The 57,671-nt window shown below is 58.7% G+C and carries 56 protein-coding genes (1 of these 56 running past the window's edge); 26 read left to right on the plus strand and 30 right to left on the minus strand.

Features of this window, described 5'->3' with window-relative positions:
* Positions 1-167: 167 nt before the first annotated feature.
* The 5 genes from WBG04_RS08515 to WBG04_RS08535 form a co-directional block, all read right to left on the minus strand.
* Positions 168-932 (minus strand): type II secretion system protein, encoded by a 765-nt coding sequence (locus tag WBG04_RS08515; protein WP_424313982.1) that lies wholly within the window; start codon positions 930-932, stop codon positions 168-170.
* Positions 933-1,197: 265 nt separating this feature from the next.
* Positions 1,198-2,688 carry a serine/threonine protein kinase gene (locus WBG04_RS08520; RefSeq protein WP_424313983.1) on the minus strand — a complete coding sequence of 497 codons (1,491 nt, stop codon included), beginning with the start codon at positions 2,686-2,688 and terminating at the stop codon, positions 1,198-1,200.
* Positions 2,689-2,690: 2 nt separating this feature from the next.
* A complete protein-coding gene (locus tag WBG04_RS08525; RefSeq protein WP_424313984.1) occupies positions 2,691-5,387 on the minus strand; it encodes a DNRLRE domain-containing protein in 2,697 nt (898 codons plus the stop codon).
* 83 nt (positions 5,388-5,470) lie between these two features.
* Entirely contained in the window at positions 5,471-6,268 is a 798-nt protein-coding gene (locus WBG04_RS08530; RefSeq protein WP_424313985.1) for an HAD family hydrolase, read from the minus strand.
* Between the two features lie 84 nt (positions 6,269-6,352).
* Positions 6,353-7,639 carry an OmpA family protein gene (locus WBG04_RS08535; RefSeq protein WP_424313986.1) on the minus strand — a complete coding sequence of 429 codons (1,287 nt, stop codon included), beginning with the start codon at positions 7,637-7,639 and terminating at the stop codon, positions 6,353-6,355.
* 27 nt (positions 7,640-7,666) lie between these two features.
* Between WBG04_RS08535 and WBG04_RS08540 the strand changes: the two genes are divergently transcribed.
* Together WBG04_RS08540 and WBG04_RS08545 are read left to right on the plus strand one after the other, a co-directional pair.
* Positions 7,667-8,035, plus strand: a complete 369-nt coding sequence (locus WBG04_RS08540; protein WP_424313987.1) for a hypothetical protein — start codon at positions 7,667-7,669, stop codon at positions 8,033-8,035.
* A 78-nt stretch (positions 8,036-8,113) separates the two neighbouring features.
* Positions 8,114-9,424 (plus strand): homoserine dehydrogenase, encoded by a 1,311-nt coding sequence (locus WBG04_RS08545; RefSeq protein ID WP_424313988.1) that lies wholly within the window; start codon positions 8,114-8,116, stop codon positions 9,422-9,424.
* A 35-nt stretch (positions 9,425-9,459) separates the two neighbouring features.
* Here the strand turns inward: WBG04_RS08545 and WBG04_RS08550 are convergent, their stop codons facing one another.
* On the minus strand, positions 9,460-10,785 hold the full coding sequence (locus WBG04_RS08550) for a DUF2254 domain-containing protein (protein WP_424313989.1): 1,326 nt from the start codon (positions 10,783-10,785) through the stop codon (positions 9,460-9,462).
* 137 nt (positions 10,786-10,922) lie between these two features.
* On the opposite strand from WBG04_RS08550, the gene WBG04_RS08555 reads away from it, so the two are divergent.
* The 4 genes from WBG04_RS08555 to WBG04_RS08570 all read left to right on the plus strand — a co-directional run bounded on the left by WBG04_RS08555 (position 10,923) and on the right by WBG04_RS08570 (position 13,600).
* Positions 10,923-11,696 carry a dienelactone hydrolase family protein gene (locus WBG04_RS08555; RefSeq protein WP_424313990.1) on the plus strand — a complete coding sequence of 258 codons (774 nt, stop codon included), beginning with the start codon at positions 10,923-10,925 and terminating at the stop codon, positions 11,694-11,696.
* An 83-nt stretch (positions 11,697-11,779) separates the two neighbouring features.
* Positions 11,780-12,415, plus strand: coding sequence for a DUF2238 domain-containing protein (locus tag WBG04_RS08560; RefSeq protein ID WP_424313991.1), 636 nt, complete (start codon positions 11,780-11,782; stop codon positions 12,413-12,415).
* 121 nt (positions 12,416-12,536) lie between these two features.
* Positions 12,537-12,929, plus strand: a complete 393-nt coding sequence (locus WBG04_RS08565; RefSeq protein ID WP_424313992.1) for a type II secretion system protein — start codon at positions 12,537-12,539, stop codon at positions 12,927-12,929.
* A gap of 92 nt (positions 12,930-13,021) precedes the next feature.
* Complete coding sequence (locus tag WBG04_RS08570) at positions 13,022-13,600, plus strand: heme-binding protein (RefSeq protein WP_424313993.1); 579 nt, start codon at positions 13,022-13,024, stop codon at positions 13,598-13,600.
* A gap of 29 nt (positions 13,601-13,629) precedes the next feature.
* On the opposite strand, the gene WBG04_RS08575 is transcribed toward WBG04_RS08570, so the two are convergent.
* The 3 genes from WBG04_RS08575 to WBG04_RS08585 form a co-directional block, all read right to left on the minus strand.
* Positions 13,630-14,145, minus strand: a complete 516-nt coding sequence (locus WBG04_RS08575; RefSeq protein ID WP_424313994.1) for a thioredoxin family protein — start codon at positions 14,143-14,145, stop codon at positions 13,630-13,632.
* A complete protein-coding gene (locus tag WBG04_RS08580) occupies positions 14,142-14,813 on the minus strand; it encodes a hypothetical protein (protein ID WP_424313995.1) in 672 nt (223 codons plus the stop codon). The genes WBG04_RS08575 and WBG04_RS08580 overlap by 4 nt, the downstream gene beginning before the upstream one ends.
* A gap of 130 nt (positions 14,814-14,943) precedes the next feature.
* On the minus strand, positions 14,944-15,150 hold the full coding sequence (locus tag WBG04_RS08585) for an RNA-binding protein (protein WP_419530016.1): 207 nt from the start codon (positions 15,148-15,150) through the stop codon (positions 14,944-14,946).
* Positions 15,151-15,311: 161 nt separating this feature from the next.
* On the opposite strand from WBG04_RS08585, the gene WBG04_RS08590 reads away from it, so the two are divergent.
* The 5 genes from WBG04_RS08590 to WBG04_RS08610 all read left to right on the plus strand — a co-directional run bounded on the left by WBG04_RS08590 (position 15,312) and on the right by WBG04_RS08610 (position 20,025).
* Positions 15,312-16,337 carry a tRNA dihydrouridine synthase gene (locus tag WBG04_RS08590; RefSeq protein WP_424313996.1) on the plus strand — a complete coding sequence of 342 codons (1,026 nt, stop codon included), beginning with the start codon at positions 15,312-15,314 and terminating at the stop codon, positions 16,335-16,337.
* A 51-nt stretch (positions 16,338-16,388) separates the two neighbouring features.
* The gene (locus tag WBG04_RS08595) at positions 16,389-17,171 is read left to right on the plus strand and encodes an ABC transporter ATP-binding protein (protein ID WP_424313997.1); all 783 of its coding nucleotides are present in this window, start codon (positions 16,389-16,391) and stop codon (positions 17,169-17,171) included.
* A 45-nt stretch (positions 17,172-17,216) separates the two neighbouring features.
* Complete coding sequence (locus WBG04_RS08600) at positions 17,217-18,215, plus strand: MlaD family protein (RefSeq protein ID WP_424313998.1); 999 nt, start codon at positions 17,217-17,219, stop codon at positions 18,213-18,215.
* A gap of 137 nt (positions 18,216-18,352) precedes the next feature.
* A complete protein-coding gene (locus tag WBG04_RS08605) occupies positions 18,353-19,009 on the plus strand; it encodes an MCP four helix bundle domain-containing protein (RefSeq protein WP_424313999.1) in 657 nt (218 codons plus the stop codon).
* Between the two features lie 41 nt (positions 19,010-19,050).
* Positions 19,051-20,025, plus strand: a complete 975-nt coding sequence (locus WBG04_RS08610; protein WP_424314000.1) for a hypothetical protein — start codon at positions 19,051-19,053, stop codon at positions 20,023-20,025.
* A gap of 193 nt (positions 20,026-20,218) precedes the next feature.
* Here the strand turns inward: WBG04_RS08610 and WBG04_RS08615 are convergent, their stop codons facing one another.
* The gene (locus WBG04_RS08615) at positions 20,219-20,482 is read right to left on the minus strand and encodes a CDGSH iron-sulfur domain-containing protein (RefSeq protein WP_424314001.1); all 264 of its coding nucleotides are present in this window, start codon (positions 20,480-20,482) and stop codon (positions 20,219-20,221) included.
* Between the two features lie 55 nt (positions 20,483-20,537).
* Positions 20,538-20,726 (minus strand): hypothetical protein, encoded by a 189-nt coding sequence (locus WBG04_RS08620; protein ID WP_424314002.1) that lies wholly within the window; start codon positions 20,724-20,726, stop codon positions 20,538-20,540.
* A 228-nt stretch (positions 20,727-20,954) separates the two neighbouring features.
* On the opposite strand from WBG04_RS08620, the gene WBG04_RS08625 reads away from it, so the two are divergent.
* The 4 genes from WBG04_RS08625 (at position 20,955) to WBG04_RS08640 (ending at position 24,752) form a co-directional block, all read left to right on the plus strand.
* Entirely contained in the window at positions 20,955-21,506 is a 552-nt protein-coding gene (locus tag WBG04_RS08625; protein WP_424314003.1) for a shikimate kinase, read from the plus strand.
* Positions 21,507-21,591: 85 nt separating this feature from the next.
* Positions 21,592-22,608 (plus strand): tRNA epoxyqueuosine(34) reductase QueG, encoded by a 1,017-nt coding sequence (gene queG / locus WBG04_RS08630; protein ID WP_424314004.1) that lies wholly within the window; start codon positions 21,592-21,594, stop codon positions 22,606-22,608.
* A 123-nt stretch (positions 22,609-22,731) separates the two neighbouring features.
* Positions 22,732-23,463, plus strand: coding sequence for a spermidine synthase (locus tag WBG04_RS08635; RefSeq protein WP_424314005.1), 732 nt, complete (start codon positions 22,732-22,734; stop codon positions 23,461-23,463).
* A gap of 23 nt (positions 23,464-23,486) precedes the next feature.
* Positions 23,487-24,752: a PQQ-binding-like beta-propeller repeat protein gene (locus tag WBG04_RS08640; protein ID WP_424314006.1), complete on the plus strand. Its 1,266-nt coding sequence runs from the start codon at positions 23,487-23,489 to the stop codon at positions 24,750-24,752.
* 154 nt (positions 24,753-24,906) lie between these two features.
* On the opposite strand, the gene WBG04_RS08645 is transcribed toward WBG04_RS08640, so the two are convergent.
* The 4 genes from WBG04_RS08645 to WBG04_RS08660 form a co-directional block, all read right to left on the minus strand.
* A complete protein-coding gene (locus tag WBG04_RS08645) occupies positions 24,907-25,512 on the minus strand; it encodes a nitroreductase family protein (protein WP_424314007.1) in 606 nt (201 codons plus the stop codon).
* A gap of 201 nt (positions 25,513-25,713) precedes the next feature.
* On the minus strand, positions 25,714-26,031 hold the full coding sequence (trxA, locus tag WBG04_RS08650) for a thioredoxin (RefSeq protein WP_424314008.1): 318 nt from the start codon (positions 26,029-26,031) through the stop codon (positions 25,714-25,716).
* A 19-nt stretch (positions 26,032-26,050) separates the two neighbouring features.
* Positions 26,051-26,608 carry a carboxymuconolactone decarboxylase family protein gene (locus tag WBG04_RS08655; protein WP_424314009.1) on the minus strand — a complete coding sequence of 186 codons (558 nt, stop codon included), beginning with the start codon at positions 26,606-26,608 and terminating at the stop codon, positions 26,051-26,053.
* A 132-nt stretch (positions 26,609-26,740) separates the two neighbouring features.
* The gene (locus WBG04_RS08660; protein WP_424314010.1) at positions 26,741-27,301 is read right to left on the minus strand and encodes a TetR/AcrR family transcriptional regulator; all 561 of its coding nucleotides are present in this window, start codon (positions 27,299-27,301) and stop codon (positions 26,741-26,743) included.
* A gap of 123 nt (positions 27,302-27,424) precedes the next feature.
* Between WBG04_RS08660 and WBG04_RS08665 the strand changes: the two genes are divergently transcribed.
* Entirely contained in the window at positions 27,425-28,294 is an 870-nt protein-coding gene (locus WBG04_RS08665) for an alpha/beta fold hydrolase (RefSeq protein ID WP_424314011.1), read from the plus strand.
* Here WBG04_RS08665 and tilS read toward each other — a convergent pair whose 3' ends face one another.
* Positions 28,295-29,245, minus strand: a complete 951-nt coding sequence (tilS, locus tag WBG04_RS08670; RefSeq protein ID WP_424314012.1) for a tRNA lysidine(34) synthetase TilS — start codon at positions 29,243-29,245, stop codon at positions 28,295-28,297.
* A gap of 103 nt (positions 29,246-29,348) precedes the next feature.
* On the opposite strand from tilS, the gene WBG04_RS08675 reads away from it, so the two are divergent.
* The 3 genes from WBG04_RS08675 to WBG04_RS08685 all read left to right on the plus strand — a co-directional run bounded on the left by WBG04_RS08675 (position 29,349) and on the right by WBG04_RS08685 (position 31,019).
* Positions 29,349-29,615, plus strand: a complete 267-nt coding sequence (locus tag WBG04_RS08675) for a GlsB/YeaQ/YmgE family stress response membrane protein (protein ID WP_424314013.1) — start codon at positions 29,349-29,351, stop codon at positions 29,613-29,615.
* 199 nt (positions 29,616-29,814) lie between these two features.
* Entirely contained in the window at positions 29,815-30,513 is a 699-nt protein-coding gene (locus tag WBG04_RS08680) for a type II secretion system protein (protein ID WP_424314014.1), read from the plus strand.
* 95 nt (positions 30,514-30,608) lie between these two features.
* The gene (locus WBG04_RS08685) at positions 30,609-31,019 is read left to right on the plus strand and encodes a DUF2452 domain-containing protein (RefSeq protein ID WP_424314015.1); all 411 of its coding nucleotides are present in this window, start codon (positions 30,609-30,611) and stop codon (positions 31,017-31,019) included.
* Between the two features lie 241 nt (positions 31,020-31,260).
* Here WBG04_RS08685 and WBG04_RS08690 read toward each other — a convergent pair whose 3' ends face one another.
* The 7 genes from WBG04_RS08690 to WBG04_RS08720 all read right to left on the minus strand — a co-directional run bounded on the left by WBG04_RS08690 (position 31,261) and on the right by WBG04_RS08720 (position 42,541).
* The gene (locus tag WBG04_RS08690) at positions 31,261-31,824 is read right to left on the minus strand and encodes a ribonuclease H-like domain-containing protein (protein ID WP_424314016.1); all 564 of its coding nucleotides are present in this window, start codon (positions 31,822-31,824) and stop codon (positions 31,261-31,263) included.
* A 116-nt stretch (positions 31,825-31,940) separates the two neighbouring features.
* Positions 31,941-37,040, minus strand: a complete 5,100-nt coding sequence (locus tag WBG04_RS08695) for a DNA repair ATPase (RefSeq protein ID WP_424314017.1) — start codon at positions 37,038-37,040, stop codon at positions 31,941-31,943.
* 41 nt (positions 37,041-37,081) lie between these two features.
* On the minus strand, positions 37,082-37,456 hold the full coding sequence (locus tag WBG04_RS08700) for a GxxExxY protein (RefSeq protein WP_424314039.1): 375 nt from the start codon (positions 37,454-37,456) through the stop codon (positions 37,082-37,084).
* A 54-nt stretch (positions 37,457-37,510) separates the two neighbouring features.
* Positions 37,511-39,586: a flotillin family protein gene (locus tag WBG04_RS08705; protein WP_424314018.1), complete on the minus strand. Its 2,076-nt coding sequence runs from the start codon at positions 39,584-39,586 to the stop codon at positions 37,511-37,513.
* Between the two features lie 5 nt (positions 39,587-39,591).
* Positions 39,592-40,251: a hypothetical protein gene (locus WBG04_RS08710; RefSeq protein WP_424314019.1), complete on the minus strand. Its 660-nt coding sequence runs from the start codon at positions 40,249-40,251 to the stop codon at positions 39,592-39,594.
* 114 nt (positions 40,252-40,365) lie between these two features.
* On the minus strand, positions 40,366-41,985 hold the full coding sequence (locus WBG04_RS08715; protein WP_424314020.1) for an ABC transporter permease: 1,620 nt from the start codon (positions 41,983-41,985) through the stop codon (positions 40,366-40,368).
* A 115-nt stretch (positions 41,986-42,100) separates the two neighbouring features.
* Positions 42,101-42,541 (minus strand): universal stress protein, encoded by a 441-nt coding sequence (locus WBG04_RS08720; protein ID WP_424314021.1) that lies wholly within the window; start codon positions 42,539-42,541, stop codon positions 42,101-42,103.
* Between the two features lie 213 nt (positions 42,542-42,754).
* Here WBG04_RS08720 and WBG04_RS08725 point away from each other — a divergent pair, with 213 nt between their 5' ends.
* From WBG04_RS08725 to WBG04_RS08750, 6 genes are all read left to right on the plus strand, one after another.
* Positions 42,755-43,129 carry a VOC family protein gene (locus tag WBG04_RS08725; RefSeq protein WP_424314022.1) on the plus strand — a complete coding sequence of 125 codons (375 nt, stop codon included), beginning with the start codon at positions 42,755-42,757 and terminating at the stop codon, positions 43,127-43,129.
* Between the two features lie 119 nt (positions 43,130-43,248).
* Positions 43,249-44,490 carry a hypothetical protein gene (locus WBG04_RS08730; RefSeq protein ID WP_424314023.1) on the plus strand — a complete coding sequence of 414 codons (1,242 nt, stop codon included), beginning with the start codon at positions 43,249-43,251 and terminating at the stop codon, positions 44,488-44,490.
* Between the two features lie 72 nt (positions 44,491-44,562).
* Positions 44,563-45,447, plus strand: a complete 885-nt coding sequence (locus tag WBG04_RS08735; protein WP_424314024.1) for a hypothetical protein — start codon at positions 44,563-44,565, stop codon at positions 45,445-45,447.
* A gap of 100 nt (positions 45,448-45,547) precedes the next feature.
* Positions 45,548-47,494, plus strand: a complete 1,947-nt coding sequence (locus WBG04_RS08740) for a glycoside hydrolase family 2 protein (RefSeq protein WP_424314025.1) — start codon at positions 45,548-45,550, stop codon at positions 47,492-47,494.
* An 85-nt stretch (positions 47,495-47,579) separates the two neighbouring features.
* Positions 47,580-49,136, plus strand: coding sequence for a sialate O-acetylesterase (locus WBG04_RS08745; RefSeq protein WP_424314026.1), 1,557 nt, complete (start codon positions 47,580-47,582; stop codon positions 49,134-49,136).
* 202 nt (positions 49,137-49,338) lie between these two features.
* A complete protein-coding gene (locus tag WBG04_RS08750) occupies positions 49,339-50,001 on the plus strand; it encodes an alpha/beta hydrolase (protein WP_424314027.1) in 663 nt (220 codons plus the stop codon).
* On the opposite strand, the gene msrA is transcribed toward WBG04_RS08750, so the two are convergent.
* Entirely contained in the window at positions 49,998-50,681 is a 684-nt protein-coding gene (msrA, locus tag WBG04_RS08755; RefSeq protein ID WP_424314028.1) for a peptide-methionine (S)-S-oxide reductase MsrA, read from the minus strand. The two genes, WBG04_RS08750 and msrA, sit on opposite strands and share 4 nt — an antisense overlap.
* 358 nt (positions 50,682-51,039) lie before the next feature.
* On the opposite strand from msrA, the gene WBG04_RS08760 reads away from it, so the two are divergent.
* Positions 51,040-52,944 carry a heavy metal translocating P-type ATPase gene (locus WBG04_RS08760; RefSeq protein ID WP_424314029.1) on the plus strand — a complete coding sequence of 635 codons (1,905 nt, stop codon included), beginning with the start codon at positions 51,040-51,042 and terminating at the stop codon, positions 52,942-52,944.
* Between the two features lie 29 nt (positions 52,945-52,973).
* Here the strand turns inward: WBG04_RS08760 and WBG04_RS08765 are convergent, their stop codons facing one another.
* The 6 genes from WBG04_RS08765 to WBG04_RS08790 all read right to left on the minus strand — a co-directional run.
* Positions 52,974-54,674 carry a hypothetical protein gene (locus WBG04_RS08765; RefSeq protein WP_424314030.1) on the minus strand — a complete coding sequence of 567 codons (1,701 nt, stop codon included), beginning with the start codon at positions 54,672-54,674 and terminating at the stop codon, positions 52,974-52,976.
* Between the two features lie 181 nt (positions 54,675-54,855).
* Positions 54,856-55,146 carry a HigA family addiction module antitoxin gene (locus tag WBG04_RS08770; protein WP_424314031.1) on the minus strand — a complete coding sequence of 97 codons (291 nt, stop codon included), beginning with the start codon at positions 55,144-55,146 and terminating at the stop codon, positions 54,856-54,858.
* 7 nt (positions 55,147-55,153) lie between these two features.
* The gene (locus WBG04_RS08775) at positions 55,154-55,435 is read right to left on the minus strand and encodes a type II toxin-antitoxin system RelE/ParE family toxin (RefSeq protein WP_424314032.1); all 282 of its coding nucleotides are present in this window, start codon (positions 55,433-55,435) and stop codon (positions 55,154-55,156) included.
* Positions 55,436-55,497: 62 nt separating this feature from the next.
* Complete coding sequence (locus WBG04_RS08780) at positions 55,498-55,653, minus strand: hypothetical protein (protein ID WP_424314033.1); 156 nt, start codon at positions 55,651-55,653, stop codon at positions 55,498-55,500.
* Positions 55,654-55,728: 75 nt separating this feature from the next.
* Positions 55,729-56,607, minus strand: coding sequence for an acetylglutamate kinase (gene argB, locus WBG04_RS08785; protein ID WP_424314034.1), 879 nt, complete (start codon positions 56,605-56,607; stop codon positions 55,729-55,731).
* Positions 56,608-56,653: 46 nt separating this feature from the next.
* On the minus strand, positions 56,654-57,671 hold the 3' portion of the coding sequence (locus tag WBG04_RS08790; RefSeq protein ID WP_424314035.1) for a hypothetical protein. 335 nt of this gene lie beyond the right edge of the window; 1,018 of the gene's 1,353 nt are visible here — the last part of the coding sequence; its start codon lies beyond the right edge, outside the window; it ends in the stop codon at positions 56,654-56,656.

A 57,671-nucleotide genomic window follows, 5' to 3' on the forward strand; every position in this document is an offset into this window, starting at 1 on the left:
AGTGTGTGGCGAACCGGACTGAGGAGTGTGTCGAGCGCCTGATCGTTGCAGAAAAGCGTCTGCATTCAACTTGGGGACCAAAGAAGATCCACGACGTCCTTTGGGTGAAGCACGGCTTGAAGAGTCGACCAGCGATCAGCCCGCTCGAAGCACCGAGCTGAAAAGCCCTACTTTGGCAGCAAATTGATGTCCAACTTGCCGACATGGCCATCCCAGTAGAGGCCCAAACGGTAGCTGCCATGTGCCATTCCCTCAGGAAGCTTATCGTACCAGCCCGGTTTGGCTCTCGCGTAGTTCGGTTGGGCCTGATCATTTTCAGTGATCAGCAAACGCATCGCCGGATTACCCATTTTGGACACGGCTGCTGACAATCTCATGGGTGCCCGATACGGGTTCGGATAGCCAAATGGTTGGAACATTGGACTTGGTCGTCCTGGATTTTTGACCCTCCCTTTTCCAGAATACACATCATGCATGACAAGCATTGAGGGGCCGTGGTTATCATTCGCTTCCTTTTGGAAGTTCTCGGAGGCCATTTCCTTGAAGAAGTGTCCGCTCTTCGGATTATTCGCTCCGAGGTAAGGCGCCAGAGCGGTCGTCAAGTCCTTGGCGTTCGGTCTATAGACCGGGGAGACCCCGGCCCAAGTCACCGGAAGAAAACCATTATTGTCTTCGGCATACATGTGAATTGCAGTGTGAATGGTTCTCATGTCGTTCGCATCCACCATCGCCGAAGCGTTGCTCTTCAGTCTTCTGTAGCCTGCAAATGAAAGCGACACGAGCACGACAATAATCGTGATCACCACCATCAATTCTACGAGGGTAAAACCATTCCTTCGAAGAACTTGATTATTTCCAGGAAATCGCTTTATCAAGGGTCGGCTGATGGAGCCCCACCGGCCGGGGTTGGAGGGGAGTGATTGCTTCCTCATTTTACAATATTTAGGTTTATTTTCTTTTGGGATTATTACTCCTGATCGTAAGGGCTAATCTTCATTAGACTCCAAGCCCCTGCTTTTTCAGGTTCCGCGATGGAGATACGGATATGAATCTCTTGCATGACGGAGGAATTGTCATGTCACTAAAATGGATGACAGATCTCGGAAAGCGGGGTTTGCTGATCCCTAGGGCCGTAAAGAGATCGGTCCATGAAATGAGGGGTCGCGATCGGCTTAATCCAATCGCAGAAAGGACCGACTAATCCTCCCTCCGTGCTTTGACCGACCGGCCCAAGCTAAGGTCACTTCCGACCTGATCCGCGGGCAGGGGTTCCTCCTCGGCCTTTCCCCAACGCCTCAGCTTACCGTCTTTCATCCGCGCCATCGAAGAAAACTCGCCAGCACCGATGGCTTCCACATCGCTTAGATTCGCCGGCACCTGCGACTGACCAAAACTATCGTCTCCCCAGGCAACAACTCTGCCGTCTTTTGTGAGAGCAAGCCCGTGCGCGGCGCGCTCACCGCGTCCGACAGCAATCATGACAAAATCGTTTCCACCGGGAGGACTCGCCTGACCATACGAGTCATCACCAAATCCACACAACGAGCCATCCTCCATCAGCGCGACACCGAATTCGCGCTGCGCATCACTCAAGCGCAAATCAAGCACGCCTTCCAAACGCTTTGGAAAACCCTGGGGTAGTTCACCACCGTCCCGGGCCTCAAAGATCCAAGCCTCGCCTTGCAAAATCGCTCGACTCGTCATCAGTGGAATCGCCATCGCTGCGGCAAGCAGCAATCCAAGCCCAACGAGCAGTTGCCGGCGACCGTTCTTCTTCACCAATCCCTGCAGCGCCTTGTGGAACTGCGCCACGCTTGAATAGCGATCCTCTGCCGCTTCGCTCAGCGCCTTCAGCACCACCTCATCCACCCGTCCGCCGACTTTCACGAGTTCAGACGGCAGCGCAAAATTCCCTCCCGGAAGCCTGCCCGTGAGTATTTCGTAAAACACCACCCCCAAGGCATAGACGTCCGTCCGCTCGTCGACTGTCTCGGCACCCGACATTTGTTCCGGAGCCATGTAGCGCGGGGTACCCATCGCCGCGTTGGTCATCGTCAGACCCATCGTGCTGGCTTGGTCCATTACTTTGGCTAATCCAAAGTCTCCCAATTTCAATCGGCCCTCTTTATCTAACAGAAGATTCCCCGGTTTGATATCACGATGCAAAATCCCTTGGGAGTGGGAAAACTCCAAGCCTTCGCAGGCTTGGCCGATCAGCTCGACCGCCGCTTCGAGTTCAAGTTTTCCCTTCTTTCGCAGCAGGCTCGCCACGTCCCCGCCCGGCACGAACTCCATGACCAGATGCAGCAAGCCACCACGCTCGCCCCAATGCTTCACGCTCACGATCCGATCATGGCGCAGCGTTTCCATGACTTCCGCTTCCCTTCGGAAACGTTCCACCAGCTCAGGGTTCATCGCGCACGAAGGAGCGAGAACCTTCACCGCCAATCGGCCGCCATCCTCCGGGTCACGCGCTTCGTAAACGGTGCCCATTCCCCCACGCCCGATCTCTCCCACAAAATCATACTGCGGCAGGAATCCCGCCATCTCCCGCCAGTCTGGTGTCGCCGCTTCGGGCTTTCCCGCCAGCTCCTCCATCGCCGTGCCATAGAGACACCGCGCGCAGAAAAGGCCTGCCGCGCTCTTCTTCAAATCCCCCCCGCAAGTCCGGCACTGCTCTTCCATCATCGTCAGAGCTCGGTGACCACCAGTCGATAGAATCCCTTTCCATCAGGAGCAATCGTCAGTCCAATACCGTCGGCGGTTTCAACCACTCCTTCGGGCTCCTCCCAATTCTCAAGATCATCACTGTACTCAATCTCAAACGAGAGTCCGCCATCTGCCCTGGCCTCTGTCCCTTTGATGAAATCGAGACGAAGCCCTCCCCCGTTGCGAACCAGCCCGGGGGTACGATCAAATTCTCCCGGACTCAGACCCAGACCATACTCGACCAGGGCAGGCAGGCCGTCCTCATCATCGTCGTTAGATTGATCAAGTCCCGGAAAGCCCAAGCCCGCGACGTAGTCGGCAAATCCGCTCCCGATAGCTTCTTCAGTGATGATCACCAAGCTCGGTGCCCGATCCAGGCCACCGCCGGGCATGCGCATCCACCAGCTGTCATCCGTCAGCGCCCTCAACATCAAACCTTCGTTCGCCGTCCCACTTTGCCACCCCGCAACCACATCGGTCACATCCACACGGCACTCCGTATCAAGCCCCATGCCATAGAACCCGGCAACGATCCCCCCGGTCTCGCTTTCCCCTTCATCCGGACCATTCACTCCGAAATCCGAGAAGGATGAAGAGACACTCCAATCAACGAGCATCGGCTCCACCACAACCGGTCCGACACAGGAGTCCCCACTCTGCGGTCCGGTATCGATCACCAACCATGCCTTGAGGACCGTGGCAGCGGGATCGAGTTGGCCATCGCCGGTGCCGATCAGGCTATCAAAGCCAAGCATGACTCGTGTATCCGGATCACCATCGGCTTTGCCGAAACCAACAGTCGTGCCATCCACCGTCACATCGTTGCTTTCCAGGATCGCGACTTCCTCAGCTGGCAGAGTCAACACAGTGGTCGGGGCGGTGGTAAACTCGACCCTCAGGCTCGGCCTTCTTGCCACGACATCGCCAATCGTCGCCACTTCCCAGCCGTCACTGGTTTGCGAAGCAAAAACGCCAAACCCGTGATTCGTCCCGCCATCCGCCCAGGCCTGCACGATGGCCGACACATCAGCGACCTCACGACGGCCTGTCACCGTCCGGGAAAACCCGCCAACCCTGAGACCGCTGATGCCACGCACCCCCGCACCGCCATCGATCGCGGAGTAAAGCGTCGACCCATCGACCGCTGAATTCAGCGCCGCCACCGTGAATGGCCCCTCTGAAGACGAGCTCACGCTTGCCCCGGCCGTCGAGTACTCGAGCCATGCCGAAAGCACCCTTGCTCCGGGCGGCAATTGCCCCTGATCAGTCCCAATCACACCATCAAAGCGAAGCAGATCACTCGCGTCCTCTTCAGGCGGATCACCCTCAAGCACGTAATTCGGAAAGTCTTCCGGCAGACGGCGACCATCACCCAGATCGATTCTCATTTGAAAGGTGCCCGCATAGCCATCAACACCATTTCTGAACTCGACCGTTCCCTCCTGGACCGGTGCCGGAACCGATGTCGTCGTGATTTCAAGAAACGGCGCATGGGCACCCGAAGTTCCCGGCATCGTCACCCGCCACCCATCGCCAGGCAGCGAATTCGTCTTGAGGTTCACGCCGTGGTTGGGCTTCCCCGCACGCCAGGATTTCACCAGTTCGGTAATGTCCGCGCGTGCCTGCGAATCTTCTCCAACCCCGGCAAACTCACTCTCCACCGTGCCGATCTGCCCGGCTGCCTTCGTCGGTCCGAATGCCCCGAAATCCAGATCGGGAAAGTTGTCCATGTTCGCGTCTGTTAGATCCCAGCCGGTCTGCATCGGATGGATACTGAAAAAGTCCCGCGAGTCGGAAAAATCATCGAACAACTCGGCCTGCTGCGAGGTGGTCAGCACGAGATCCGCCTTCAAGATCCTCTGATCGGAAGCAATCTGGCCTTCTCCCTCACCAAAAAGATCATCAAACGCCAACAGGATCTCTTGATCCCCGTCCGGACCCGCATCGATGACCGCCGTTGCCTGCAAGGAACCGTCGAAGGTCGGGACTCCCTCCCTGCCATCCAAAACCGCGCTGCGGCTGGCCCCGAAAACCAGGGACTCCGTCGCGTCCGTTGTAAACTCAATCTCAAGCTTCGGCCGACGCCCGACTTCAGCATTCCCGCTCGCGGCGACCAACCAGCTATCGGTCGTGTATGACGAATAGATCGCCAAGCCATGATTCGGTGATCCGCCCTGCCAATTGCGTACGATCCGGGACACATCCGCCTGCACGATTTCGCCCTCCTTCATGTCGATGAACCCGGCTGTCACCGGCCGCAGCACCGAACCACGTGCTCCCGGAAACCCCGGAGTCCCGAGGCCGGCATAAGTTGTCGTCGAACTCACCGCCTGATCAAGCTGACCGATCACATACGGACCGACAGACGGGTTTTCCTCCGTCTTCAGAATCAGGCGTGCTGAAAGAATCGTCGCATCCAAAGGCACCTGCCCCGCTGCTTCGCCGAAGATCCCGTCAAAGCGAAGCAACAGGCTCTTGTCCTCCGCTTCCGATGTTACAAATGGATCACCGTCGAGAAAATAGCTTTCAACCGACGCCCCATCGATCGCCGTTCCGTCCCCAATCACGATCCGGTCAAAGGTGCCGCTCCAGCCACTCAGGCCTTCTTGAAAAACCCGAACCTCACCAGTTGCTGAGGTAGCCAGTCCGAGCAGACAGCCTATCACCAAAAATCGCATGGGCGCCGCATAACAGATCGCGGCCACTCTCTCGACCTTTTTTGCCTCAACCGCAAAATACGAGGAACGAATTTCCCCACCTGCTATGCGCTCAAATAGTGCTCCAGTGCCTCGACACAGGCCTCGCTGTGCGACGCCTTGCAAATATAGCCATCCAGCGCCTTCACATGGGCGCGGATCTCCGGAACCGCATTGCCCGGACAGGCGAACATCGCCGCAGAATCCGGATTGAGCATTTCAAGATCGTTGTGACTGTCCCCGATCGCGAAACTCCGCGAGACATCAAGCCCGAATCCCGAAGCCACCTGCCGCAAACTACTACCTTTCTGGTATTTCCGGTGGCCGAACCTCAGATAGATCGAGTTCCGCATCCAGCCAAGCAAGGGTTCGCTCACGGTCAGCTCCCGCACCCGTCCGACAATCCACACCATTTCCTCCTCGGTCTTGGCGATAATCCCGGCGGGATCCCCCTCCTGCTCGATCCAGGTCGCACCGGTGTGCTCCTCGACTTCAGCACGGATTGCCTTGAGCACCTTGCGGACCTTCTTGAAGAACTTCCTGTGCTCCTTTTCGCAGGTCTTGTTCCACTTTTCATCACCGATCCAACGACCGAAGTTGTTGGGAAACCAAATCTCGCGTTCGCGCGCCACCACCCAGTCCGGCGAAAACGGAAAGCGGCTTTCGACCAAACCCTCGATCACATGGTTCATCGAACGCCCGGTATTGATACCCCAGATCGCCCCGCGATCTTCGCGCAGTTTGCGGATCGTCTCAAAAAAACGATCGCAAACCGGTGGATTCACGGCGGGATCGTGCAAGGTGCCATCGAAATCAAACGATAGGACGAGTTGCGCTTGTTCGGGCAATTCGAGGGGTCTCACATCGCTCTGTTAGCACGGCTTTCCGAACCTGGCGACTGGTATCAGCGCAAGACCGGGTCGTCAGCTTCTGTCGGCCATTCAAGCTCAGGGTTCCTCCACCGCCCTTGCCCGAGGCGGCTCCTCCTCCACCGGAATCGCACGTGGAACCTCCTCTTCCACCGGTATCGCACGCGGCACCTCTTCCTCCACGGGAACCGCTTTCGGGACCAGCTCTTCCTCCACCATCTGCTCCGGCGGAAACTCCCGCAGCGGCTTCACCAGGATCGCTTTCGGCGGCTCAGGCTCAGGTTTGGGAGGAGCCACCGGCTGCGGGGCTTCTTCCATCACCACGGGCTCATCATCCGGCGGCAAGGTGCGGCGCATCTTGATCTCAACCCGGCGATTCGATGACTGCTCGTCGACACTTCCCCCCGCGACAATCGGCCTTGTCTTGCCGTATCCACGCGTGTGAATGCGCTCGCTGTCGAGCCGCAGTGATGAGCTCAGGTAGTCCTTCACCGATGCCGCCCGCTTCCGCGAAAGATCGAGATTGTAGGCATCGCCTCCAAACAGATCGCTATGCCCTTCGATCCAGCAGTAGAGCCCGGGATTCCGTTCAATCAGCAAAGCCAGCTTCATCAGTCCGACCCGTGCGCTCTCCCGCAAATCCGCGCTGTCATACTCAAACAGCAAGTCGCTCGGCAGCATCGTCTTCTTTCCGACCAAGACGTTCTCCGGCAGCCCGACCAAATCATCCAGCGTCACCACACCATCCAGAGTGCCCTCCTTTGCCGTTCCACCTGCACCTTTCTTCAGAATCTCTTCGGTAAAGGCATCGAGGCTCGGATCATTGATTTCCACTTCGCCGGGATCAACGATCACCTGACCTTCCGCCGCGAGCGGCAGCGGGTCCGCCGTCTTTCCCATTTCAGGAAGCTCGGTATCGAGATCGAAATTGTCCGCCGGATCGAACTCGATCGCGTCAATCGATCCTTCGGCCATCGGCTGCTGGGGCTTGATCGCGAACTCGGGATCAATCGTATCCGGCGTGATGTCCAACTCCGTGTCCTCAGGCAGGCTCGCAAGCACATCAATTTCCTCCAGCAAACTGGCCGCATCGACCGTCTGCTCATCAACCGGATCCGGGGCGATCTCATCCATCGCCGGAGGCAGGATCGCCACCGGCTCGAGATTGATGGCGGCCGTCCGAATCTCCGCCGCCTCTTCAAAACCGAGCGCAATCTTGATATGGCCCAGCGCAAAAAAGGCAGCCACGTGAAGAATGATCGCAAGCATCAAGGCCACACCGACCCACCAGCCGATATGATCCGGCCCGGGAAGCCGGGACGGACCGTCGCTGCGCATGTCGCGCCATGTGTATCCGTCAGCCACAACCGCATTATACGCCCGCTTTCATCCATGACAATCACCCGCACCGCAATTCGCGCTTGTATTGGCATCTCGGGTGCTCCATTGGCCGCCACCATGCCTGCGAAGAAAGCCGCCAAAAAAGTCTCAAAGAAGGTCGCCGCCAAGAAAGCTCCTGCCAAAAAGAAGACCGCCGCAAAAAAGGTGGCCAAAGCCACGGTGAAGAAAAAGACGGCGAAAAAGTCCGTCAAGAAGAAGACCGCAGCTACAGCACCCATCAAGCCATCGAGTCTCAAGCTCACCAGCGAAGAGGAAATCCGCTACGCCGCCTACCTGAATTCCTGCGCCCGAATCGCCGCCGGATACGGTCCAGACGCCATCGGTGACTGGTTGGCTGCCGAGCGCGCGCTGAAAGGCTGATCTCCCGATTCGTTCTTTCCCCGCCAGTTCGACTCTTTGCACTTTAAGCATGCGGGCGGGCGGGGAACACTCCGCGCCGTGAACTGCTCCACTCTCGGCATCGGCCTCGCTGGCCTTGGCACCGTCGGCTCCGGCGTTGTCCTCGCTCTGCAACGCAACGCCTCGCTCATCGCCGACCGCACCGGCGGCACCGTCAATCTGGATATCGTCAAGGTCCTCGTCCGCGATCTCACGAAAGAACGCCCGGTCGACCTCCCGGCCGACAAACTCACGACCAACTGGCAGGAAGTCATCAACGACCCCGCAGTCGACATCGTCGTCGAACTGATTGGTGGCACCGACACGGCCTTCGACATCGTGGCCGCCGCCCTCCGTGCCGGAAAACCCGTCGTCACCGGCAACAAGGCCCTGCTCGCCGAACGCGGCCCCGAGCTTTTCTCGCTTTCAAAGGAACACGACACCCCGATCCACTTCGAGGCCGCCGTCGCCGGAGGCATTCCGATCATCAAGACGGTTCAGGAGTCCTTCGTCGGAAACCGCATCCACTCGATGGTCGGGATCATCAACGGGACTTCGAACTACATCCTCGAGCGCATGACCACCGGCGGGCTCGACTTCGAAACCGCCCTCGCCGAGGCCCAGCAACTCGGCTACGCCGAAGCCGACCCCGCACTCGACGTCAACGGCTGGGATGCCGCCCACAAGGCGATCCTGCTGGCCACCCTTGCCTACGGCTTCGCCATCGATCCGGAAAAGGTCTACGTCGCCGGCATCGAGCAGGTCCGGCCGACCGACATCGAGTTCGCCACCCGCCTGGGCTACGTCGTCAAGCTGCTCGCCGTCGTCCGCGAACACGAAAACGGCATCGAACTCCGCCTGCAACCGTCCTTCATCGCCAAGAGCCACATCCTTGCCAGCGTCAACGGAGTCTTCAACGCCGTCGCCGTCCACGGTGACGCCGCGGGTGAGTCCCTCTTCTACGGACGTGGTGCCGGTCAGGGTCCTACGGCATCCTCCGTAGTTGGCGACCTCGTCGAGGCTGCCCGCTCGCTGCGCCAGCCCACCGGCCACCGCGGCTTCCTGCCCTACACCGAAAAAGGCAGGCTGATGCCGGTCGAGGAAACCGAAACCGCCTACTACGTCCGCTTCGACGTCACCGACCGCCCCGGCGTGATTGCTGAAATCGCGCAGGCACTGGCGGACGCCGGCATCGGGATTTCCGGCACCCACTCTCCGGTCGACCCTGAAACTCCCGACGCTGACTTCGTCGACATGGTCTTCCTCCTCCACACCTGCCCCTTCGGACTTCTTCAGGAGACCCTTCAGAAGATCCGGAAACTCGACTGCGTCAACAGCGAGCCGGTGGTGTTCCGGATTGAGAAACTGTAATCATGGGGTGACGACCTCCAGGCCGGGGAGACCACTCATGGCTCGTCTCCGAGCTTCATCAAGGCCGCGTGACGCTCGGCGATCGCCTCCTCGTCCGCCTTCGTGGTGGCGTTTGCACGCGCAACGGTGCCGACGAGATCGCCCTGATGAAGCACCGCTTCGAGCTGAGTCTTCAAACGACATTGCCGTCCAACTTCCGTGAGCATCTCCAGCATGCGGATCGAAACCTCGGGCTTGTCCGGCGATCCTTGACGGATCTGATTGCAGGCGGCTTCAAGGAATGAACTGAACGTATCCGGCCGGATCCTCACGCGAGCCACTCCTTCGTCATCACTGAATTCATCTTTGGGAAGCTTCTTGCCCGCCACCTTCACCAAGGCGCCTCCGAGGTAGTCGATGCAGTTGATGGCCGTAAATGGATCATTGATCCCGGGTGAGAGCGCCCTGAGGGCGATCTCCACCAACTGCCGGACGCTGTATTCGAAATCCTGCTCCGCCGTGCGACAACTCCCGATGAGGAAGCAATTCTGAAAGCTCGCTCGATCCTCATCCTCCAGAGGACTCGATACATTCCAGGCGAGCAGCGAGCCGCCTGGGACAATGAACATGCCGGGCTTGGCCAGTATCCGGCAATGGATGTCCCTTTCGGAAGCCAAGGTCACGATACCTTCAATATCGATCGCCTGAAGATAGCCCGATCTCACTGAGTCCAGCGTCTCTTCGTGGTTGAGATCCTCCCATTCCTGCTTTTCATCCCGACGCTCTTCCTCTTCACGCTCGTCGGCTCCCCCTTCGCGACCAAAGAACCGGTCAATACTCTGACACAACTCCCGATAGACATCCGCGACGACTCGTTCCGCCTGGATCGACCCCACCACATGCTGGATGAAGGCAATGAAGAACCCAAGGCTCAGCAGACTCAAAAGAAACCCAAAGAGCGTGGCGAGATGGGGCACGAATTGGACCTCACTCCCGTGGACGTTGCGAATGACAATCAAGCAGTAAACGTAAGTCGCCAGAAGAATCCCGAGGGTGGTCTGCGTGATGTTGGCTTGAATGAAGTTCCGCAAAAGCCTTGGTCCGAACTGCGAGGATGCCAGCGTCAGCGCGACCAGCGTGCCGGAAAAGGTCACCCCGGCCAGTGCCAGCACCGAGCTGGCAATCGTGCCAAGAAAGGCAGTCGTTCCTTCCGGAGAAATTCCTGCAAACCATGGAAACCGCGAGGCAATCCCATCGGATGCACGATGATCCAGCCATACCAGCAGCGACCCTGTCAAAATGGCCAAAGCCACGGAAAACGAAGGAATTGCCCAGAAGCTCGCCCGGAGTTGATGCAGCAAATGTTGAATCTTCGTCTTCATGGGAATGGGCTGATCCTTCGACAGAACAGGCGGGAGTTCAATCACTCGCCCGTGATAAGGATCAAAACACTGGCACAATCCGCCCTTCGGACCCATTCGGCACCTTGACACGCCATCCTCATCGGCTTCCTTACGGCATGTTCCTTCGATCCGTCCTCCTCATGCTTCTTCCCGTCACTTCTTTCGCGACTCTCGTGGAAAAGGATGTCACCTATGAACAACAGGGAACCACGCTTGAAGGATTCCACGTCTACGATGATTCCATCTCCGCACCCCGTCCCGGTATCCTCATCGTCCACCAGTGGACCGGTCTCACTGACTACGAGAAGTCTCGTAGCAAGCAACTTGCTGAACTAGGATACAACGTCTTCGCCCTCGATATCTATGGCAAGGGAATCCGGCCCCAACCACCGGCGGCCGGAAAAGAGGCAGGAAAATACAAGGGCGACCGCGAGCTCTTCCGCGCCCGCCTTCTCGCCGGGCTTGAGGTGCTTCTCAATGATCCGCGCACCGACAAAACGAAGGTCGCCGCCATTGGCTACTGCTTCGGCTGCACCGGCGTGCTCGAATTGGCCCGCTCCGGTGCCGACGTCGCCGGTGTCGTTTCCTTTCACGGCGGCCTCGGTGCAGCGGAAGGCATGGCGGCGGAGAAAGAGACCCTGAAAGCACGCATCCTCGTTTGCCACGGAGCCGATGACCCCTACGTGCCGAGCGAGGAAGTGGCCGCCTTTGAACAGGAAATGCGCGATGCCGGGGCCGATTGGCAGCTCAACGCCTACGGCAACGCCGTCCATTCCTTCACTCAAAAGATGGCCGGAAACGATAACTCCAAGGGGGCTGCCTACAATGAAAAGGCCGATCAGCGCTCGTGGGATGCGATGCGCCTGTTCTTCGACGAGATCTTCAAGTGATCCTCGTCCCATTCGGCGAGCGGATCGCCACCTGCAGGTTTTCGAGGATCGACGACCGTCCGAAACCTGGCCCATCATAGAGCATGCGGCGTTTACCGCTCATCCTTCTGGGCATCTTCATTCCGGTTCTGATCGCATCGGGAATCCGTCCGATTCACCCCAGCGACTGGATTCTTGAGAATGTCCTCGTATTCATCGGCATTCCCCTCCTTGTCCTGACGGCCCGTCACTTCCCATTTTCGAACGCCTCCTACCTCTGCATCTTCATCTTCCTGTGTTTTCACGAACTCGGAGCTCACTACTCCTACAGCAACGTCCCCTACCACCACTGGCTTGGTCTCGAAGAAGACGGTCGCAATCACTATGATCGCCTGGTGCATTTTCTGTATGGGCTCCTGATGGTTTACCCGATGCGTGAGATCTTCCTCCGGATCGCGGACGTCAAAGGCTTCTGGGGATACTTCCTGCCGCTCGACCTGGTGATGTCGACATCGATGCTCTATGAGCTGATCGAATGGGCGGCCGCCGAAGTCTTCGGCGGCGATCTCGGCCAGGCATTCCTCGGGAGTCAGGGGGACCCGTGGGACGCCCACAAGGACATGGCACTGGCCAGCCTTGGTGCCCTGATCGCGATGACATCCATCTCGATCCTCCACGTCTGCAGACAGCGGGATTTCGCCCGGGAGTTCGTCAATAGCCTCAAGGTCAAACGTCGCTAGCAGGTTCGGAAACGACCCGAATTTTGGATGTCTACCTCCACGATCGCGTAATAGGCCATCGCGGTAGTTCTGGCATCCTTCGTTCGAGCTTCCCCGCCACTAAAATCACCGGAAAACGGTCATGAAACATCACCAAAGGAAGCTGCCGAAGGGCGTGACACTACTCGAGTTGACGGTTGTGATTCTCGTCCTTCTCTCTCTCATGGGCATCCTGTTCGTAGGTGCCAGAGCGTGGAAAAGCGGGTCGGACCGGAGCAACTGCATCATCAATATCCGCAATATCCAGCAGGCGGTCCGTTCCCACCAGAATCTCAACGGCTTGGCGGATGGCACCAGCCTTGACGTCGCTGCAGATCTCACTGGTCCGACGAATTACCTCGGGGCCACGGCCACTTGCCCCGCCGGAGGCACCTACACCTACGAATCGACTATTCCGACACCCGGCACCCTGATGACGACATGCTCTTTTGAGACGACGTTCAACCACGTGCCGGTCAACTATGCAGGTTGGTGATTGCACGAGGCCGAGCCTCGGCAAGGTTTGTTTCCAAGTCGTCGCGATGCCAAATCCCTTGCACTCGGCCGTTTCCTCGGTCCTTTTCCTGGGTGAAAAAGAAATTCTTCCCACTCTTTGCCTTGATCGCTGCCTGCAATCTCCACGCTGAGGAAAAGGCCATCGATGCCCCGAAGTATGTCAACGAGGCTCCCCTCCCTGAAAAATGGCCCGAGCCCGGACCATTCAACAAGGTCGAGAAAAAGTCCTATCCGGCCTACCGGGCTGCGTTCACCAACGGCAAGGGAGAAACCAGTTCCTTCTGGCGACTTTTTTCCCACATCAAAAAGAACGATATTCCCATGACAGCTCCCGTCGAAATGTCGATGAGCGAGCAGGATGGGAAGCTCAGTCAGGCGGGCATGGCCTTTCTCTATCAGAACGGCACCGTAGGCACCAAGGGACCCGACGGTGCCAAGGTTGAAGTGCGCGACATCAAGGCCGTCCAAGCCTACAGCTACGCTTGGCAAGGCAACGACTCGAAGGAAAACATCGCCAAGGCGCGGACCGCACTTGAAGAAACCATCGAGGCTGAAAAGGTCGAAACACTCGGCTTCCGTCTTCTCGGCTACAACGGCCCCGGGACTCCGCGCAACAAGCGGACCTGGGAGCTTCAGGCGGTCTTGAAATAACGATCCCCCGCAAGCGAGCCCATGACCTCCTAGCGTGGCTCCAATCCCTGCGGCAGCCAATCACTCTTCATCGGCTCGATCGCAGGCCCGCTGGCGGGAGCCGTCTCAGCACTCCCATCACTTTCAGCCACCTGCGCGACCTGAATGGCGAAGTGATTTCGGACCTGCTCCTTCGGAATCGCTCCCTTCATCGCGTCGACCATCACTCCATCCCGAAAAAGCCTGAGGTCAGGAATGCCTACCACTCCCAAGCTCTGAGCCAGCTTTGACTCCTCATCGACATCGATCTTCCCGAGGATGACCTTTCCCTCGAACTCGGCGACCACATCCTCAACAACGGGACCCAGCTTCTTGCACGGCGCGCACCACTCGGCGTGAAACATCACCGCGCTCAGCTTCCCAGGGGTCGCGATGAAGTCCTCGTATTCATCGGCACTCAGTTCCCTGATCGCGACCTGTGGGGTATCCGGCGTGTCCGACGCGTCGCTCAATCGGTCGCATCCGACCAATAGAACCAGCGCACTACAAAAGACTAGCGGTTTCATTTTTTGGGCGAATCCGCTGGTTCAACCTTGAGGTTCGTCTGTCCGGGCTGCGCCCGCGTCATGCCCGGAACACCACTTGGTGCGCGTTGCATCCCGGGCACTCCTGTTGGCTTGGCTTGCGGCTGGGCGACAGCGGGAACCGCCGAACCGGCCCGTGCCATCCCAGGCACCTTCGGAAGCCAATTCGGACCGTAGCGCTTTACCAAGCCCGCCAGATACCGATCGATGGTTTGCTCGACAACGAATGGATCCGTCTCGCCGATGAGGGATCCGAGTTTTTCTCCATCGGCATAGAAATCAAGCTGACCCGCGAATTCTTCAAGATCGACTCCATGTTCGTCAGCCAGAGCTTTCTGAGTCTCAACCTTGAGCTCCACCACCTCGATCTGCTCGCCATACTTGTCCTTCTTCAACTGCTCCAAGATTTCCTTCAACTTCTCGGAGTCGGGGTTCCCGTCAATCATTGAGTTGAGAATGCTCAGACGGTTCTCTGCCTTGAGCGCCTCCCGAACGGCTTCCTCCTCCGCCTTATTCTGGGCGGCTTCCTGCTTTTCCCTGCTGAAATCCCAAACCGGCAACTCGACAAAGAAGCCGAGAGTAATGGCGGTTCCGAAAACCGTCACCATCACCAATCTCCTAATCAGCGCCGCCTTCTTCTCATCCGTCACGGGAAGAGAGAATATCAAGCTTTCCTTGAGGTGAAAGCCTTCATTGCCCGGAATCAAAGCCGAGCGATCTGCGGCGACGACTTCATCGCCAGTCGCAGACCAGCCATGACCAAGCCGAGGCCCCCCGCCCTCAGCGCTCGTCGGCGGTCGCCTTGATATCGCTCAGAGCAGCAATGAAATCCCCAAGAATGTCTGCGGGGACCATGATCGTATCACGATTTCCCCCAACATCCTCAGTGATCTTCACCACCATCCCACGCGAGTTCTCCTTCAAATCGAGGAAGAACGTCTTCCGGTCCGCCAGAATTTTCTCCGTGTGCAATAGATCGCTATCCACAATGCCTCCTTTTCTTAAACAACTCGTGGGAGCATCTCGAAGGGATCTTGAATGTCAAGGTAAAGCCTCCGGCAGCCCATTGGCCAGGCTCTCCCGCACGCTTTTTCGCGACCCGGAAGGCCCCTTTCCAAGGAGACCCGGGCAGGCTATGAGTCTCCCGCTTGACCGACCTCTTCCCAGACGACCGCCCGGCGCTCTACCTCGCGCCGATGCAGGACGTAACGGATCTCACCTTCCTGCGGGTGCTGGCTCGCTACGGCGGGGCGGACGTCTATGTCACCGAGTATTTCCGCGTCCACCCCGATTCCCGGCTCAATCCCTGGATTCTTCGCTCGATCGACGAAAACCCAACCGGGCGACCAATCTTCGCCCAGATGATCGGTCAGGATGTCCCCCACCTCGTACGCAGTGCCAAAGAACTGCTCGAGCATCCCGTCGCCGGGATCGATCTCAACCTCGGCTGCCCGGCACCCGTCGTTTGTAAAAAGGAAGCCGGCGGCGGACTGCTGAGAAACCTCCCCAAAGTCGATCGCATCCTCGGTGACCTCCGCGAAGCCATCCCGACCCGGTTCACCGTCAAGACACGCATCGGCTACGACTTGCCCGACGAATTCGGCGCACTGTTAGAACTCTTCTCAAAACACGCGATCGACGCCCTCGCCATCCATGGACGCACCGTCGCCGAACGTTACAGCACGCCCGTGCATCCCGAGTGCATCCGTCGAGCCGTTGACACCATGCCCTGCCCGGTGATCGCCAACGGCAATGTGGTCGACGTGGCCACGGGCCTCTCACTCCACGATCAATCCCAAGCCGCAGGTCTGATGATCGGCCGGGGCGCGATTCGCAATCCATGGCTGTTCCCCCAACTCCGTGCGGCGTTTCTCGGAAAAGAAGCGAGCATCCCGAGTTGCCGCGACCTCCTTGGTTACGTGCTCACGCTCTATGAGGAAATCGCCAACGACTGCATGAACTACGACCCGCTGCTCCACGTCCAACGCATGAAGAAGACCATGCTCTTCGTTACCCAGGGCTTCGACCCGGAGTTCGAACAACAACTCCGTCGCACCAAAACGGCCGGAGACTTCTACGGCATCTGTCGTACTTTCCTTGATCACGACGCCCCCTTCCCCACCCGTCCCAACGAAAGCTCCCGGCTCTTCTGCGGCTTCTCAGAACTTGCGTAAGCAAGCGAAGTGGCGCTTGGAAAAGCGCCACTCCACGCTCACACTCTTCCCATGCCGGACGCTCCTTTCATCCAGGTCCGAAATCTGGAACACGCCTTCGGGTCGCATCAAGTGCTGCGCGGCATCGACCTCGACGTCCATCGCGGCGAAACCCTGGTGCTGCTCGGTGGCTCGGGCGCGGGGAAATCCGTGCTTCTGAAGTTGCTTCCCGGCCTCCTCACTCCGACTGGTGGCACCATCCATATTGACGACACCGAAATCGCCTGCCTCAGCGAACGTCAACTCGTACCCATCCGCCGCAAGGTTGGCATGATGTTTCAGGGCGGTGCCCTCTTTGACTCGATGACGGTCGCGGAGAATGTCGCTTTCCCACTGCGTGAAGCCGGAATCCGCGATGAGCAGGAAATCTCGAACCGGGTCGACAAAGCACTGAACATCGTTCGTCTCAGCGACCAACAGGACAAGATGCCCGCCGACCTCTCGGGTGGCATGCGCAAGCGCGTCGCCCTCGCCCGCGCCGTCGTCGATCGCCCCGACTGCGTCCTCTACGACGAACCTCATGCCGGACTCGATCCGATCACTGCGGACACCATTGACCACATGATCCGCACCCTTCAGTGGGAACACGGCATGACCAACATCGTCGTCACTCACGAGATGCGTTCCGTCTTTCATATCGCAGACCGCGTACTGTTCTTGAAAGATGGTCGTATTTCCTGGCAAGGCACCCCCGAAGAGCTCAAAGCGACGAACGATCCAGAGTTGCGTGCTTTCGTCGAAGGCGATTCCGGCGAAGCTTGGCCGGAAAAGCCAGTGACCGCGCCCAAAGCATAGGCTATGGTCCCCACATCCCGGCTCTCAAACCGCCGCGCCTAATCCATGTCCGAACCGAAGAAAAAAACCGAAGCCCTTGTCGGTCTCTTCATTTTCGTGGGCCTCGCGATCCTTGCCGTCCTCGTGGTGCAGTTCGGCCGCTTCGGCGATCGCTTCGTCGGAAAATACCAACTGACCGTCGTCTTCACCGACGCCGCAGGTCTGATCAAAGGCTCGGAAGTTCGAATGGGTGGTGCCAAAATCGGCAAAGTCGCCACCACTCCGGCACTCAACGAGAACGTCCAGGTCGAAGTCGAACTGGAGATCCTCGATAGCATCAGGATCCCCGAGGACTCCATTTTCCAAATCGCCTCGGCTACCCTCCTCGGCGACAAACTGGTCGTCGTCACGCCTCCGATCGGCCCCACCAAGGACTACATCGCACCTGATACCACACTCATCGGAGGAGGGCCATCAGGCCTCGACGCGATCCAAGACAACGCCGTGGCCGTCTCACGTGATGCACGCCGTCTTCTAACACAGGCAGAAGCCACCATCGGAAAAATCGACGCCGCCATCGGAGACTTCCAGACCGCCACCCAGGAACTGACCATCACCCTTCAAAAGGTCAACCGCTCCGTGCTTTCCGACGACAATCTTGGTCGTATCGACAGCACCCTTGCCAACCTTGAGCAAGCCAGCGTCAAGCTGCCCGATACCATGGAAGGTGCCGGCGATGCCATCGCCTCCTTCAAACGCGCCACTGAAAGCGCCGAGCAAACCTTCACCGAAGCCACGGCACGAATCGAAGAACTCGAACCCGCCTTGAAGGATGTGCCAAAAGCCGTCGCATCCCTCTCTAGAGCTGCCGACCAAGCCGCCTCCACCCTTGCCAAAGTCGAAAGCGGCGATGGCCTCATCGGCACCCTCGCCTACGACGAGGAAGTCTCGGACGACGCCAAGACCTTCATCCGCAACCTCAAGCAGCAGGGCATCCTCCGCTACCGCGACAAAGAAACTCCCGAGGACGACCCACGCACTCGCTTTCGTCGAGAGCGGCGGTGAACCGGAACGATTCCTTTCTGACGAACTCGCGATGCTCCCGCTTGATTTTCTCGCATCGAAGCCGTCCACCTGCTACATCCGCATGAGATCGAGGACCGCGAATCCCGAGGACTTCCTTCTTCCAAGCCCCTCCCCCCATGAAATTCGAGCCATTTAGAAAGCTCTCCCTCGCAGTCGTGATCGTGCTGCTGTTGCTCATCGTCACCAGCCCCGTCACCACGCTCTGGCTGATCAAACAGGAAGCCGCCGCCATTGTTTCTGACTCCCTTCAAGGACTCACATCCAGCAGCCTCGCAACCATGCACGTCTCCGAGGGCTTCCTCGATATCGCCGTTGCAGTCAATACAGGAAACACCAGCGCCACCGAACTCCTCACCGAGATCGAAAAAGACAATCAGGAAATTGATCGTCTTCTTGAACGACACCGTGAAACCCTGAGGAACGAATCGGAACACACCGCCTTCGACAAGATGGTTGCCAACAGGGCAGACTACCGGAGCTCTCGCCGGGCCGTGATGGAACTTCTCAGTGCCGGAAAGAAGGCCGACGCCGATGCCTTGTTCGAAAGCCAGTGCGTCGTCGCCTTCCAAAACTACGTGGAAGCCATGGGCAATGTCGTGGAACACAATGCCACCGACGCCCGCTCACGCGGACAGGAAATCATCAAACTCTGCTATATCCTCATCGGCATCCAGCTCCTGCTTCTGATCTTCTTCTTCGTCTACGGCTTCTTCGTCCCCCTAACCGCCATTCTCGAACGCCTCACCCGCCGCCCGGTCACTTTCGAGAAATAGCGCCTAACAGAACCAGGGAATCTGTCATGTTCTTTTCGAAAATGGAACCCGCTCCAGAGGAAGACACCTCCAACCATGACTCGACCGGAGGTCGCGGGATGAGTCTCATCAATGCGATGTACTATGTCTTCAAGCCCTTCCTTCCCCAAGGAGTGCGCTATACGATGCGGCGGCTTCGCGCGAACTACAAACTGCAAACCGCCAGAGACTGGCCGATCATGCTGTCCGCCGGCCGCACTCCCGAAGGGTGGCCGGGATGGCCCGAGGGAAAAAAATTCGCCGTCGTACTCACCCACGATGTGGAAGGACCCACCGGCCTCGACCGCTGCCAGCAACTCGCCGAACTCGAAGCACGCCACGGCTTCCGCTCGTCCTTCAATTTCATTCCCGAAGGTGGCTATCGCGTCACCAAGGAATTCCGCCAGTCCCTGGAAGATCAGGGCTTCGAAGTCGGCGTCCACGACCTGCGCCACGACGGTTCCCTCTACCAATCGCGCAAGTCATTCGATGCATGCGCGGTCCGCATCAATGACTACCTTCGCGACTGGAACGCCACCGGATTCCGCGCGGGCTTCATGTTTCACAATCTCGAATGGCTCAAGACCCTCGATATCGAATACGACGCCTCGACCTTCGATACCGACCCCTTCGAGCCGCAGCCCGATGGTGCCGGCACCATCTTTCCCTTCCGGGTCACCGACCCCGATCCGCGAAGGTCCTACATCGAACTCCCCTACACCCTGCCCCAGGACGCCACCCTCTACCTGATCCTGCGCGAAAAAACCAACGAGGTCTGGAAGAAGAAGACCGATTGGTTGGTCGAACAGCAAGGCATGGTGCTGCTCAACGTCCATCCCGACTACCTCGCCTTCGATGGCCGGAAGCCCGAGATCAGTGAGTTCGATGCCGCCCTCTACGAAGACTTTCTGATCCACCTCAAGACTCGCTTTCAGGACCAGTACTGGAATCCCCTGCCACGCGAAATGAGCCGCTTCATTGCAGCCAGCAGCGACTAACGAACCAGCCAGCACGCCGCTGGCCTCTTTCGCCTCCGTTGGATCTTCCTCCATCGAAGTGAAACGCGCATGCAGCCAGAAACACCCGTCACCCGGCACCTCAAGGCCACCAGACGGTAGAAGCGCAAACGGGTAGCACCCATGGGTTGGGAGCACTCCCACTCCTCGCGACCACCCGCCCAGAACGCCGTCCTCACGATTCTTTCTTGGGCGGCATCCAGACATGCTTGTGACTACCATCACAAATTGGCGGCGTCCCGGTCCGCTTGCACTGGCACCACCACACGGTCGTCTTCTCCGCCACCTCGAACCTCACCGGTTGGAGCCCCGTTCCCTTGTGACTGCCATCGCAAAACGGCGGGTGCGAAGATCGTCCACAAGAGCACCAGAAATGAGTGCCCGCCTCTACTTCCAAACCGAGCGGCTTGGTATCACACACAATCGGTTCTTCTGCCATGCTGAGCAGCTTAACCGATCAGACCCGGAGATGACCAGCCTACAGTCGGCCCAGTTCAATCTCTCGTGACCACCTGCTCTTTAGGCTCCTCTTCAAGCACGATCAGCGGCTTCTTCTCTTCCACCTTCTTGGAAATCGGCAAGGATCCCTTGCCGAGCTGGGGATAGGCCTCGCGAGGCACCTCCCGGAAAAAGGTCACTCCTAGCCACGCCGCCAAAAATGCGGCCGAGCACGTCACAAACATACGGACTTTCATATCGAGTTTGGCGGCACCCTTGGGTGACCGGGAAAACGGGACGCGCGTCTTATCGACCGATTCTCAAGGGAAAGTAAAGCGTTTTCAATCCCTTGTGACGGCTCAGCACGCCCGCAAGCCACGAAATCCGGGGATTCTGTCACCCTTCGTGGAACGCTGACATCCCTCTCCATTTCGCTCCTTTTCGCAAATGAGCAGCCCCGCTAGTCTGCCCCCATGAACTCAGGGGAGAACTTACCAAAAAACATCATCCTGATAGGCTTCATGGGCTGTGGGAAGTCCACCATCGGACGCAAACTCGAACACCTGCTCGGTTACCCCTTGGTCGATACCGACCAACTCATCGAGCAAAAGACCAAGACTTCGGTCGCCGAAATCTTCGCCAAACGGGGCGAAGACTACTTCCGCGGACTCGAGGCCGCCGTCCTCCACGAACTCGCCGCCCCCGACGCTCCCCGGCGGATCATCTCGACCGGCGGCGGTATCATTGCCCGCAAACGCAATCGCAGCCTGATCAAACAACTCGGCTATGTCGTCTGGCTCCAGGCTCCGGTCGAGGTCATTCTCGAACGCACCGGCCGCAACCGCGACCGCCCCCTCCTGCAAACCGAAAATCCGCGGGAAAAAATCGAAGCCCTGCTCGCCGAGCGCAAACCGATGTACGACGCCACCGCCGACATCGAAGTCGAAACCGTCGGACTCGACGCCGGAGAAATCGCCTGCGGCATCCTCGAAAGCGCCCGCTACCACTTCGCCAGCGGCACGTAATTCCCTCTGGAACCCACTCCCATCATCCTCAAGACTTTGCGCCCTTGGCGTCTTGGCGGTTCAATATTCCTCCGACCAGCCCACCGTGTCCGCCACCGAAATCAAAGCCCTCGCCCGCGAACTCGGCTTCGACGACTGCCGCATCGCCAAGGCAAAGGAAGCCACCCATGCCGACGCCTTCCGCCAGTGGATCGACGACGGTGCCCACGGCGACATGGCCTGGCTCGAGCGCACCCCCGAGCGCCGCTGCGACCCGCGCGAAGTCCTCCCCGGCTGCCGCTCCGTCGTCACGCTCGCCCTCAACTACTATCCGGGTAGTAACCCCAATACCGGCTGGCGCATCGCCCGCTACGCCTGGAATGAAGACTACCACGACCTCGTTGGAAAAAAGCTCAAGCAGCTCAACGAAGCCATGGTCGCCCTCGGCGGCACCCAGCGCTACTACGTCGACACCGGCCCCGTCCTCGAACGCGACTTCGCCACCGACGCCGGCCTCGGCTGGAACGGCAAGTCCACCGTCCAGATCCACCGCCACCTCGGCACCTGGTTCTTCCTCGCCGAACTCCTCACCACCCTCGACCTCCCCGCCGACCCCCCCTTCGGCGACCACTGCGGAAAATGCACCCGCTGCATCGACGCCTGCCCCACCGATGCCATCACCCAGCCTCATCGTGTCGATGCGCGTCGCTGCATCTCCTACCTCACCATCGAGAACAAAGGCCCCATCCCCGAGGAATTTCGCGAAGCCATCGGCGACCGTCTCTACGGCTGCGACGAATGCCTCGAGGTCTGCCCCTGGAACCGCTTCGCCAAGCTTTCGAGCGAAGCCAAATTCCACGCGCGCGAATCCATCTTCAATCTCAAGACCCGCGACATTCTCGACCTCACTCCCGAGGACTTCAGCCGCATCTTCGCCAAAAGCCCGATCAAGCGCATCAAGCTTCCCCGCCTGATCCGCAACGCCTGCGTCGTCCTCGGCAACACCGGTAATGAAGATGATCTTCCCGCTCTAACAAAAGCCTCCCAAAGCGAAGACCCCCTCATCGCCGAGCACGCCCAGTGGGCCTATGCCGCCATCGCAGCCCGCCTACCGCGCACGTAGCTTCACAAGCGCGCGATTGGGATCCTGCTCGCTTCTGTTCCCTTTCCAGCTTCACACCGCATTTCTCCCACTCGACGCCACCAATGCGCTTGTCGAGGGCGCGGATCCGGTGATGCTCGGACTGTGACTCCCTACATCCTGCTGGATAAAACCAGCCTCCCCGATGGCACCTTGCTCTCCCTCCACAAACACGGAGACGAATTCATCCTCGAATACAACGGCCTCGAACTGATGAGCACGGGCCTGACCTACTCCGAACAAATGCTGGCGGAACTGGGTTGTGCTGATCTGTTAGAGGGGGCGGCAAGCAGACCGCCGCACCCTCGCGTGCTGATCGGCGGATTGGGCATGGGGTTCACGCTCAAGCGGGTTCTCGAGCTGATCGGCTCGCCGGCCACCGTCGATGTTGCCGAATTGATGAGTCAGGTCATCGAATGGAACCGCAGCTATCTCGTCGAGCACAATGGCCCTCTACTCGAAGACCCAAGAACGAACGTGATTCTCGCCGATCTCTTCGACTGCCTTGGAGAAGGCGACCTCTACGATGCGATCCTGATCGATATCGACGACACCCCCGATGCGCTGATCACCGAGGACAATGCCAAACTCTACACGCCCGCCTTTCTGGCCCTGCTGAAGGAGTCGCTCAACCCCGGTGGCTGTCTCGCCTACTGGATGGCCGTCCCTTCACCAAGACTCGAGAAAGTACTCAAGAAAGCCGGATTCCAACTGCAGCAGTATCCGGCGAGGCCCCATCAGCAATCCGACGAGGAACGACACCGGATCTACGTGGCCCGCTTGGTCTCGGAGGATGGAATACCGCCGTCTTCCAAGGTTGATGAAAGCAAAGGCTGATGCATTCTTTACCCGATCTCATCATGAAATCGCATTCTTGGATCCCAGCCGGTAAATTCCTCTGCTTCATCGCTTTCGGGGCTCTATCTCATGCCCAAGCCTCGGAAAAAAGCTCCTCCTGGACCGGATGGCTGGGGCCAGATCGGGCGGGCCAGGCTCAGGGCTTCGAAAGTCCGGAAACCTGGCCTGAGAAACTTCAGCAGCAGTGGCGAGTCGAAGTGGGCGAAGGTTACTCGACCCCACTCGTGGTCGGCCCACGCATCTATCAACATGCGCGCCAAGGGGACGACGAGGTGCTCTTTTGCCTTGAGCGGAAGACTGGCAAGACGATCTGGCGGAAGTCGATGCCAGTGGCATTCGTCGCCGGTCGAAACGGCGAACGTCATGGTCTCGGACCGAAATCCACACCGGCCTATGCCAATGGACGTGTCTTCACGCTGAGCATCATCGGCGTGCTCACCGCCTGGTCGGCAGACGATGGAGAACTCCTCTGGACCCGCGACTTTCGTGAACAGTTCGAGGTCTCCCATCCCTACTGGGGGACCGCGACCTCTCCGATCGCCGATGAGGACCGGGTCTTCGCTCACACGGGAAGCTGCGAAGATGGTGCCTTGTTTTGCATCGACGCGAAGACCGGCAAGGACATCTGGGTGCGGAAGGAAGAGGCGAACTGCTACTCCTCACCACGTATCGAGACCATCGATGGTGTCCGTCAACTCGTGGAGCTCAACCATGATGGACTTTGCGGAATCGATCTCAAAAATGGCGAACTCCTCTGGAAATATTCCTATCCCCATCGCGGCAATAATCAGAACACACCCACTCCGGTTCGCTTCGAGGACATCTTCGTCTTCGGCGGTGAGGACCGGCGGACCGTGGGAGTCCGGGTCAAGAAGACGGGCGACGAGTGGAGCGTCGAACGAATCTGGCAGCATCGCGATGCCGCCCTCGACATGGGCAGTCCGATCATTCACGGCGGTCTGGTCTATGGGTTCTCGGTGCTGAAAACAGGACAGTTCTTCTGCCTCGATCCCCTCACCGGAAACATGAAGTGGACAGGCGAGGCACGGATGGGAGAGAACGCTCAGCTACTTTCGCTTCCCGATGCGATTCTCACCCTGACGGATGACGGCTCCTGCCGAATCCTGCGTGCCTCGGGCGAGAAGTACGAGCCCATTCGTACTTACCAGGTTTCGAAAGGCCACACCTGGGCGGCTCCCGCATTGGTTCATGACATGCTGCTCATCAAGGAGAAGGATCACCTGACATCATGGAATTTTCCTGAGTAGGAATCTCCATCTCTCCAGTCATCCGTACTACTGAACTTCTTGCCCAGCGGTAATAGGAAAATCGGAAAGACCATGATCGGGATTTAGGGGCTCTGACCAAGCGTGAGCCCCGAATCCCTCCCTTATTCCCCCCAATCCCTCGGATGTCGCAGCTTCAGCCGAAGCGATCGTGAATCACGACCTCGGAATCCGGCAGTCGCTCTCCGCGTGGCCATGCCGGCTTGGTCTCCTTGCCGACCGCAATCATGAAACTCAGCACGTGGTCACTCGGCAAGTTGATCAGCTTCGATACGGCATCGGGGTCGAAGCCGACCATCGGACAGGAATCATATCCCATGCCCTTCGCCGCCAGCATCAGCGTCATGCCCGCCAACGCGGACGAACGAATCGCCTCATCCCGAGTGAGCTGCTCCTTGCCTTCATAGAAGGGTTTGATCGCCGGTCCCAGAATGTCCTGCACCTCCTGCGGCGCATGCGACCAGTACTTGGCGGGATCCGCCAGGTGGGCGGTCAGGTCGGCACACATGATGAAGAGCACCGAGGCATCCGTCACCTGCGCCTGATCCCAGGCCACGGCACGGAGTTCCTTGCGAAGCTCCGGATCACGCACCACGAGCAGACGGTAGTTCTGCATGTTGAAGGAGGATGGCGCGAGCTTGGTCAGCTCAATGAGCTTGGCGAGATCTTCATCCGGCATCACATGCTCGGGATCGTAGTGTTTGACGGAGCGGCGGGATTCGATGGTTTCCAGGATGTTCATGATGGTCGTGTTCTAGTTTTGGATGACGTGGAGTTAATTAAGCACGAATCTCACGAATTCTACGAATTTTCCGAAGAGTCTCATCAATCACTTAGCGGTTGAAAAAGGCTCCCATTCCCAGGTTTCGCGGAACTCGCGGTTTTTGTTTCGCTTGCCAAGAAAACTCCCGCGACCAGCGGGCGGGCGCGGGAGTGGAGCGATTCAAGCCGCTGCAATCGCAGCGGTGATCGATGACTTGGCTTGCACACCCTGCAGGCGCTTCACCACTTCACCGTTCCTGAAGACAATCAGCGTCGGTATGCTTTTGATGCCGTAGCGGACCGCCAGGTCCTGGGCTTCGTCGACATTCACCTTCGCAACGAGCGCCTTTCCTTGCTGCTCGGAGGCGACCTCGTCGATCACCGGTCCGAGCACCTGGCACGGTCCGCACCAGGGAGCCCAGAAGTCGACCAGCACCGGCCAGTCGGTTCCAGAAAGGGTGGCATCGAAATTCGTGGGATTCAGTTCCGTTGTTTTCATAAGGTTTTAATATTGAGCGTCATGCAGTGGCGCCTTCATGCCACTCGTTTGCAGCAAAGACCGGATCAAGCGGTGTTTCCGCGAGGTGATTGGTGTAGTTGCTGAGCGTCTTCATGGTGACTCCGAGAACCACTTCAAGCGCTTGAGCCGGAGTGTAGCCCGCCTCAAAAAAGGCCTGCTGCTGTTCCTCGCTGACCCAGCCGCGGTCACGGACCACCGCCAGTGCGAACTCCCTCAAGGCCTCGAGTTTCGGATCAGAGAGCAGGCTTCCATCCCGAAGTGACTCAAGCACCGCGGGGTCGACCTCTTTCATCTGACCGATGGTGGTGTGCCCGGCCACGCAGTAACGGCAACCGTTCTCCGCACTCACGGCGATCGTCACCACTTCCTGTTCAGTCGCGCTGAAGGACGATTTGCCGAAGGCCCCCGCCACGGCGAGGTAGCCCTCCAGGGCCGCTGGCGCGTTGGCGAGCGTGCCGAGCAGGTTGGGAACGAAGCCGAAGCTCGCCTTCGCTCCTTCGAGGAGTGGACGGGAGGACTCAGGCGCGGATTCAATGGTTTGGAGATCGAGTTTCATGGTGGTTTGCAATTTCGAGATAGACTTAAAACAAACAGACAAGTCTGTCTAATTTTATTTTCGGCTGACTCGATTCAAATCTCGGAAAGGCCCTAACACCAAAGAGTCCGGACTCTTCGGCTGCTCGTGCTTTTACGCCACCGCTGCGTCCGCCAGCGTCAGCGCTGCTTTTTTCGCCTGTTCCACGGGCCAGACGCCGCCGACGCTTTGGGACTCCGTAATGGCTCCGGTATGCAGAAGGAGCCAGGCGTCCCCCAAATTGCGGGCCGCTGCTCCCTTGAGTCCCAACTCCCGGGCGATGCTGTGCCAGAAGGATCGAGACCGTTCGCGGAAGTTCAGGATCACCTCTCGAATCTCCGAATCCGTGCCTATCATCGTGGATGTCACACAGAACGGACAGCCGTTGAAGCCGGATTCCTCAACGTAGCAGCAGAGCTGGTCAAACATCTCGGCGATCTTTTTTCGCGCGGGCCGGGGATCGTCCAGGAGCTCCTGATGCAGCGCGCTGAAACTGGCCATTTCGCTTCGCAGCCACTCGGCACAAAGGGCCTCCTTGCTGGGGAAGTGCTGATAGAAGGTCGCCTTCGCGATCTCCGCCTTGGCAATGATCTCGTTGATCCCCACGCACTCGTAGCCCCGTTCGCCGAAGAGGCGACCGGCGGTCCCGAGGAGTCGTTGACGCGGCTTGCTCACGCTTCACCATCGGACAAGTTTGTCTGTTTTTCAAGCCTACCTTCGACTTTCACTTTCCCCAATGAACCGTCGCCGGAATTCGATGTGCGCTCTTCCTCGATATCAGACATACTCGCGCAGCCGATGAGAGAGGACGAGTTCGTAAACCTGCCAAGTGGCCGCAATCTGGGCTACGCCGAATACGGCGACCCCCAAGGACGCCCGGTGTTCTTCTTCCACGGCTGGCCAAGCAGTCGACTGCAGGCCGCCTATCTCGACAAGGACGCCATGGAACGCGGCATCCGTATCCTCGCACCCGACCGGCCGGGCATTGGAAGCTCGGATCCCTTGCCGAAAAGGCGCTTCTCCGACTGGCCGAAGGACGTCGCCGACTTTGCCGACGCCCTCGAGATTCCCCGCTTCTCCATCTTCGGCATTTCCGGAGGTGGGCCCTACGCCTTGGCAACCTGTTCCCAGTTGGGCGATCGAATTGAGCGCGCCGCGGTCGTCTGTGGAGCACCGCCACTATCAGCCGATGCCGATCGCACCCACATGCACTGGGCTTACCGGACGCTCTCCGGCATGAAGTCCCTCCGCCGTGCCGCCGTGCCGGCCCTGATTCCCCTGAGCAAATGGATGATCCGCCGTGGCCCTCACCGCGCCCCGATGTCCTGGATGCTCAGAAGCATCCCCGCGCGGGATCGCGAGGCCATCCACTCCGGAGGCGGCTGGGACACGGTCACCCGGAGCTACCTCACCGCAATCTCGAACGGCTCCAAAAACCTCCTCACCGACGGCGAACTCTACATCGAACCCTGGGGCTTCGATCCGGAAAAAATCACCGTACCAGTCAGGTTCTGGCACGGATTGGCGGATGCCAACCTGCCCTGCGAGGTCGCCCGGAAACTTGCCAAACGGGTGCCTGAAAGCGAAGGCTGCTGGGTCGAAGGCGAAGGCCACTACTCACTCGCCGTCTTTCACTCCACCGAAGTGCTCGACTGGTTGAAGGGCTGACTATTCCTCGACCCACATCCGGCCAGCCCGACGCCGCAGCGTCCCGCCGCCCGGCAGATTGACCACCGATGGGGCATCCGGATCGGCAAGCGCGAGCGCCCGCTCGACCAGCGAACGCGTCACATTTGAAACTCCACACTCACGCAGGTAAGAAAACAAACACGCCCGCTGAATCACCTCCGGCAGCGTCCTCAACTGCGGCAAATGAAGCCGCCACTGAGGATCAATCACCCCGGCCTGCTCGACCGCCCAGGCCTCGATCTCCCTCATCTCGGCATCCGATCTCGCGGCCTTGATCAAAGCCGTCACCGGATCCCGTTTTGCAATCTCCTCAAGCAGCGGCAGCGCTTCGTTCCGCATTCGGTTCCGCACCGCGATCGCCTCCGCATTGCTCGCATCCTCGCGCCACCTCAGACCCTTCATCTCCAACCAATGCCTCAGCTCCGTGCGCCGCACGCCTAACAGCGGCCGGATCAATTCCATCTGCAGCCCGTCCATCGTCACCGTTTGGGATTCCTCCATCCCGCTGGCACCCCGACTTCCGCGCATCAGATTCCAAAGCACCGTCTCCGCCTGATCATCGCCATGATGAGCCAGAATCACCCTCCGGCAACGCCACGCCCTGCTGCAGTCCGCAAAAAATGCGTGCCTCGCCATGCGGCCCGCCGTCTCCACCGAAACCTTCTCGCCCCGCGCCAAGCTGGCCACATCCACACTGCCACCCTCAAAATCATAGCCCAGTTTCTTCGCCAGCTTGCGGACAAAGCGCGCGTCCTCACTCGACTCCTCCTCCCTCAGCCGATGATCCAGATGGCAAACCACCACCGATCCAAAACCACAGCTCCGAAGCAGGTGCAGCAAAGCGACCGAGTCAGCACCACCTGACACTCCAATCAGATACCGTCGCCGCTTTGACGCCTCCTCGAGCCAACCTGGTATCCGATCCAGCACACCTCATTCTGTCTAGATCCCCCCCACTTGGCAGCACGAAACGTGGCAGTTCCCTACGCGAACACGTAGTATCCAAAAAACACCGGCCGGTTAGTCTGCGAGCATGGGTCCTCTCGCAGGCTGGGTACTACTCGGATTGATCGCTGGAGCACTGGCCCGCTGGATTCTGCCCGGCGAAGAGCGTGGCGGCTGGTTCGGCACACTGATTCTGGGAATCATTGGCGCCATCCTCGGCGGCTGGTTGATCCGCCACCTCGGTATTTTCGCGATCGCCGCTCCTGGCGAATGGTTCCCCGCACCAGCCTCGATCGTCTCCGCCACGCTCGGTTCGATCCTTGTCCTCGCCGCGTGGAAGTGGCTTAAAATCTAAGGCCTCTAGAGGATTCACGAGGCCACCAGCGCAGGAAATCGCCGAAATAGCGCAACTTCCCCGTCAGCAGCGTCCTTTCTCCTTGAGAGTCAGTCATCGCGGAGTAAGCTTTCCCTTACCCGAAGGTGTCCCAAGGCATCCGAGGGTTCCATACAAACCGGATCCAAATTTGGGTCCAAACCATAGACAAACGAAAAACATGAAAACTAGAAAAAGAAAACTGCGTGGTTTCACACTTGTGGAACTTCTCGTGGTGATCGTCATCATCGCGGCCCTCGCGGGCCTCTCGGCGCCCATGATTCTCCGTCAACGCAAGGCGGCTGATCGGACGCAAGCCATCAACAACGCCAAGCAGATCGGTCTCGCCCTGCTCGAGTTCGACCAGGAATACGGTTCCTTCCCGGATGAAAACACCGCGGAAACCGTTACCGAGTCCACCGGCACCCAGCTCTCTTTCGCTGGGGGAAAATCCAACGACTACTTCCGTCAGCTCATTGCTTTCGGTATCCAGTCCGAAGATATCTTCTACGCCAAGGCTGCCTACACGAAGAAGCCTGACCGCGCCATGAACGGTGCTGACGCGCTCGAAGCCGGCGAAGTCGGATTCGGCTACATCATGCTTGATGCCACAACCGGTCAAAACACTTCCGGCAACCCCGGTCGCTCCGTGCTGGCCGCACCACTGCTTGACGCGCTTGAAAACTGGACCTTCGACGCGGATCCCTTTGGCGGCAAAGCCGTCATCCTCCGCCTCGACAACAGCGTTGACGCGCCGCTCATTCGCCAAACCGACGACAAGGTCTCGGTTGGTAATGGCAACACCCTCGAACAAGCGGGTGACGACACCGTCTGGGACGAAGAGCCCGTGATCAAAGCTCCGCAAAAGCGCGGTGCCTGATCGAGTAACGATCCAATCCAAAACCGGGAAGCCCAACGGCTTCCCGGTTTTTTTTGTTTGCGGATAAGCCGCTCCAACCGAAGGAATAGCGAATCATGTCGGATCTTCCTGTCTCGCGCGCTTTCCTACCCTACCCCACCTCGACCCTCAGTCCGAGAATCGTGCCGACGGATCTCAGCACCTTCAAGTCACGGGGAATCTCCCAAGTGGAGAGGGATCTGCAGCAGAAGCTCGTCGAAATCCGTGAGACCTACCTCGCCGCCATCGACCACTTCAACTGGAACAAACTCGTCTATGAGGCTGAGATCAATTTTGAACCCGTAGTCGGCGAAACCTATCACCTTTATGAAAGCCGAGGCCGCCGCCTGCTTTCGATGATCGGTCCCAGCGAATGGGCCATGCGCCATCTCGCCACCTTCCGCCTCAATGTCGACCGGCAGTGGTTGATCGTCGAAACCTCTCCTGAGATCGATACCCAGCAGCTCTTCGCCCAGGCCGCATCCTGAGCAGCGATAGATTTTTCATCCCTCTCCCGACGCCCATTTTCCTTGGCGATTCGACCCATCGGACCTACAAGGCCCCCGTCATGACCCGTCCACAGATCGAGTTCAGCATCAAGATCTTCATCCTCCTCCTGATCATCGCCTTCGGCGGCGCGGTGTTCCACGTCTTCCAGGAACTCGGCTGGGCGTAAGGAAGTGGCGCTTTCCCAAGCGCCAAGGGTGGGCAAGGCGGCTTTCAGCCGCTCTACCACCCCACCTTCGCTTCCTGAAGCTGGCCACCCCGGTCGTGATAACGGATCAATCCGTTCTCCACGCCGAATTCGTGGACGCACTTCGTCACCTTGACATCGAAGGCACAATATTCCGCGATTTTCATCATCGGCTCGTTGCTGCCCGTCTTCTTATACTCCTGCCACCAGCGCAGCGCATCCAGTCCGTCAGCCGTCTTGTTCTGTCCGAGTGACCCTTCCGCCGCTGCATCCAGCTTGAGCCGAAAACCCAGCACCTCCTGCAAGTCGAGCATCATGTCCAGATTCACCGTCTGGTTCGGCAAGTCGTAGATGGTGTAGCCCTGCAGGACCGGATAATCGAACTCGACATGGTTCCAGCCCACCACCAGGTCGGCCTTGACCAACTCATCCACCAAATCACTCACCTGATCCTCTCCGTAGATCCGATACTCACCACTTCCCGTGCTGTAGGTCACCCCCACCGACATCCCCATCTTGTCCTTGTGGGACGATCCTCCCACATCATTGAAGCTCCGCTGCGTCTCCAGATCAAAGTAAACGATGTTCTTCTCCGCCACGCGCGAAGGCTAGCAACGCAACCGAGCATTCCAAGCGTCATCAGCGGGCATGGCACAACTGGAGTGGCGCTCTCCCGAGCGCCATAAGTGGGCGAGGCGGCTTTCCAGACGCCCCATCAACCCTCACCACCAGATCCACCCCCTTGCTTCACCTCCGGCTTGATCCCCACCCCACCCACCTCCGTCACACCCTTCTGTGGCGCCGCACCTTCAGTAACCGGCACCACCTTGATCTCCACTTCCACCGGCACCGCACGCAGCCCCTCAATGATCTGCTTCAGCTGTGCCACGGTCTGATCCGCCAGCGACTGCGGCTGCGAATAGTTCGTCCCAGCTCCCGCGATCCCCTCGCGGATCGCATCCAACCCATCGTTGAACTGACTCATCTGCGCCACCACGCGCGCCACCGGATCATTCTCCCCCGCACCACCCAACAGCTTCCGCTTGTTGAAGCCCTTCTTGATCTCGTCCCATCGCGCTGCCTGCTTCTCATCGAGCAGTCCCTCCATCTCGTAAAATTTCAGCAAGTTCGATTCGGCCGCCGTCGTCAGGTTCTGTGACTCACTGCGGTAGTGATCAATCACCAGCTGCCGCACCTCCTGCGGTGTCATCAGCGGCAGCACCTTCTCCGCGATCCGGTTCATGTTGCGATACGAACCCTGCAGCTTGAATGGCGGCTCCGTCCGGTACGCATCCTCCTGCGCGGCGCTCCGAATGTACTCCTGATTCACCCGCGAAATCGTCTCGCGCACGGAAAGAAGATGCTTCGTCACCGTGACCATCTCATCGATCTCCGCCGGCGTGTAATTCCCTTCGAAGTCGGCTCCGTCGCGACTCCCCGTTTCCGCGATCTGGATCAAGGTCAACACGTCCTTCTGCGAGCGGCTCGCCAATCTCGAAAGAGCCGCATTCGAGGTCAGAGAGTTCTCAATATAGCTCGATTTGAAAGCCGACTCATGTCCCCCGAGAATGTCACCGAGATTGTAGGTGTCCGCCCGGTTGGAAAGCATGTCCGGAATCTGGAACTTGCCGCCACTCTCGGTATACGGATTGCCCGCCATCACCACCGCCACTTTTCTACCACGAAGATCGTAGGTCCGCGACTTGCCCTTCCACACACCTTCGATCTTCCGTTGCGCATCGCACAAGCTGATGAACTTCTGCAGGAACTCCGGATTGGTATGCTGGATGTCATCAACGTAAATCATCACGTTGTCCCCCATCTCAAGTGCCAGATTCAAGCGCATGACCTCTTCACGTGCGGCCGCATTCGGGGCCTCCGCCGGATCCAGCGAAAGCACGTTGTGACCCAGCGTCGGGCCATTGATTTTGACGAAGGTCACGCCAAGCCGGTTCGCCACATACTCCATCAGCGTCGTCTTGCCGTATCCCGGAGGTGAAATCAGCAGCAGCATCCCCATCCGGTCCGTGCGGGTATCGGTGCCCGCCGTGCCCAATTGCTTCGCCAAATTGTCACCGATCATCGGCAGGTAAACCTCATCGATCAAACGGTTCCGCACGAAAGCACTCATCACCTTCGGTTTGAACTCGTCGAGACGCATCGTCTCACGCTTCTCAGCCGTCAGCTTCTGCTTCAGTTCGGACAGTGAACGAAAGGCTGCTCCATCCGTCAGCTCGTGCTTCGCCAGACGATCAAGAAATTCGCTGTAATGAAGCTCGAGCACGCCACCCTCGATTCGCTGATGACCGGAACGTAGTCCATCCACCTCCACCGCCAGCTCCACCGATTTCACCGCGCGTTGCTCGTAGCCGCCCCTCGCCAAATGCGCCGCCGCCTCATCGATCACCGCCGGCTTCAGACCCTCCGGCGTGCCATCGAGCACCTCATCATTCCCCGCCTCAAATCCTGACAACCAATCCCGCGCCACCTCGAACTTCGAGATCACACTTCCGGTCATCGCTCCCTGAAAATCCCTCTCCGCCCGCTTCGCCACCAGCGCACTCTGAAATCCTCGTGCCAAAGCAGACGCCGCAGCCGAGACCACAAAGTCACTGCCATCCGACAACTCTTCGGCAAGGTAGTCGACTGCACCTTCACCCACATCATCAAAACACCCGCTCACCTGCCTCCAAGCGGAGAACCCATTGCGCAGGCGTCCCTTCCAGACATGCGTCTCACCGCCACCCTCAAATATCCCACGCCGCTTCCCATAACTCGCAAACTGTCCCGCCAGGACTTCCTTTTCCGGATCGCTCCAGCTCTCCCAGAAAACCATCGCAACGGCCCTGATCCTTGGCCCATACCTCAACAACCCCGCCTCCGCATGCACCGGCAACAGTTTTTCCAAAATCTTCGCCGCATCTTCATCATGCACGCCCTTCGTGTATCCTTCCGCATACCTCGGCTGCATAAACGCCTGCACCTCTTCAAGCAGCGCCTTACCATCGACCGGACCGCTGACTTTAGTCGGCGACTCCAAAAACCGCCAAACCAAATACTCCACCCGCGCCACCGAAGCACTCTCACTCGGCACTTCCAGATCCCACGCATCCCGCGTCGCCAGGAACTCCGGCGAAGTAATCGGCTCGAAATACTTCGTCCCCGACAAATGAAACGCCATCCCCTCGTCATGCGGCACGATCGTCGCCTCAAGCGGCTGCGTGTTCACGCTGAAAGCATGCTTGCCGAATCGCAGCACGTTCTGCCCGTCGACATAAAGTTCCTTCTTATCCTTGAGCTGACGCACTCCATCCTCACGCAGCGTCTTGAGCTGCGTTCCCAAGTCATCCGCTTTCACCGGATCCCCCAGCGCGGTCAGCTGCGCAATGATATCGCGCACTTTCTCGCTCATCGGATCCGTCGCAAAGTAGCTGTGGATCTCCTCGACTTCCTTCAGCCCGGCCACCCGGTTCTTGATCCCCTTGAGGATTCGCTCCGCCGATTTGAACAAGGAACCCGCCCGTTTCTGGCGAGCCTCCATCAGCTGCGTCCGACGTCCTTCAAAGGCATCGTAAATCTCTTCCCGTCGCCCGACCAACTGCTCGATGTACTCATCGAACTCCGCAAACCTTCCCTCCAGTTCCTCGACCTGAACCATCAGCCGGGTCAATGACTCATCACATTTCTCCGGCGTATCACAGAGATCCAGATAGTTCGCCAGCGCCTGCGAAAGCAACTTCATCTGCGCCGAGAACTGCGCCTCTCCTTCACCACGCGACAGCTCCCTGCGCTTGTTCCGCAATGAACCACGCGTGCCGTTGAGCTTCGCGTAAAGCGACGAAATCCGTTCGATGATCGCCGTCGTCTGAGTCGCGTCCTCGATCTTCAGACCTCCGACGATCTCAATCAGCATCTCCAACTCGCCCGCCGCCTGATCAAGCGCCTTTGCGACTTCATCAGCCTCCGTGACCTTGGATATCTTCGCCAGCCCCGCCTCCTGTTCCTCAATGGTCGCCGCGTAGGCCTTCAACGAGTCCTCCCCGAGGAGGAAATCCACCGTCTTCTGCGAAATCTCGTCCGAAGTCGCGACCACCTTTTCCTCAAACTCCGAGACGACCGCCTCGCTCACATAACGCACTTCTCCCAGCGAGATAATCTCACCACGCAGCTTCCTCAACGCGGCCAAATGATGCACCAATGGCTTCAGCTCGTCTCCCGGCGTGGTGATCGCTTCACGCACCGTCGACTCCACCGCTCGTCGGGTCGCAGCGGTCCGTTCAGCCGCGGTCGCACGCAGGGCCTGGACTTTTTCGAACTCCCCGATCGCCGATTCCGCCGCCTGTTTGACACCCCGCAGAGCAGCCGCAAGCCCTCCGCACTCCTCACGATCCAGCCAGAAATAGCTGTCCAGCAAATCTCCCGACCGCTTGACCAGATCGAGATAAAGCCCGGCAAAGGAATCATCCTTGTTGAGCAGCGTCAGTAGTTCGCGCACTTCCGCCATTCCCCGCACCAGCTGTGCGTTGCCGATCTTGTAGAGGAACGAATCCTGATTGGTCGCACTTGCGACCGCCGCCTCATCATCCAAGTACGGCGTCTGCCATACTTGGAGCGCATGATGCTTCTGCGGCTCCCCCTCGTTCCGGAAAAGCACCAACTGCCCATCACCAAAGAGCGAGAAGCCCGAACAAAGGATCGGCGTTTCCATGCTCTGCTGGATCCGGCTGTAGGAAAGCAGCACATACTCACCGGCGGCACGGTTGTAGAACGCAAAAAGCACGTCCTCGCCATTCGAACTCGCCACCCGGCGCTCGAATCGCATGTCGAGCAGCCCGTGATCGAAAGTCTTCACCTCGCCGCTCTGCAGCAAGTAGCCGTTGGCAAATACAATCCCATGATCATCCGGCAGCAGCACACAGGAGTCCCCGATCGCATCGAGCCGATGGACCGCATTCGTCTTTGCATTGAAAACCAGATAGCGATGAAACTCCTCACGATACGGGAGGATCTTCATCAGAATCAATGACCCCACTTCCGCGTAAAAGATCTCCGCATCATCAAGCGTCTGATCGCTCTCCGTCACCGGCTCCGAGTAAATCCCCGCACCAGATTCGGTGTTGTCCTCGATCTTGATCGTCAGATCACCCCCGACCGTCTCGACGAAGACCCGGTCATTGATCGAAACATGCGGATGCTCGCCCGAGCGATGCATGCCCCGATGCGCACGCACCCATTCGAACTCCTGCTGGCGCGGATAGACATACTCGTGGTCGAAGCGATTTCCGACATACTCCAGTTTTCCATCCCCAAGCATCCGCCACTTGAAGACCTTGATGTCGTTCAGTGACTTCCCGGCCCGCATCGCAATGAAAAGATGCGGACCGATCACGAGGAACTTCAGGAAAACCGTCTCACGATAGTACTTGTAGAGATACTGGAAGTCCTCGACGAAACGGGTATCGTCGAGAATTTCCGACACCGGGACCTGAGTGAAGCTATGGGTCTCCGGTTCGTAATCGTAAGCCGCGAAAACATCCTGAATGTCCGTCGTCTGCTTCAGACCGAACTGAATGTTGTAACCGAACAGGAAGCGCCGTCTCCCGACCGCCACCAAATCACGTGCCACACAGTTGTGCTCCGTGGAAACGCGCTCCGTTCCTAGCAGTGCCGTTTCAACACCCCCAAAAACCTCAAGGCGTTGCTCGTTGAGGACCTCCATCCCCGCCCGCAACCTGGACCCATGCTCCTCCAGCCGCGCACGAATCACTTCATACGCCCCACCTTCAAGTTGGTCGGCTTTATTTTCCTCGGACATATTGCTGGAGAACCACGGAATACACGAAATACACGGAATTCTTAGAGGACGAATCTCTCGAACTGAGCCTTGGGATGATGACCAAAGTTCACCAACAGACCGACTCTCTTGCCTGTCGCCTTCAAATAATTCATCACTTGCGCCCGATGAATATCATCGATGGTCTTCACTGCCTTAATCTCAAGGATGACCTGATCATAACAAATGAAATCAGGAACAAACCTTTTCCTCAATGTTCGTCCCTTGTATTGAGCTTCAAGTCCAGGTTGGGCCACCATCGGCAAGCCAAGAATCCCAAACTCAATCTCAAGACACTCCTGAAACACATCCTCCACGAACCCACAGCCCTTCTCCCGATAAACCTCAAAGCATGCTCCAAGTATCGCATGGGTTTCCTCCTTCAGTAATAATTCCATATCCTGCAGCAGTTCAAGTTCCGTGTATTTCGTGTATTCCGTGGTTCCCAATTCTTACTTCAGAACCTTCGAAGCCTTCTCATCCGCCAACCCAAACCGATCCGCGCCACCCAGGAAGCCGATCAGCTTGCTCCGGGTCTCACCCGTCGCTTCAAGCAGCAGCTTTGAAAGTGCCGCGCCGATCGTCAGGTCCCGGACGTCGTCCGCCGTCACGCCGAACTGCCCGGCCCAGTCCTTGAGCTGAGTCTTGAAGTACTCCGGATCGCCATTGAAGAAGGTGTCCTTCACATCGCGGATGGCCTCACTGTGTTCGACCAGACGATCCACCGACTTGCCATTCGAAATGGCACCGGCGATCTGATCGAAGAACTTCCCTTCGCCACCGATGATCTCGATCTTCGCCGACTTCATGGCTTCGCCAAGCACCGCCGCCTGAGCTTCCGCGATGTCTTTCTGGACTCTGATTCCAGCCAATTCGACCTCCTTGCTCTTCTCGAGTTCGAGTTTGAACTCTTCGTGGTCCTGACCGGCTTCTTCGAAGAGCTTCATCGCTTCCGCCTTCTGGTGGATACCCTGGGCCTCCGCTTCAAACTTCAATCGATTGACCTCCGCTTCGGCAGCACCTTGCTTCTGGGTGGCATCCGCCTGGGCCATCAGCACCTCGACTTCGCCCATCCCAACCGCAGCGGACTCCTTGGTCAGCGCTTCGGCGAGCAGCTTCTTGGCGGATGAAATCTTCTCGCTCGAAGCCTGTTCGGCTTCGGCGGCAATCACCACTTCTTCGGCGTGCAGCTCGGCTGCCTTCTTCTCGGCTTCCGCCGCCTTCACACGCTCGTAGAGTTCCTTGTCCGCCCGTAGTTTGGCCGACGCCTGATCCGCCTCGGCTTCCTTCACGCGCTTGATGACATCTTCCTGCGCCAGGGCTTCGGCGAGCGTCACCTTGACCTGCTTCTCACGATCCGCACCGGCAAAAGCTTCGGTGTCCTTGATCCGCTCTTGTTCGATCACCACCAGCTTTTCGACTGCGACGCGTTCCTTGATCACATCCTGGATCGCCTTCTTCTCAACTTCGACCGCCTTCTCCTTCTCAATGTCCTTGAGGGTCGTGAGACGTTCACGCTCGATCGCTTCAAGTTGCTGATCGCGCTTCACGCGCTCCACTTCGACGACATCCGTCCGCTCCTTGTTGCGCAAGGCAACGAGCACCTGGCGCTCCTTGTTCTCGTTCGCGATCTCGATCTCCTCATCCGCACTGATCCGCGCGCGCTCGGCCTTCTGCCGCTCCTCTTCCTGAACCTTCATCGTCTCCGCCTCTTCCCGCGCCTGGACGACCTGCACCTCACGCTGCTGTTTCGCTTCGGTCTCAGCCAACTGACGCTCAAGTTCGAGAATCGCTTCCCGCGCTTCGACGTCCTGTTGCTTGATGACCTTCTCCTTGTCGCGCTGAATATTGTTCGAAAGCTTCGCCTGCTCGGCGGTGAGATAGGTGATCTTCTTGATACCCTCGGCATCGAGGATGTTGTCCGGATCGAGCGATTCAACCGGCGTCTGTTCGAGATAATCGATCGCCGCATCATCGAGCACGAAGCCGTTCAGATCGGTTCCGATCACCTTCAAAATCTCATCACGGAAAGTATCCCGATCTTCGTAGAGAGAGATGAAATCAAAGCGCTTGCCGACGGTCTTCAAGCCTTCGGAAAACTTGGCATCGAAGAGCTCGCGAATCGCATCCTGCGAACTCGCCCGCTCACAACCCACCGATTGCGCCACACGCAGCACATCCTCATCGGCATGATTCACCCTCACAAAGAAGGCCACCTTGATATCCGCCCGGACATTGTCCCGACAGATCAGCCCGTTCTTCGCGGTCCGGTCGATTTCGATCCGCTTCAGCGAAATGTCCATCGTCTCCAGTCGGTGGAAGACCGGAAAGACGAGCATGCCGTTGAAGTTGATCTTGGTGCCTCCGATACCGGTTCGGATCAGCGCGGTGCCCTTCCTTACCTTTCGGTAAAGCATGGCGTAGACGAGGCCGATCGCAACGATCAGGCCGCCGATCCCCAGGAGGACCATCAGGATGATCCCGGCAGCCGCGGGAAGTTCAAACAATGCCAGTGTATTGGTGTTCATAAGAGTCAGTTGTCGATGATTTGTAGGGGCTTCACACGGTAGACATCACGATCCTTGTCGTGACTTTCGACGACCACCTGGTCGCCTTTGGAAAGAGGGGGCTCGCCCGGAGCGAGGCGGGCATTGATCAGCAGCGGCACTTCCGGGTCCTCGACCTCGACCTGTCCGAAAGTTTCGTCGAGGACTCCGCTTCGCACTCGGCCTGTTCGACCGATCACGGGTTTCGCCTGCCCTTCGCTGCCCTGCAGCGCCTCGAACATCGGGCGCAGCATGAAGCCGGTGAATTTGGTCAACCCGATCGCCGGAACGAAAGACACCGCCGCGATCATAGCCGCCTGCTTGAGATCTTCAGCGGGATTCCAGAAATGGTTGCCGAGCATCACGCATCCCCATTCGAAAACCAAAAGGAAGCTGCCCAGCGCCGGTAGCGGAACCACATCTCCATGGACGAACTTGAAGAGCCAGCGAATCGATCCGCCGAACAAGGTCCCCCCATCGCCCGAGTCCATCCCACCGTCACCAAAGTCCACTCCGATGAAATCGAAATCCAAGGTGCCCAGAAAACAGATGATCCAGAACAAGGCCATAGGTCCGAGCAGAAGTGTGAAAGGCAACACACCCGTACTCGTCGACAGATCCCATATTTCCTTAATCAACGGTGCCATCCCAAACGAAAGCCCGGGACCTAACCACTACAAAACGGGCCATCCTTTAGACGGAGTGCCGCTCTCCCAAGCGCCATGGGTGGGCAAGGCGACTTTCCAGTCGCCAGTATCCCATCAAAGATTCCTCAAAGACTTCGCCGCATCGCTCCGCGCCGCAAAAAACGCCGGCAGCAAGGCCGCAAGAGAACAAAGCACGAAAGCCGCCAGTCCAATGGCGATCACCTCACCCGGATTCACATGCGCAGGCAGGACGGTGAAACCATTGAAGGAGGCCGGAAAAGGATCAAAGCCGAAGGCGCGCATGCCCTCTTGAACCTGCTCACGGAAACGCACCAGCAACAAGCCCCCGATCACCCCCAGAACCGCCCCCAACGCCCCGAGTATCACCCCTTGATAGGCAAACACTCGCACGATCTGACCCGGAGCAGCCCCAAGCGCCTTCATCACCCCGACTTCACGACGTTTCTGCAAGGTCACCGTGAACATCACCGCCGTCATTGAAAACGCCGACACCACCACAATCAGCGAGAGCACAAGATACATCATCACCCGCTGCTGTTCGATCAGCGCCGAAAAGTCCGCCAATTCCGAAACCCAGGTCACAGGATACCATTCGGGCGGAAGCACCGCCCCGATCTGATCCACCACCGGACCGACCTGATAAGGATCTTCAAGCCGCACGCTCACCCCCTGAACACCATCACCCAGTCCCGCCAGATCCTGCGCCAGATGGAGCGGCATGAACACATCCGGTGTCATCGCCATCTGCGACGCGGAATAGATGCCGATGATCTCCGCCTCCTTCGGCAGGACGATCTCCCGCACCCCTTTCAGGATCTCCGCATCCATCTTTTCCCGATCCGTCTCATCGAACTCCGCAAGGATCGCCAAAAACTCATCCTTCGCATCCTTCCTGATCACCCGCACCTTCCGCTCTTCATCTTCCTCGCTTTCCTCTAACAGAACCAAGGCCCGCCCCGCGATTTCCTGCTCGGGATCGCGAACCCCGGCACCATAAATCAGATCGAGCGGCGCATAAATCGCCTGGGCCACTTCGGAGGGGATCTCCGACGTCTCCCCCTTCACCACCCACTGCTCACGCACCAAATCCTTCACCGTTGCGAGCTGTTCCGCATATCGCTCACGCACGGGCGGGTCCTCGGTCATCTTGAAAACCCGCTCGACCTCTTCAAAGTTCCGCAGCGTCAGCAGGCGCACCTTGTCTCCGACACGCGCACCGAAAGAACGGGCGACCTTCGACGAGATCACCACCCGATCATCCAGGCCCATGTCCGATGAACTATCCGGATGACCTTCCATATCCAGCATCGCGGTAATTCCCTCGACCTCATCCGGATCCGTCGTATCCACGCCGCGAAACGTCCCCGCCGTCCGGTAACCCAGGATATCGATGAGCAAGCTGTCCTGCACGAAAGCCCCGGCATCGATCACTCCCGGAAGCGTCTCGACCTTTGCCGCCGTCTCCCGCCAATCGGACACCGGCATTCTCATGCCCTCCATCGGCGCGTAGTCGAGCCGGATGTGGGGGATGAATCCCAAAATGCGGCTCTTCACCTCCCGCTCAAGCCCCGAGTAAATCGACATCACCGACACCAAGGCAAAGACCCCAAAGGCCACTCCGGTCGTCGAAATCAAGGCCACTGCCGAAAGCAATGCCCGTCGCGGATTGAGATAGCGCCATGCAAGCATCGCGCTGAAGGACCGTCTAGCCATGCCCCTCCCTAGCCGCCCAGCTGCCCCTCGGCAAGCGTAGCTGCGGCAGCCCGCCGCAAGCCGTGGAGGGGGCGGTTCACCCCATCCCCGTTGAGAATCCGGCTCTCCTTAAAACTCACTTCTTCTCCGGCACCGGCACGACCATCGTTTTGACCACCGCCTTGCGCACCATGCCCTCCGCCACCGAGCCGAGCAGCAGCGAAGCCACCATCCCGTGCCCGTGGGTGCCGAGCAGCACCAGATCCGCCTTCGCAGCCTTTACATAATCGAGCACCCCTTGCAAGGGACTGCCCTCGATCAGCTTCACCGTGGCACCCGAAATCGGAGCTGCCAATTCCTCAAGGCGCTTGCCTGCCCGCTTCCTCGCTTCCTCTTGAAAAACATGCATCGCCGGAAACTCATCCGGCGTGAATCCATAAGCGGTGTAGGCCGGTTCAGGCTCCAGCACGTGAATCACATGGAGGTGGGCACCAAAGGCACTGGCGATTTCCACCGCGGCATCAATCACCACCGACGTCGAATCTGAAAAGTCCACTGCTGCAACAATCGTTTTCATGGCATCCACAAACTAGCACCTCCTCCACCTCTTGGCTACCCCTAGCCAAAGCATGCACAAATTACCGCAATCCATGCGCGTGCTTCCCAAGCGCTCTTCTCATCAAATAAGTTTCGTAAATCCAGAAATCCTCTATTCGTCAAATTTGTTCGATTCGTGGTTCTCAAACTTCCGGCTTCCGCGCCAAGCATTCCCACCTAGCCTTTCCCCAGCATGATCAAATTCCTCCACACCCGCATCCGCGTCCAGGACCTCGACCGCTCCATCGCCTTCTATAAAGTCCTCGGCTATCAGGAAAAGGAGCGCAAGACCTCCCCGCAGGGCAACCAACTCGCCTTCCTCGAGCTCCCCGGCAACGACGCCTTCCTCGAACTCACCTGGTCCGCCGACTACAATACCACCTGCCCGGATGACCTGATGCACACCGCCCTCGGTGTCCCGGACATCATCGAATACTGCGACGCCGTCGAAAAAGCAGGCATCGAAATCTGGCCAGGCAAGTGGCGTGAAAAGTTCAGCTCCGGCGAACGCAAGATGGCCTTCGTCACGGATCCCGACGGCTACGAGGTCGAAATCCTCGAGCGCTGATTGACTTTGCCCACCCAAGCCCGAACTGACCCATGACCCGAAAAAAACGCCACGCCAGACCGGATGGGCGAGGTAGGGCTGCGATCCTTGACCCTTCTGTCTCCAAACGATAGGCCTCGATGGTGCTTGGAGGACTGTCTAGAATCGGGGTTATCCTGTTGCTGCTCATTTCTCAAGCAGATGCCCAGACGACTGAACCGCGCGGCATTTGCACGGTCAAGATCGCCGGAAAGCCAGAGGGTAAATCCCAGGCCCGGACCTATCTCGGAATTCAACTGCTCCCTGACAAGATCTTCCAAGGATCCGTCGACGGAGTCACCGGCGAGGCCCTCTCTTTCCTCGGGCTCGAATCCCCAGCTGGGCTGAATGAGCCCGGAAAAGCCTTTTACATCCACGTTCTCGATGGCACCGGCCGGGGATTCATTTCCAACGTTGCGGAGTTCCGCACGAACGACATCCTTTGCGAAGATCCTCTGGAGGATTGGATGGAAGCGGGCACCCAGGTTTTGATCCGGCCGCATTCAAGAATCGAAGATATCTTTGGTGCAGACAATCGCTTCGGTCTCGGTGAAGGAATCGAGGCAGAAGCTGCGGACAACGTGGTGCTGTGGGATCAGGCGGCGCAGCAGGAACGTGTCTATTACTTCAATTCGGAGCGGGAACGCTGGGAGCAGTCAGGCATCGCAGCCGACGCCAGCCAAGCCCTCGTCCGTTTTCCGCTGGGACTCTATATCGTTAGACGCCATGCGGGAAACCTGCGCCTCGCACTGTCCGGCGAGATCGCCGCGGAGCCGATTCTGCTTCCCGCCCGTACCGGGGCAAACGTGTTCTCCCTTCCAATCAACCTATCGTCGTCCCTCACCGGTCTCATCCCTACCACGGGAAGTTTTGCTCCAGTCTCGGGACCAAACACCACGCGCGCGGATCTCGTCACGTTGGAGGAACCAAATGGCACACGCCGCGGCCCCTTTTACTCTTCCTCCAGGGCGAGCGCCGAAGGCTGGCGTGAAATCGGGGTGAACGGCAGTAACGATGCCAGCCAGCCATTCGACTTCCTCTCGACCCTTATCCTCGAACGACAAGGCCAAGCCTCTTACGTCCTCGCAGAAGGAAGCCTTGTGGCGGGAACGCCTTTCATCCTCCCGCCCGATCCTGAGCCTGATGAAATCCCACTAATGGGCGAAATCCCGCGTTTCCCTATTCCACCGGGCGTTACCCTGGCCGTTGAGGTCAGTACTGACCTACAAACCTGGGCGTTCCACTCCGATGTTACCATCGATGGCAGCAATTATAGATTCCCCCTCCCCGCGGGTCAGACCCGCGCCTTTTACCGCCTGCGCCTTTCGCCACCAGGTGGTTGAGCCAACATGAGACTCCTCCTCCATATATTGCCCTGCGCATTGATACTCTGCTGCTCGCTCTTAGGCGAAACGGTGATCATCACCTCAGTCGCTGACGATCAACACCCCCTTGATCCGCTGACATCTCAGGACACCGCCCTGCTCGCAAGTGGCACCCAAATCCGCGTGGGAGCTTTCCCTAGCATGAGCGACGATGCCCTTCTTGATGCCGCAGCCACGGGTGGCCTCGCCGAAATTTCGACGGCACTCGTTTCCTTCGGACCAGTCACCGCGATCGGCGACGGAGTAGATGGAGCCCCAGGAACCTTTGAAGTCGCTGTCACCGAAGACACTTCGGATCCGAGCTCCACGCTCATCGGCGAAGAGATCTCACTTCTGATCAACCCGGACGGCGGCGCAGAGTTCCTGATTGCGCGATTTGCCGGAAAGACGTTCCAAGGCGATACGGATACCGCGCTTCCATCGCTGACCTCCCTCCATCTTGCAGAAGCCAGAATCATTGTCGGCAATCGCTACGGAGAAAACCGATTCTCGACTTCGACCTCACCACCGAGTGGCTCCTTCGCGACATGGATCAGTGGATTCCCCTCGATCACCGACCCTTCCCTGCGGCTTGCCACTGCCGATGCCGACGGAGATGGACGCCCCAACTTCCTCGAATACGCGACGGCGGGTGATCCGACTTCAGGCGCTGACTTTCCCATATGCCAACTCACCTCCGACGAGCTTGGCGATTGCTGGGTCCGCTTTTCAAAGACTCCGGGTATCGGAACCATTCTCTATCAAGTCGTGACCAATGAAGACCTCGGCTCTTCCTGGATGCCACTGGAAGGTTCCGCGACCCCGGATCCAGATCCCCCCACGTCTGGCCCCGATTGGATGAGAATCCGTGTTCCCGCACCCCTCAGCGAAAAAGGGTTCTTCCAATTGAAACTGTTGGATACCTCGGCACCCTGACAGCCGCCGGGCCATTGACCTGGCCAGCAGCGGAGGCGCTTTGTCCGAATCGGTCATTCTTTGTGGTTAATCACGTTGCCAGCTAACAAGACTCAAGCCAATGAAAGCGATCTTCTCGTTGTTTCTCCTCGCCTCATTAGTTTGCGAAGCCGACGATTTTGCCGACGGTCCCGAATTTTCCCATTCGATGGAAATCGAAACTCGGAAGCTTGATGGCTTTCCCGTCGTCTTCCACTACGGCGAGATCCGCCCCGACTTCGCAGATCTCTCCGAAAATCCCCATCGCACGCGCATCTCGCTCGATGGTAATTGGCACTTCAGGTTCGATCCCGAAAACATCGGACGGACGGAGCAGTGGCACAGCATCCCCGATCTGAGCACATGGACAGAAGTCACGGTTCCCCACTGCTGGGACATGATGGAAGGCGGTCGCTTCTGGGACTGGTCAGACCTATCAACAAACAACCCTCCGATGTATGACGGCGTTGCGTGGTACCGTCGTGATTTCGAAACCGGGCAGCCTTCCGGAAAACATCAGCGTCTCGAGTTCCTCGGAGTTCCGCACCGGGTCCGGGTATTTCTTAATGGGGAGTTGCTCGCAACTCACGAAGGTGGTGGCCAGCCATTCTCCGTCAATCTCACCAGCAAGATCCGCAAGGGCACCAACACTCTGGCCCTGCAGATCATCCGCCTGCCGAATTTCCGACCAAAGGAGTCCGGCAAGGGTTTCGACGAAATCGAGTACACCCACACCCGCCATCCCAAGGAACCAGACAACTGGCCCTACGCCGGCATTCCCCGCTCCGTCACACTCATTGCCGAGAGCCTTGTCACGATCCGCAAGACCCAGATTCGCACGCGCGACAACCGACTCGAAGCGATCCTCTGCCTAAGCAATTACGACACAAAGGCGCGCCAAGGCACGGCATTGATCCACTCGAAGGCCATTGAGACCTCCGAACCCCTTCCCTTTGAAATCCCCGCTGGTGGCCACCGCCTGCTACGCTTCTCAGCACCGCTGAAAAAAGCCGCCGCCCGCTGGTCACCGGATCATCCGGCCCTTCACCAGCTCACCGCCACTTTGTCCGAGAGCGGCACCACCTTCGACCAGCTCGGCACCACCTTCGGCATCCGCTCCTTCCGCGTCGATGGCTCGCGTTTCCTTCTCAACGATCAGCCCATCTTTCTCAAAGGCGTCGCCTTCTACGAAGAACACCCAACCCGGGGAAACGCCCTCACCGAAGAAGACCACCGCAACTTCTTTGAACTCACTCAAGACGCCAAAGCCAACTTCGTCCGCCTCCACGTCGCCGAGCGCCATCCGCTCACCTATCAGCTCGCCGATCAGCTCGGCGTCATGCTTTGCGGCGAATGGGGCGGCTTCTGGTATCGGGAAAAAGCCATGGAAGCTCAAACCAAGGACTCCAAATCAATCTTCCAATCGCTCGCCCGCTGTGCCGTCTGGGACCTCATGAACCACCCCTCGGTCGTCATCTGGGGACTCCACAACGAATGCCACCAGTTCTGCCCGGAATATGAACCCTTCGTCAAAATGGGTCACGAACTCGTCGACCAACACGACTGGCAACAGCGCCCCGTCACCTGGGCCGCCTGGCACCCCCATATGGGCAAGCCGCATTTCGAACACGCAGATGCCGTCGGCTTCAATGAGTACCGCGGCGCCATGGACCCCTTCGAGAAACTCGAACCCGATCTCAAACGAACCATCGAGGAGAACCCGAACAAGCCACTCATCATCCTCGAAAATGGAGGATGGTCACACTTGGGAAATCGAGGATCCCCCTCCCAAAAGGGCACAGAAGACTGGCAGGCGCATCTTCTCACCAGACAGCACGAAGTGCTCACCCGCTTCGCCCCACCGCTATCCGGATACACCTACTGGCTACTGCTCGACTACCGCTCGCGCAAAACCTACACAGGAAACAAAGAGTCCAACGGCTGGTCCCGCATGGGCATGTACAACGAGTTCGGCCAACCCAAGCTCGTCCGCGATGTCTTCCGCGACCTGACCTGGCCCACCAACTAGCGCATCGCAGCCACCTCCCCGCTGTCCCGCCATTCGTGCGCCGTTGAAAGGCTTCCGTTTTTATCGCCGTTTCAACCCGCACGAAATGAAAACCCAACTCACCACCCTCTCCCTCGGATTTCTATCCCTCTTTCACGCTTCCGCAGAACTGACACTCCCCCACTTCTTCAGCGACCACATGGTCCTCCAGCGGGACAAGCCCGTCGTCCTCTGGGGCCAGGCGGATCCAAACTCGGCCGTCAAAGTCAGTTTCGCCGGTGAGTCGGCCACCTCGACCAGCGGCGCTGATGGAGCTTGGAAAATCACCCTGAAAGCCCTACCCGCAAACACCGAAGGCGAGGACCTCACCATCACATCCGGCGATGACTCCGCGGTCCTCAAGGACGTCCTCGTCGGCGAAGTCTGGTTTGCTTCGGGACAATCAAACATGGCCTGGGTGGTAAAAAACACCCACCAAGCCAAAGCCGACATCGCCGCTGCAGATCATCCCGGGATCCGTGTCTTTCAGGCAAAACTCACCCCTGCTGCCGAGCCACAGGACGATATCGACGGCCAATGGCTTGTCTCATCACCGCAAACTGCCGGCAGCTTCACCGCCGTCGGCTACTTCTTTGCGCAGAAGCTTCACCAGGAACTTGGCGTCCCGATCGGGATCATCTCATCCTCATGGGGCGGGAAGCCGGTCCAGACCTTCACCAGCCGCGAAGCTCTTGCCAGCATCCCTGAAGGCAAGTCCGACTTGAAGACTCACGATCAAGCGATCGCCGCCTTCGATCCGGCCGCCGCGAAAAAACGAAGCGAGGCCGCCATGAAGAAATACCAGCAAGCACTGGCGAAATGGAAAGCCCAACCAAAGGAATCGCGCCCCAAAGCTCCGCGCAAGCCACAAGCCATCAGCAATCCCGCCGTCGCCGCCGGAAAGCCCGCCGTGCTCTACAACGGCATGATTCATCCTTTCGTCGGTTACCCGATGCGCGGTGCGATCTGGTATCAGGGTGAGGCGAATGCCAAGACCCCGGTGACCTCCGCCGCCTACGGAAAATTGTTCCCGCTCATGATCAACGACTGGCGCAAGCGCTGGAATGACGACTTCACTTTTCTCTGGGTTCAGCTGGCCAACTTCAAAAAAGTGACCGACCAGCCCGGCGTCGTCGACTCGTGGGCTCACCTTCAAGACGAACAACGCAAAACCCTGAGTTTGCCAAAAACCGGCATGGCCGTCGCCAATGACATCGGCGCCGCCGATGACATCCACCCGAAAAATAAAAAGGAAGTCGGACGTCGCCTCGCCCTCTGGGCACTCGCCAACGACTATGGAAAGGACGTCATTGCCAGCGGACCACTATTCAAAAACAGCACCATCAAAGGCCCGGAAATTCACATCACCTTCGATCACGCCAATGGCTTGAAGTCCCGTGATGGCAAACCCCTTCAGCGCTTCGAGATCGCCGGAGCCGACAAGGTTTGGTATTGGGCAGACGCCCGTATCGACGGCGAGTCCGTGGTGGTTTCCTCCGAAAAAGTCGCCAAACCAAAAGCCGTCCGCTACGCCTGGTCCTCGAATCCCGAAGGCGCCAATTTGGTCAACGGAGAAGGCCTCCCCGCCTCGGTCTTCCGCACCGATGATTGGGAGATTGAGTAGCTGGGACGCAGCCGAAGCCAGGCCGACCCCATCGGGGTCATTCATGTTAGCCGTGGACTTCAGTCCACGGATTTCGAGCAGCCTCATTGGCGCCGCATAGCGACGCTTCATCACCCCGGGCGTGACATCCAATGGGAGCGTTGGCCGAACCAGCAGGTGCCTGGCATTGCCCCCGCTGAAATGACCACTACCATCCACCGGCATGCCAGACTCATCAGCACTTCAGTGCCTCGAAATCGGGGCCGATAAAGCCAACGCGGATCTCTGCGTCATCCTGATGCACGGACTGGGAGCCGATGGCCATGACTTCGAGGACGTCGCGCGCATGCTTTGCCAAGCCGCCCTTCCAAGCCGCTGGCGATTCGTGCTTCCGCACGCTCCCTCGATCCCCGTGACCATCAATGGGGGCGCGCCGATGCCGGCATGGTACGACATCCTCGACCTCAGCCACCCGCGCGAAGTGGATTGGAAGACCGTGGCAGCCAGCCAGCAACAGATTGAATCATTGATCACCGCCGAAGCGGGGCCGAAAATCATCCTCGCGGGCTTCTCGCAAGGCGCGGCGATGGCGCTCCACGTCGGCTTGCGCCATCAATCAAAAATCGTAGGCGTGCTCGCCATGTCGGGCTATCTCTTGCTGTCCGAAGACCACCCCGTGCCTTCTTGCAAGGGACCACTGCCCATCTCCATCCTCCACGGCAACGCGGACGATGTCGTGCCGATCAAAGCAGCGGAAGAAGCCCTCAACTCTTTGAAAATGGCAGGCTACGCACCGACCTTCAAAAGCTACATCGCACTCGGACACTCCGTCGCTCAAGAGGAGGTGCGCGATGTCTTCGAGTGGCTGAAGGAACACGGCTCTTAAGGAACCGATCCTTCCTTCAGCAGTTCAGGAAACTGCTTGGCGAAGCGTTTGAAGCGCGGAATGGAGACACCTCGAACGTAGGGATTGTCGGGATTGTTCCGCTCGTAGTTCTGGTGATAGTCCTCCCCCTCCCAGAACTTTTGGAAAGGTAGTACTTCAGCGGCCACTTCCTTGTCCCCGCCAAGCGTCTTGTTCAATGCGGCAATCTTCTCATCAATGACCTTCTTCTGCTCTTCATTCTGATAGAAAATAATCGAACGGTACTGCGAACCATGATCCGGGCCCTGCCCATTGACCTGAGTCACGTTCTGCGAACCAAAATAGACATCTACCAGCGTGGCAAAACTGATCACCGAAGGATCATAGATAATCTCCACCGCTTCCGCATGGCCGGTGGTGCCGGTATTGCTCGACTCATAGGTCGGATTCTCAGTGTGCCCTCCCGAGTAACCGGAAATGGACTCTTCCACGCCTTTCAGGCTCTCGTAGACCACCTCGACGCACCAGAAGCACCCGCTGGCGAAATAGGCTCTCGCGAGTCCGTTGGTCCTAGGAACCTCCACAGGGGTGACTTCTTTCTGCGCTGCAGCCTCCGCTGTCCGGTCGGTCTTTTTCTGAGCACAGGACGAGCTGACAAGCAGCGTGGAGATGATGGCGAGATAGAGAGCAGGCTTTTTCATGGGTAAATTCAACGGAGAGCTTCCTCCATCCTTACCCGTGAGACCATCCCCCGCATCCATTATTCCCATCATCCCCCCTCGAATCGTCTTTTCGGCCAAAAAAAGAGCGGCCCGACTGATCATCCTAAGGAAAACCCATTAACCCTCGGACGTCTCAGCCGGACCGCCTAATGTGTCGCGACAGAAGATTCAAAGCATCCGCCGTGCCAACACTCGGCCGATTGGTTCTTTTCTGTTTTTACGACCGGGTCACCCCGTCCTCTGCGAAAACGCCTACCAGTCTCCTCCGCTCAAGGGACGCCTCGAATTCCCGAGCCCGCGCGTTGCCGCGTCCTCTCTTACCACCTAAAAATCAGGCATGGCTGAAGATGCGACCGACGAACCCCCATGGCCTCTACTGCTCGGTTCGGCCATCGTTTGTGGCCTCGCCACACTCGGCGGCATCATCGCCCAACGCTATCCCGGCCCGGACACCATCGCCGTCGCCCTCTACATGACGGCTTACCTCGCCGGTGGCTGGGATGCGGCGATCGATACCTTCGGCAAGCTCAAGCGCTTCCGCCTCGACATCCACTTCCTGATGCTCGCGGTCGCCATCGGCGCGGCCTTCATCGGTGCCTGGTGGGAGGGCGCCGCCCTGCTCTTCCTCTTTTCCCTGAGCGGTGCCCTTGAGGTGATGGCCATGGCCCGCACCGAACGCGAAATCCGCAGCCTCTTCAACGACGCACCCAAACAAGCCCTCGAGATCCTCCCCGATGGCACCACTCGTGAAGTCGCGGCCGACACCCTCGAAGCCGATACCGCGATACGCATCCTCCCCGGCGAGCAGTTCCCCGCTGACTCGATCATCGTATCAGGCGACAGCGCCGCCGATGAATCCTCTCTAACAGGCGAATCCGTCCCGGTGAACAAGACCGCCGGCGACACCGTCTTCGGCGGCACGCTGAATACCTGGGGCAAGCTCGACGCCCGCGTGCTGCGTCCACCCGGCGACAGCGCCCACGCCCGTATCATCCACCTGATCCGTGAAGCCCAGGCAAGCAAGGCACCATCCCAGCGTTTCACCGATCGCTTTGGTACGGCATACACCGTAGGAATCCTCGGTTTCGCCATCCTCATGTTCCTGATCTGGCACTTCATCCTGAAAATCCCCGCCTTTCAGGATGGCGAGAGCGGCAACTCCGCCTTCTACCGTGCGATGACCCTGCTCGTCGTCTGCTCACCCTGCGCTCTGGTGATCTCCATTCCCAGCGCCATCCTTACCGGCATCGCCGCCGGCGCACGGCGCGGCATCCTCTTCCGCGGCGGCGTCGCCGTGGAGAACCTCGCCTCCATCAACCGCCTCGCCGTCGACAAAACCGGCACCCTGACCAAGGGCGAACTCGAACTAACCGGCTTGGAATCCAGCGACCCCAAGCTCGACAATGAGCTTCTCCACTTCGCCGCCGCACTCTCCAAGAACTCCACCCACCCACTCTCCCGCGCAATCGTCGCCGAGAATCTCAAACGTGGCGGCACCTTCGAGGAGATCGAAGGCTTCGAATCCCTCGCCGGCAAGGGACTCAAGGGCCGGATCGGCAATCGTGAGCTTCTGCTTGGCCGTCGTTCACTGTTCGAGGGTCACCCGTGGATCACCGCCCTGCCCGCCCCGGAACCGGGCCTGACCGAGGTGCTCGTCACCGCCGGTGATCTCTCCGGCCGCATCATCCTGCGCGATGCCCCTCGCATCGAAGCCGCCTCCACCGTCGCCCGGCTTCATGAACAAGGCATCGAAGTCACCATGCTGACCGGCGACCGCGAGGAATCCGCCCAGCTCGTCGCCACCGAACTCGGACTCAGGCACTGGCGTTCCGGTCTCCACCCCGAAGACAAGGTCGCGGCCATCAAGGAATGGCGGGAGCAGGGGGAAAAAGTCGCGATGGCGGGCGACGGCGTCAACGACGCGCCCAGCCTCGCTGCCGCCGACATCTCGATCGGCATGGGCCTGCGCGGCAGCGATGCCGTGCTCGAGCAAGCCGACATCGTCCTCACCCACGATCGCCTCGAGCGCATCCTTGAGGCCCTTGACATCAGCCGGCGGTGCCGCGTCATCATTCGCCAAAACCTCACCATTTCCCTCGGTGTCGTGATCTTCCTCGGCTTCGCCGCCCTCGGTTCCTGGATCCCCCTGCCGCTCGGCGTCCTCGGCCACGAAGGATCCACCATTGTCGTCGTCGCCAACAGCCTCCGCCTGCTGATTCGATCGAAAGAGAACACTGACTGAACTCCTCCCGGGTCTGCCCGGAACGGTACTTACTCCGTGTGATCCGCTTCTCTCACAAGCCCCCCAGGAGGTTCTGACGGCTCCCGCGTCACCCAGCCTCCAAGCAGGCGATAGAACTGCCGGGAATCCGAGCGAGTCTCCGACCACTGAATGATCCCGCCGTTGCCCGGAACCGCAGGAAGAAACTCCGCCCATCCACTCAACGCCTCCGAGTGCTCGATAAGATAGCAAGCATGAGCGTCGGATTTCCACGCGAGGGCTAGCTCCTCACCTGACTTGGTGATCGCTGGCGTCGCATCGGGCAAATTCGGAATCAGCAGGACTTCGAAGACGCGACCGGACGAACCGGTATTGCCGCCGTTCCCGGCGTCAGCAACCAATCCACCAAAGATATGGCCGATCACCGTCGGCTCCCGAATCTCAGCCAGATCGATCACCTGCGGATGAAGACGCGGCACCTCCGCCTGGTAAAAGAACTCGGCATTGGTTCCAAAACGCAGCTCCTTGCCATCCACAAGAATCTCAGGAAAACGGACAGGGAGAAGGTACTGCCTGAAATTCCCGTCCTTGTTCCGCACGACGACACTGCATTGGTTGGTGAAGGGAGCGTTGTTGTCGATCAACCAGGATTCATTGACGCGATCGTATTCCTGAATGGTCAGCCCTCCGAAAAGCAGTAGGTGCATTTCATCCGTCGCTCGATGATACAGCCCGGCCTCGGCGCAGTGGTAAACCTGAAGCGCTTGTTTCATCGTCGTGGATGCGGCCGGGTCCTGCATCGTCACTTTTCCTCCGGCTTCGATCACCACCGGAACCGTAAAAACGCCTCCCTCCGGCGTGAAGACCCCGGAAAGCGCCACCGCCACTTCCTCGAACGTATCCGGTTCCGCACCACGCTGCAGCATCGTCGCCACATTCAGATCCCGGCGTCGAAAAGCCTCATCCTGAGGGGTCGATTCCTTGGTCGCATCCGGAATCACCAACCCGTTCGATAGATCGACACGAAACCGCCGGACCTGCTTGCGATAAATGCCGTTGAAGTTCGGACGGTAGCGACCGGCATAGTTCTGGCCGAAAATCAGTTGATACTCCACGCCGGTACGCTCGAGTCCGCCGCCGGTGACCTGAAAGTAGTTGTCGATGATCTGGTCGACATGGTCGCTTGCCATGCTGGTTTCCGATCCCGCCGGTTCTTTGACCCACGCGACCATGCCGGGCAGATGAACCGCGGTCAGGGTATCGTAGGTGACATGATCCGAGACCGATCGCTTGAAACCATAGCCTCCGGCAATGAGCAAGGTTTCACCATCCTGATAGAACTCGGCATTCACGGAACTCAGGGAATCCACCTGATCCTGGGTGAGCCCGCTGGCGGCCGAAGTCTCCAGGCTCTTGTGCCAACTCTGTTTTCCCGCGGGATCGATGACCCAGATCTCGCGGTTCTCGTAGGCGGGATCAAAGGCGGCCATGCCGGTCAGTCCGTGCAATCCATTGGTGCGACCCGCGAGGATCACCCACTGCCCGTTCCAGTCCCCGGCGACCACTGAATGAATATTCGGGGTGACCGCGGGCAGCAGCGAAATCTCCCGGATTTCGACTTGGTAGGGAATCACTCCTCCGACCACGGGTTCATCGAGAACCTCCGTCTGGTGCTGCGCCAGCAGCCATGCCGGAAACAATACCGACACGGCAACCGCCATCCAGCGGCAGGCAGGGCGTCCTGATTTCACAATATTGGAGGACTTGAGTTAAGACGATCCGGAGAATCTCCATTTCGACCACTCCAGTTTTACGGTCGGATACCAAAATCCACAAGCTCCCAGCCTCGGCGGATACGCTCAATTCCACAGCATCGATTGCCGGGTCGCGGCTTGCAAAGCCGCGCTCCCTACGGATCGAGTGTTCAGAAAGTCAAGCCGCAGGCTGCACCTCGGCATCAATTCGCTCGCCCAGGTCCAGCCGAGTCCGCTGCATTTCAAAGTGGAGCTGGAGGCGCATCCAGAAGCCTTCTTCCATCGCGAAGAAGCGCGACAGCCGAAGATCGTATTCCGGCGTGCAGCGACGGCGACCGGATTTCATCTCCGAGAGATGGGAGGCGGGGATGCCCGTCGCGGTGGCGATGGATTTCTGCGTGCCGGACCACTCTTCGAGAGTCTCGCGCAGCGTCTCGGCGAAGGCATTGGGAAGGGGCATGGTCTTCATGGCCGCGTCAGTGGTAGTCGGTGACTTGAACCTGATGGGCGTGGTTGTCTTTCCACTCGAAGATGATCCTCCATTGCTGGTTGATCCGGATGCTGTGGAACTTCCGCAGATTTCCTGAAAACTTCTCCAAGCGGTTGCTCGGCGGCACCCGAAGGTGGGCGAGTTCCGAAGAGGCATGGAGTTGGTCGAATTTCACTTTCGCACGGGTCTGAATGTCACCGGGTAATTTCCGGGATCGCACAAGCTCAAACACCTTCTGCGTCTCGGCATCAGCGAAGCTTTTGATCACCACACCACAATTCCCTAACTTGGTAATTCCCGCAAACCGGAATGTCTTCGACCCCATCGGGGTCACTCATGATAGCCGTGGATTTCAATCCACGGGATGGGTTCGCTCTCCATCCGCGTCGCGTCGCGACGCTTCACCACCTGGGGAAAACCGATGACCCCAAGACGAACACCAAGCCCTCCGACTTCAAGCGTCGCGTCGCGACGCCATTTCTCCACGCATTCAATCCGTGGACTGAAGGTCCACGGCGATCATCAAGCGTCCCGATGGGACGAAGACGGGATGAGCTCAACTCACCGCGTCACCTCGGTCCCGATCCCGTAATCCGTGAAGATCTCGAGCAGCATCGCGTGCGGCAATCGCCCATCGATGAAGTGAACTTTCCGGACCCCTGCATTCAGCGCATCCATCGCACTGCGGATTTTCGGAATCATCCCACCGGAAATCGTCCCATCCGCAAGGAGTGCCTCGGCCTGCTCGCGGTTCACCGATTTGATCAGGGTCGATGGATCGGAAGGGTCTTTCATCAGACCGGGCACATCCGAAAGATACACCAGTTTCGTCACACGCAACTCTTTCGCCAGCGCAGCAGCGGCCAGATCGGCATTGATGTTGAGCGGCCTACCCGTCGCAAGTTCGGCGGCCAGCGGCGAAATCACCGGCACGATCGAGGCCTTGTGCGCGGAATCCATCTGACCGAGTTGGCAACCGACGACCTCACCCACCCGCCCGATGTCGGCCGGATTGCCGTCGGCATCCTTGATCTTCATCTTCTCGCCGAGAAACACATCGGTGCCCGCGATGCCGGTGGCCTTGCCGCCAAATTCCCGAATCATCTGCACGAGCCCCGGATTGATCTCATTCGAGAGCACCTTCTCGACAATCGAAATTGCCTCATCAGTGGTCCGGCGGAAGCCACCGATGAACTCCGCTTCGAGACCCGCGTCCTTCATCGCCGAAGAGATTGCCTTCCCACCGCCGTGGACAATGATTGGATTGATCCCTGCGACTTCGAGAAACACCACATCGCGCATCACCTTGCGCACCAGTTCGGGATCCTCCATCGCCGAGCCGCCCATTTTGATCAGGAAGGTCTTCCCACGGAAGGCCTGCAGATAGGGCAGGGCTTCGATCAGGGCTTCGGCTTTCGCGGTCGGTTGCTGGAGACTCATGGCGGGCCGCGACCATAAGCCCGTCCGCCCCCGGAGGAAAGCACGGTCAGCGCTTGCGGCGTTTCTTCTTCGAACCGGGCTTGCGCGGAGGAGTCGGCGTTTCCTCCTCAACCTCTGGCTTGGCCCGCACGACCTCAATCTTCCCGCCACCCTCGATCAAGAGCACTGCCAACAGGGCGGTCACCGGCACCATCTGGAAAGCCAGCGGGACCGGAGCCACAGTAAAAAACCGTATCGCGACTGCTAGCAGCACCGCCACCGCCACACACAAAGCCACCGCCCAGATTGTGCGCTTCAACACGTCCTGACTCCGCAAGAGCCAGGCACCACCCAAAGCCACGGCGACCAAAGCAATCATCTCGACGAGTGGATGCGGCCGTGGAACAGCGCGAGCTCCGACACGGTGGGGCGCGTTCCTGATCAAGGCATCGACCCGCGGCAGCGTCTCGCCCCATTCCCGCAGGAACTTGCCGGTCCCAAGCCTTTCGTCCACCAGATAAACCGGAGCCTCCCGCTCGCCAAAACCCTCCGGCAAGGTCCGGCTGATCATCGCCGTCGCGGGCGCTTTGATGACCTCCGGCTCCACTTCCGGCAATCTGATCCGACCCCGGAAATCGATTGGAATCCGCGGCCCCTTCGAACCCAGACGGATCTCATTTCCCGCCTCCACTTCGATCTCCTCCGGCGGCACCTCCAGGCGCACGATCGCCGCCACCAGTGGCAAGGAAAACACCACCCGGTCGTCCCAACGCGCCAGCAAGTAGGCGCGCTCAGTCTCCTGATCCTCGTTCCCTAACAAAGTAAATCCCGCCCGCGTCCGCTCACCCCCAAACTCCGGCAACTCACCAGGCAGACTGTTCACCACCGGCAATTTGCTGCGGTCCCCGCCGACATCAGCATAAGCAATCGAACACAACTGAAAGGCCACCGGCACCGGCTCGCCGACTGTGCCGTTGTTCAACTGGTAACCGAGCACCGTGCCATCCAGACGGTCCATCATCGCCCGCATCGCATCGAGCGCCAGCGTGTCCGGCTCCTTCCAATCCAGCGGGTAACCGATTCCG

Origin of the sequence: Haloferula sp., from assembly GCF_049672945.1 — a bacterium.
In the GTDB taxonomy this organism is placed as follows: domain Bacteria; phylum Verrucomicrobiota; class Verrucomicrobiia; order Verrucomicrobiales; family Akkermansiaceae; genus Haloferula.

Coding starts and splice junctions, on each gene's coding strand:
- WBG04_RS08675 (WP_424314013.1), top strand. CDS start 29,349: ATGGGTCCTCTCGCAGGCTGGGTACTACTCGGATTGATCGCTGGAGCA.
- WBG04_RS08640 (WP_424314006.1), top strand. CDS start 23,487: ATGAAATCGCATTCTTGGATCCCAGCCGGTAAATTCCTCTGCTTCATC.
- WBG04_RS08720 (WP_424314021.1), bottom strand. CDS start 42,541: ATGAAAACGATTGTTGCAGCAGTGGACTTTTCAGATTCGACGTCGGTG.
- WBG04_RS08710 (WP_424314019.1), bottom strand. CDS start 40,251: ATGGCACCGTTGATTAAGGAAATATGGGATCTGTCGACGAGTACGGGT.
- WBG04_RS08515 (WP_424313982.1), bottom strand. CDS start 932: ATGAGGAAGCAATCACTCCCCTCCAACCCCGGCCGGTGGGGCTCCATC.
- WBG04_RS08750 (WP_424314027.1), top strand. CDS start 49,339: ATGCCAGACTCATCAGCACTTCAGTGCCTCGAAATCGGGGCCGATAAA.
- WBG04_RS08655 (WP_424314009.1), bottom strand. CDS start 26,608: ATGAAACTCGATCTCCAAACCATTGAATCCGCGCCTGAGTCCTCCCGT.
- WBG04_RS08770 (WP_424314031.1), bottom strand. CDS start 55,146: ATGAAGACCATGCCCCTTCCCAATGCCTTCGCCGAGACGCTGCGCGAG.
- WBG04_RS08705 (WP_424314018.1), bottom strand. CDS start 39,586: ATGAACACCAATACACTGGCATTGTTTGAACTTCCCGCGGCTGCCGGG.
- WBG04_RS08575 (WP_424313994.1), bottom strand. CDS start 14,145: ATGAAACCGCTAGTCTTTTGTAGTGCGCTGGTTCTATTGGTCGGATGC.
- WBG04_RS08550 (WP_424313989.1), bottom strand. CDS start 10,785: ATGAAGACGAAGATTCAACATTTGCTGCATCAACTCCGGGCGAGCTTC.
- WBG04_RS08695 (WP_424314017.1), bottom strand. CDS start 37,040: ATGTCCGAGGAAAATAAAGCCGACCAACTTGAAGGTGGGGCGTATGAA.
- WBG04_RS08620 (WP_424314002.1), bottom strand. CDS start 20,726: ATGTTTGTGACGTGCTCGGCCGCATTTTTGGCGGCGTGGCTAGGAGTG.
- WBG04_RS08595 (WP_424313997.1), top strand. CDS start 16,389: ATGCCGGACGCTCCTTTCATCCAGGTCCGAAATCTGGAACACGCCTTC.
- WBG04_RS08740 (WP_424314025.1), top strand. CDS start 45,548: ATGAAAGCGATCTTCTCGTTGTTTCTCCTCGCCTCATTAGTTTGCGAA.
- WBG04_RS08680 (WP_424314014.1), top strand. CDS start 29,815: ATGAAAACTAGAAAAAGAAAACTGCGTGGTTTCACACTTGTGGAACTT.
- WBG04_RS08645 (WP_424314007.1), bottom strand. CDS start 25,512: ATGAACATCCTGGAAACCATCGAATCCCGCCGCTCCGTCAAACACTAC.
- WBG04_RS08565 (WP_424313992.1), top strand. CDS start 12,537: ATGAAACATCACCAAAGGAAGCTGCCGAAGGGCGTGACACTACTCGAG.
- WBG04_RS08555 (WP_424313990.1), top strand. CDS start 10,923: ATGTTCCTTCGATCCGTCCTCCTCATGCTTCTTCCCGTCACTTCTTTC.
- WBG04_RS08725 (WP_424314022.1), top strand. CDS start 42,755: ATGATCAAATTCCTCCACACCCGCATCCGCGTCCAGGACCTCGACCGC.
- trxA (WP_424314008.1), bottom strand. CDS start 26,031: ATGAAAACAACGGAACTGAATCCCACGAATTTCGATGCCACCCTTTCT.
- msrA (WP_424314028.1), bottom strand. CDS start 50,681: ATGAAAAAGCCTGCTCTCTATCTCGCCATCATCTCCACGCTGCTTGTC.
- WBG04_RS08605 (WP_424313999.1), top strand. CDS start 18,353: ATGAAATTCGAGCCATTTAGAAAGCTCTCCCTCGCAGTCGTGATCGTG.
- argB (WP_424314034.1), bottom strand. CDS start 56,607: ATGAGTCTCCAGCAACCGACCGCGAAAGCCGAAGCCCTGATCGAAGCC.
- WBG04_RS08760 (WP_424314029.1), top strand. CDS start 51,040: ATGGCTGAAGATGCGACCGACGAACCCCCATGGCCTCTACTGCTCGGT.
- WBG04_RS08625 (WP_424314003.1), top strand. CDS start 20,955: ATGAACTCAGGGGAGAACTTACCAAAAAACATCATCCTGATAGGCTTC.
- WBG04_RS08745 (WP_424314026.1), top strand. CDS start 47,580: ATGAAAACCCAACTCACCACCCTCTCCCTCGGATTTCTATCCCTCTTT.
- WBG04_RS08700 (WP_424314039.1), bottom strand. CDS start 37,456: ATGGAATTATTACTGAAGGAGGAAACCCATGCGATACTTGGAGCATGC.
- WBG04_RS08685 (WP_424314015.1), top strand. CDS start 30,609: ATGTCGGATCTTCCTGTCTCGCGCGCTTTCCTACCCTACCCCACCTCG.
- WBG04_RS08600 (WP_424313998.1), top strand. CDS start 17,217: ATGTCCGAACCGAAGAAAAAAACCGAAGCCCTTGTCGGTCTCTTCATT.
- WBG04_RS08610 (WP_424314000.1), top strand. CDS start 19,051: ATGGAACCCGCTCCAGAGGAAGACACCTCCAACCATGACTCGACCGGA.
- WBG04_RS08615 (WP_424314001.1), bottom strand. CDS start 20,482: ATGGCAGAAGAACCGATTGTGTGTGATACCAAGCCGCTCGGTTTGGAA.
- WBG04_RS08715 (WP_424314020.1), bottom strand. CDS start 41,985: ATGGCTAGACGGTCCTTCAGCGCGATGCTTGCATGGCGCTATCTCAAT.
- WBG04_RS08520 (WP_424313983.1), bottom strand. CDS start 2,688: ATGATGGAAGAGCAGTGCCGGACTTGCGGGGGGGATTTGAAGAAGAGC.
- WBG04_RS08730 (WP_424314023.1), top strand. CDS start 43,249: ATGGTGCTTGGAGGACTGTCTAGAATCGGGGTTATCCTGTTGCTGCTC.
- WBG04_RS08525 (WP_424313984.1), bottom strand. CDS start 5,387: ATGCGATTTTTGGTGATAGGCTGTCTGCTCGGACTGGCTACCTCAGCA.
- WBG04_RS08665 (WP_424314011.1), top strand. CDS start 27,425: ATGAGAGAGGACGAGTTCGTAAACCTGCCAAGTGGCCGCAATCTGGGC.
- WBG04_RS08540 (WP_424313987.1), top strand. CDS start 7,667: ATGACAATCACCCGCACCGCAATTCGCGCTTGTATTGGCATCTCGGGT.
- WBG04_RS08560 (WP_424313991.1), top strand. CDS start 11,780: ATGCGGCGTTTACCGCTCATCCTTCTGGGCATCTTCATTCCGGTTCTG.